Annotated in this window: 33 protein-coding genes; 14 read left to right on the forward strand and 19 right to left on the reverse strand. The window is 50.2% G+C overall.

Translation table 11 applies throughout. The annotated features are described in order from the left end of the window. Positions 1 to 76 precede the first annotated feature (76 nt). The 8 genes from ACVB80_RS23250 to ACVB80_RS23285 all read left to right on the forward strand — a co-directional run bounded on the left by ACVB80_RS23250 (position 77) and on the right by ACVB80_RS23285 (position 10,007). Positions 77 to 1,188 (forward strand): IS3 family transposase gene (locus tag ACVB80_RS23250; protein WP_481081072.1). Its coding sequence is split into 2 segments (ribosomal slippage): positions 77 to 329 and positions 329 to 1,188, totalling 1,113 coding nucleotides; the frame shifts between segments, so codons are not numbered across the junction. Positions 1,189 to 1,693: 505 nt separating this feature from the next. Further along, a complete protein-coding gene (locus ACVB80_RS23255) occupies positions 1,694 to 1,933 on the forward strand; it encodes a helix-turn-helix transcriptional regulator (RefSeq protein WP_481083672.1) in 240 nt (79 codons plus the stop codon). After that, positions 1,926 to 2,147: a helix-turn-helix transcriptional regulator gene (locus ACVB80_RS23260; RefSeq protein WP_481083673.1), complete on the forward strand. Its 222-nt coding sequence runs from the start codon at positions 1,926 to 1,928 to the stop codon at positions 2,145 to 2,147. The genes ACVB80_RS23255 and ACVB80_RS23260 overlap by 8 nt, the downstream gene beginning before the upstream one ends. Before the next feature lie 295 nt (positions 2,148 to 2,442). Continuing rightward, complete coding sequence (locus ACVB80_RS23265) at positions 2,443 to 2,895, forward strand: YagK/YfjJ domain-containing protein (protein WP_481083699.1); 453 nt, start codon at positions 2,443 to 2,445, stop codon at positions 2,893 to 2,895. 726 nt (positions 2,896 to 3,621) lie between these two features. Continuing rightward, positions 3,622 to 4,254 carry a tellurite resistance TerB family protein gene (locus ACVB80_RS23270; RefSeq protein WP_481083674.1) on the forward strand — a complete coding sequence of 211 codons (633 nt, stop codon included), beginning with the start codon at positions 3,622 to 3,624 and terminating at the stop codon, positions 4,252 to 4,254. Between the two features lie 405 nt (positions 4,255 to 4,659). Then, a complete protein-coding gene (locus ACVB80_RS23275) occupies positions 4,660 to 5,775 on the forward strand; it encodes a hypothetical protein (protein ID WP_481083675.1) in 1,116 nt (371 codons plus the stop codon). Positions 5,776 to 6,912: 1,137 nt separating this feature from the next. Then, positions 6,913 to 9,519: a PAAR-like domain-containing protein gene (locus ACVB80_RS23280; RefSeq protein WP_481083676.1), complete on the forward strand. Its 2,607-nt coding sequence runs from the start codon at positions 6,913 to 6,915 to the stop codon at positions 9,517 to 9,519. Then, complete coding sequence (locus tag ACVB80_RS23285; RefSeq protein ID WP_481083677.1) at positions 9,516 to 10,007, forward strand: hypothetical protein; 492 nt, start codon at positions 9,516 to 9,518, stop codon at positions 10,005 to 10,007. The genes ACVB80_RS23280 and ACVB80_RS23285 overlap by 4 nt, the downstream gene beginning before the upstream one ends. Positions 10,008 to 10,232: 225 nt before the next feature. On the opposite strand, the gene ACVB80_RS23290 is transcribed toward ACVB80_RS23285, so the two are convergent. The 5 genes from ACVB80_RS23290 to zntR all read right to left on the reverse strand — a co-directional run bounded on the left by ACVB80_RS23290 (position 10,233) and on the right by zntR (position 18,777). Then, positions 10,233 to 11,459: a tyrosine-type recombinase/integrase gene (locus ACVB80_RS23290; protein WP_481083678.1), complete on the reverse strand. Its 1,227-nt coding sequence runs from the start codon at positions 11,457 to 11,459 to the stop codon at positions 10,233 to 10,235. A gap of 912 nt (positions 11,460 to 12,371) precedes the next feature. Next, on the reverse strand, positions 12,372 to 14,507 hold the full coding sequence (locus tag ACVB80_RS23295; protein WP_481083679.1) for a lysine decarboxylase CadA: 2,136 nt from the start codon (positions 14,505 to 14,507) through the stop codon (positions 12,372 to 12,374). 106 nt (positions 14,508 to 14,613) lie between these two features. Further along, complete coding sequence (gene cadB / locus ACVB80_RS23300) at positions 14,614 to 15,960, reverse strand: cadaverine/lysine antiporter (RefSeq protein ID WP_481083680.1); 1,347 nt, start codon at positions 15,958 to 15,960, stop codon at positions 14,614 to 14,616. Between the two features lie 671 nt (positions 15,961 to 16,631). After that, entirely contained in the window at positions 16,632 to 18,200 is a 1,569-nt protein-coding gene (gene cadC, locus ACVB80_RS23305) for a lysine decarboxylation/transport transcriptional activator CadC (RefSeq protein ID WP_481083681.1), read from the reverse strand. A 160-nt stretch (positions 18,201 to 18,360) separates the two neighbouring features. Next, positions 18,361 to 18,777: a Zn(2+)-responsive transcriptional regulator gene (gene zntR / locus ACVB80_RS23310; protein ID WP_481083682.1), complete on the reverse strand. Its 417-nt coding sequence runs from the start codon at positions 18,775 to 18,777 to the stop codon at positions 18,361 to 18,363. A gap of 256 nt (positions 18,778 to 19,033) precedes the next feature. Here zntR and purH point away from each other — a divergent pair, with 256 nt between their 5' ends. Together purH and purD are read left to right on the forward strand one after the other, a co-directional pair. Beyond that, a complete protein-coding gene (gene purH / locus ACVB80_RS23315; protein ID WP_481083683.1) occupies positions 19,034 to 20,626 on the forward strand; it encodes a bifunctional phosphoribosylaminoimidazolecarboxamide formyltransferase/IMP cyclohydrolase in 1,593 nt (530 codons plus the stop codon). A gap of 95 nt (positions 20,627 to 20,721) precedes the next feature. Continuing rightward, positions 20,722 to 22,011, forward strand: a complete 1,290-nt coding sequence (purD, locus tag ACVB80_RS23320) for a phosphoribosylamine--glycine ligase (protein WP_481083684.1) — start codon at positions 20,722 to 20,724, stop codon at positions 22,009 to 22,011. A gap of 80 nt (positions 22,012 to 22,091) precedes the next feature. Here the strand turns inward: purD and ACVB80_RS23325 are convergent, their stop codons facing one another. After that, positions 22,092 to 22,808, reverse strand: a complete 717-nt coding sequence (locus ACVB80_RS23325; protein ID WP_481083685.1) for a DUF1481 domain-containing protein — start codon at positions 22,806 to 22,808, stop codon at positions 22,092 to 22,094. Positions 22,809 to 22,847: 39 nt separating this feature from the next. Beyond that, positions 22,848 to 23,138: a nucleoid-associated protein HU-alpha gene (hupA, locus tag ACVB80_RS23330; protein WP_481083700.1), complete on the reverse strand. Its 291-nt coding sequence runs from the start codon at positions 23,136 to 23,138 to the stop codon at positions 22,848 to 22,850. Between the two features lie 247 nt (positions 23,139 to 23,385). Between hupA and ACVB80_RS23335 the strand changes: the two genes are divergently transcribed. Next, positions 23,386 to 24,447 carry a CNNM domain-containing protein gene (locus tag ACVB80_RS23335; RefSeq protein WP_481083686.1) on the forward strand — a complete coding sequence of 354 codons (1,062 nt, stop codon included), beginning with the start codon at positions 23,386 to 23,388 and terminating at the stop codon, positions 24,445 to 24,447. A 40-nt stretch (positions 24,448 to 24,487) separates the two neighbouring features. Here the strand turns inward: ACVB80_RS23335 and ACVB80_RS23340 are convergent, their stop codons facing one another. Then, complete coding sequence (locus ACVB80_RS23340; protein ID WP_481083687.1) at positions 24,488 to 25,075, reverse strand: YjaG family protein; 588 nt, start codon at positions 25,073 to 25,075, stop codon at positions 24,488 to 24,490. 69 nt (positions 25,076 to 25,144) lie between these two features. On the opposite strand from ACVB80_RS23340, the gene ACVB80_RS23345 reads away from it, so the two are divergent. Next, complete coding sequence (locus ACVB80_RS23345; protein ID WP_481083688.1) at positions 25,145 to 26,071, forward strand: D-2-hydroxyacid dehydrogenase; 927 nt, start codon at positions 25,145 to 25,147, stop codon at positions 26,069 to 26,071. Further along, entirely contained in the window at positions 26,071 to 26,655 is a 585-nt protein-coding gene (locus tag ACVB80_RS23350) for a uracil-DNA glycosylase family protein (RefSeq protein ID WP_481083689.1), read from the forward strand. The genes ACVB80_RS23345 and ACVB80_RS23350 overlap by 1 nt, the downstream gene beginning before the upstream one ends. 191 nt (positions 26,656 to 26,846) lie before the next feature. Here the strand turns inward: ACVB80_RS23350 and hemE are convergent, their stop codons facing one another. Together hemE and nudC are read right to left on the reverse strand one after the other, a co-directional pair. After that, positions 26,847 to 27,914, reverse strand: a complete 1,068-nt coding sequence (hemE, locus tag ACVB80_RS23355; RefSeq protein WP_481083690.1) for a uroporphyrinogen decarboxylase — start codon at positions 27,912 to 27,914, stop codon at positions 26,847 to 26,849. A gap of 259 nt (positions 27,915 to 28,173) precedes the next feature. Then, positions 28,174 to 28,938, reverse strand: coding sequence for an NAD(+) diphosphatase (nudC, locus tag ACVB80_RS23360; RefSeq protein ID WP_481083691.1), 765 nt, complete (start codon positions 28,936 to 28,938; stop codon positions 28,174 to 28,176). A 176-nt stretch (positions 28,939 to 29,114) separates the two neighbouring features. Here nudC and rsd point away from each other — a divergent pair, with 176 nt between their 5' ends. After that, positions 29,115 to 29,585, forward strand: coding sequence for a sigma D regulator (gene rsd, locus ACVB80_RS23365; protein WP_481083692.1), 471 nt, complete (start codon positions 29,115 to 29,117; stop codon positions 29,583 to 29,585). 170 nt (positions 29,586 to 29,755) lie between these two features. On the opposite strand, the gene rpoC is transcribed toward rsd, so the two are convergent. From rpoC to tuf, 9 genes are all read right to left on the reverse strand, one after another. Beyond that, positions 29,756 to 33,958, reverse strand: coding sequence for a DNA-directed RNA polymerase subunit beta' (gene rpoC / locus ACVB80_RS23370; RefSeq protein ID WP_481083693.1), 4,203 nt, complete (start codon positions 33,956 to 33,958; stop codon positions 29,756 to 29,758). A gap of 87 nt (positions 33,959 to 34,045) precedes the next feature. Next, a complete protein-coding gene (rpoB, locus tag ACVB80_RS23375; protein WP_481083694.1) occupies positions 34,046 to 38,074 on the reverse strand; it encodes a DNA-directed RNA polymerase subunit beta in 4,029 nt (1,342 codons plus the stop codon). A 249-nt stretch (positions 38,075 to 38,323) separates the two neighbouring features. Further along, positions 38,324 to 38,692 carry a 50S ribosomal protein L7/L12 gene (gene rplL, locus ACVB80_RS23380; protein ID WP_252021091.1) on the reverse strand — a complete coding sequence of 123 codons (369 nt, stop codon included), beginning with the start codon at positions 38,690 to 38,692 and terminating at the stop codon, positions 38,324 to 38,326. A gap of 57 nt (positions 38,693 to 38,749) precedes the next feature. Further along, a complete protein-coding gene (gene rplJ / locus ACVB80_RS23385) occupies positions 38,750 to 39,244 on the reverse strand; it encodes a 50S ribosomal protein L10 (RefSeq protein WP_481083695.1) in 495 nt (164 codons plus the stop codon). A gap of 263 nt (positions 39,245 to 39,507) precedes the next feature. Further along, positions 39,508 to 40,209 (reverse strand): 50S ribosomal protein L1, encoded by a 702-nt coding sequence (rplA, locus tag ACVB80_RS23390; protein ID WP_481083696.1) that lies wholly within the window; start codon positions 40,207 to 40,209, stop codon positions 39,508 to 39,510. A gap of 4 nt (positions 40,210 to 40,213) precedes the next feature. Next, on the reverse strand, positions 40,214 to 40,642 hold the full coding sequence (rplK, locus tag ACVB80_RS23395) for a 50S ribosomal protein L11 (protein ID WP_481083697.1): 429 nt from the start codon (positions 40,640 to 40,642) through the stop codon (positions 40,214 to 40,216). A 144-nt stretch (positions 40,643 to 40,786) separates the two neighbouring features. Further along, entirely contained in the window at positions 40,787 to 41,335 is a 549-nt protein-coding gene (gene nusG, locus ACVB80_RS23400) for a transcription termination/antitermination protein NusG (protein ID WP_005384681.1), read from the reverse strand. Positions 41,336 to 41,347: 12 nt separating this feature from the next. Then, positions 41,348 to 41,725, reverse strand: a complete 378-nt coding sequence (secE, locus tag ACVB80_RS23405) for a preprotein translocase subunit SecE (protein WP_481083698.1) — start codon at positions 41,723 to 41,725, stop codon at positions 41,348 to 41,350. Between the two features lie 222 nt (positions 41,726 to 41,947). Further along, the coding region (gene tuf, locus ACVB80_RS23410) for an elongation factor Tu (RefSeq protein ID WP_481083577.1) at positions 41,948 to 43,024 on the reverse strand (1,077 nt) is incomplete at its 5' end.

A 43,024-nucleotide genomic window follows, 5' to 3' on the forward strand; every position in this document is an offset into this window, starting at 1 on the left:
TGTAACCCTCCCCAAAAAACTGGTCACTAGTAATTAGAGCTTTTCCGTTTACACTGAAACAAACGGAGAACGCATGATGAAGAAATCACGCTACACAGAGACACAAATCGTCAGGATCCTCAAGGAAGTGGAAGCAGGCCGAAAGGTCAATGAAGTTTGCCGTGAATATGGCATCTCTGATGCGACTTACTACAACTGGAAATCCAAGTATGGTGGTATGGAAGCATCGGATGTGAAACGCCTGAAAGAGCTTGAAGATGAGAATCGAAGGCTCAAACAGATGTTTGCTGATCTCAGCCTTGAGCATCGCATTGTCAAAGACATTCTGGAAAAAAAGCTCTAAAGCCAGCGGTTAAACGGGAACTGGTCGATTATGTTCGCAAACAGTTCCAAACCAGCCTGAGAATGGCCTGCCGCGCAGTTGGCATCAGTGATTCGGTATATCGCTACCGGCCAGATCCTCACCGGGATGATGAGGTGATAGCCAAACTTCAGGAAGTAACTGAGCGGTATCCTGCATACGGATTTGGCAAGGTATTTGCCGTGCTCAGGCGTTGGGGGCATGCATGGAACCATAAACGGGTTCATCGTGTTTACTGTTCTCTGAAACTGAACATGCGCCGCAAGGGCAAAAAACGCTTACCCAAGCGCGAGCCCGCGCCCCTGATATGCCCGGACTGGGTCAACAGCTGTTGGTCTATCGACTTTATGAGTGACTCACTGAACTGTGGCAGACGCTTTCGCACATTCAATGTCGTGGATGACTTCAACCGTGAAGTACTCGCGATTGAAGTGGACCTGAATCTGCCCGCTCCACGGGTGATACGGGTTCTCGAACGTATCATTGCCTGGAGAGGCTATCCCGGAAAACTGCGAATGGACAATGGGCCAGAGTTTATCTCAACCGCTTTGGCTGAATGGGCAGAAAAAAACAAGGTGGAACTTGAGTTCATTCGGCCAGGAAAGCCCACAGAAAACTCGTATATCGAGCGTTTTAACCGGACGTACCGGACAGAAGTTCTGGACATGTATGTGTTCAAAACACTGAGTGAAGTCCGGGAACTGACGGAAAACTGGATGAGGGAGTACAACGATGAACGCCCTCATGAATCACTGAATGATCTGACTCCCTGGGAGTATTTAGCAAGGCATGAAAACAGGAAAACCTCTAATTTAGAATGCCACTAAAACAGGGAGGGTTACAATCGGTGCTCGACGCTATCTAAACGAGTTTGAATGTTCTCATGTTCTTAACCGAGCAAGTAGAATAGTCGGTGGATTAAAAAGCTCACAGCAAAAACGATTCAACATAGCACCGATAACCAAGGCGATTCATGAGTTCTATTCAGTTACTGACCACCACCTATACCGGCTAGGGATGGTAATTGAGCAGATTCAAAATTTAGACCTGTATAGAGCATGTAAATCGATCGCACGGGCTTTTACGGTGTTTTGCAAATACTCCACAAAAGCACTCAAACGATTGCTTAGCTCTACGACCCCAGATTCAGCAAAACGAAAAGGCCGCCACACTCAATCAGATAGAAGTTACGTCAGTAAATGGTTCTATGAGTATCTAATGAAGCCAGCCTCTCTATCATCACTCTGATTAATGGACATCACTAGCAAAGACGCAGAAACACCGTTCCCTAGCTGATAACTTACAAACAAGTTGAAACAACTAGAGACTTATATGAACAAAAAACTAACTGCTGAGCAGAGTGATCTTCATCAACTCCCCGGGAATGACCGGCTCGTTAGAGAGCCAGAACGTAAGCAACTCACCTCTATTTCCCGTTCACAAGCTTGGGTACTGGAACAAAAAGGTGAGTTCCCGAGTCGGATTCGGCTAGGTTCTCGCTCCGTATGCTGGCGGCTATCCGATCTAATGGCCTGGATTAAGAACAAAGCAGAAGGAGGTAAGCGTGGCTAAAAAAGATGACTTTGCCCGTATTATTACCTCTTCGACTCCCTTGCGCATAGTAACTGTAGCTATGCTGGCAAAAGCTCTAGGGGTAAGCCGAAGCACTATTCAAAGAATGGTGAAAGCAGGCACTCTTCCACAGCCCCTGAGAACCCCAAATGGCAACAATGGAGGCTGGCTAACAAAAACCATAGACCAATGGGTAAAACAGCACGAGAAATAGCATAGAAGGGCTTAAAGCCCTTCTTCTCTAGTTACTCGTGACTCAGTTTGCACCAAATTGCTGCGCTGGTGGCCTTTTTATCCTCATGCAAACACACAAACTCGCCCGCTGTGTAAAGGCTGATCCTTAGTATTCGACTAGGTTTTTAATATTGTATATGGCTCCCATACTGCTCCACCCATCCAAGAGCTTTCTCGCTTACTACTCACATGACTCAAGTCCAACCTTAATCTTCTACTCCGAAGGGGGGGTTGATAAAAAAATCTTAAAGGCCTGCTACACCCAACTGGATAACATGCTTTCCTACTACAGCAAAGTCACTGTCATCTTTCTCCTACTACACCCTAAACTATTTTCTGAAGACAACACCCTTATGAGCCAGTTCATGAAGAGGCTCAAAACAAAACTAACAAAGCACTATAATTCCCGTATTGGGTATATCTGGGTAAGAGAACAGAACACTGCGGAAGCTCAGCACTACCATATAGCTATAATGCTAAATGGCCATGTTTGTAGAAGCTCTTATAATACAGATGAATTTGCAAAACAAATCTGGCGAGAGCTAGGGTATGGACACTTTTCGTTCAAGATTCGTAACCGGCTATACCGTATAGAAAAATATAAAAATAACAATGAGCTGCAAGCGGCCAGACTCCGACTCAGCTATCTAGCCAAACAAAAATCTAAGAATCGGCAATCGACCACCAAATCTTTCAGCGCGAGCAGGTTGAGGTCTAAGCAGACTTAAACAATATCTCCTAAATGGTTATGAACCTACGGGCCATAAAATGGAACACCCTTCAAGAGTAAGTCATTGTTTATAATGGCAAAAAAATATTATTTGATCATCCTAACAAGCGGACAGGATACTTCTTCATTACTACTTTTTGGACAGTTAGCCTTTGTACAGCCTTCTTTGTACTGCAATCTTACACATTAACTTATGAGTCACGACTAAATCAAACAGACCAGTTTCTGGTACTGAAACTCACAGTTGGACAGAAGTGAGTTGCGAACAATTGAGTATTAGCGATTCATTAATAACTTCAAGTATGGAACAACCACTAACAACGTGAACCATGGCAAGTAAAAGGAAACGTATTATCCGTTCCTCTGAGCTTAAAGCTGAAGGCCTAAAACCTAAAGCTAGCTCGGATAGCCGAGGTAGGAGCTGTAACCAAACACCAGGTAGACTTTTCCTATGTGCTGTGAGTGGTGATTGCTATCGACATTGGGGTTGAGTTTTGAGTCGTCCCGGGAAAATTCATGCTCTGATCCTTATCACCCAACCCTTTCTAGCTGAGAGCTAAGTCAGAGACAACGGCTCTCAGCGTGCACGCCGTATAATCCGAACTGCACACGATGCAACTAGTTGATATTTGTGCGATTTATGTGTGACGAGTTTCTCATTATTGATTCTTCTTATTCGCTAGGGTAGTACCTTGATTATTTCTATATATTTAAGAGGGTTGGAATGGGTTTTTGGAAAACAGCTGGCTGGATTGCGGCGGGTGTAGGTGCAGTTGTGGCCGCTCCAGTGACTGGTGGAGGTTCAATTGCTGCGGTTATTGGCGCGGCAGGAACAACAACGGCGGCAGGTGTAGCAATTGGAGCTGCTGCGGGTCTGGCTGGAAGTGCTCTTACCGATGACTCCGAAGACAAAGCTCGCAAAGAAGGCCGGAACGAAGGAAGAGCAGAAAAAGCTCAAGAGGTCTCGAAGCTAAAGACAGCGCTTGAGCAGCAGGAAAGGCACTTTGCCAGCCATAAAGATTATGAAGACTATCTGATTGCACTGACAACAGTAGGTATGGCCTGCGCAGCGTGTGATGGCGTCATTGACCCTGCGGAGCAGCAGGATATCAACGAGTTTATCACTGGAATTGCCGGCACTAAGCTGCCAGAGTCAGTAAAAGCCCGTATCCTTGAGATCACTGAGTCCACGCCGTCATTCAATACCGCGTTTAAAGCGGCTAAACCGTATATGGTTTCTGATGAGGACAAACAGATCTTTCTCGACGTTATTGAATCAACCATGTACGCCGATGGCCATGTTTCCGAGCGTGAAGAGCGCTTTCTGGAAGCCTGGAAGCATAAGCTAGCAGCTTAATGGGGTAGCCTAATGTCCAGACGAGAAAGACATCAGACACGTAAGTCACTGCTCAATGAACTGCATTCAAAGCCAGATGTAAGGCTAGCTAAACCTTATTCTGAGCTTGCTGAGTTTCTGGACTCAGAGGTCGATGAGGGCCTACTCAGCTCCCAACGCGAACAGTCAGATTTATTCTTTAACAATGAATATGACTTGAGTGTCTCTGGGGGAGAAGTACGCGCCTATCTGAAGGTGATCGAAAGCCAATTTACGGCACAGAAGTACGATGCTCTGTTTGATTCAACCAAAGAGGTTCTGATCGACCAGCTATTGAGGCCTTTCCACCTAAGTCGGTCGGATATCGCTGAAAATGACCGGGATTTCATATACGACCGAAAAGACTATACGCGGTCAGGGACTAGTGTGGGAGGCGAAAACAAGTCGTTCAATGCCACCCGTGACAATGCCAAGAAACTGGCCACCGATGACAACGGTCAGATCAAAGATGGAAATACAGGTCTGCACCATGATGCGACAGAGATGGATTGGGATCATATCAAGCCATTGAAAAATGCCCACGATGAAGGGGGCTTTATGTTGTCTGACGCGGAGAAATCAGCTCTGGGCACGGATCCGGATAATTTAATGTTCACTCACCAGAGCATCAACCGTGCTAAAGGTGCAAAGACTCAGAACGAGTTTGCCGAAGGTTCGGACAATCCGGACCTAGATGGTCGAAGAACCCGGCCAGCTCATGAGCGCGGAGAGAAAGCGGTCGGTAAGTATATCCCGCAGGATGGCGTTGAAAAGACCGTGTGGGTCGGCAAACGTGGCTTAGACGATGGTATGAAAACCGGTAAGGCACAAGGGGTTCAGCAGGCTTTGGGGGTCTGCCTCTCTGAGCTGATATCCGCACTGTTTGCCGAAGTGAAAGATTGTTTATCCAACGGCTTCAACCCGAAAGAGAGTGATTCGTGGCTGGTGTCAGTCAAAATCCGTTTCAAACGGGTGGGCAAGAAAGTGGCGTCCAAGTGGGGCGCAGTGCTTGAAGCGTTTGGACAAGGTCTTCTGTCCGGCCTGATCTCCGGGGTGGTCACCGCTTTGCTCAACCTTCTGGTCAGAACAAGTAAGAACATTGTCCGTTTGATCCGCGAAGGTTTTATGTCGCTGGTTAAGGCGCTGAAGACCCTTCTGTTCCCACCAGAAGGTATGACGCTGAAACAAGCTGCCCACGAGGCAAGCAAAGTGCTGGCGACGGGGGTTGTAACCAGCGGTGTTATCCTCGGTGGTGAAGTATTCGCTTCTCAGCCATTTATGAAGGCCATTCCGTTTTCTGATACGGTTTCCATGGTCCTGACCGGCATGCTCGCCGGAGTTAGTTCACTGCTGGTTGTCTATATGCTCGATAAACTGGATATCTTCAGTGTAAACCATGAAGAGAAAGTAGCGTTTATTCAGGGTCAGATAGAGCAGGATTTTGATGGAGATTACCAGAGCGCTGAAGAGGTCATTCGCCGCATGGGCATTGTTTCTATCTGATGGTATCTTCAGTTGCTGAAAGGTTACCTTTCAGAGGGATAGGGGATGTAACCCTATCCTTTCTGATATTAGTACAGTGCTTTCTGTTTGTAGTGGCTTAATAGGTTTGGCCAAATGACTAGAGCTTTTTCGATAACTGCAGGTAAGGCAAACACCAGACTCAATGCTGCATAAAAAAGTTAACGTAAAACACTTTGGAGCAGAAATGAGTTAAAGCAACCAGTCACATGGCAGACTCAACTAAACCTCAAGTTTGATAGTGATGAACTGCATCCTGACTATGCCAGTTTTTAAGTGTCAGTTATTGCTATCATGCGACTCTTTACAAATGGTCACACACACCTCTCCCCCCATACCAAGCCATAACGACCACCAGCTCTTACTGACGACGAGCTACCACATTTCATTCATGCTAACGTATTAAGAATACACGCACATACGGAGCATCAACCTTGCGTCATCGTTTAGATCATCGGCCAACCCGACTCAGATATCGTTCTCACCATTCAGATTCCATCAACTACTACTGGGGTGCCGTACTAAATATCTGGCACATGCTCCGCTGGACACAGCCAGATCTAACATTACGCCAGTTCTCCTTATATATGGGCCTTCCCATTGCCACTGTATCTAGGCGTTTCTCCAGCATCCTAACCAAAGTGAATGCCAGAGAGCCAGGGGGGCTCTTTGAACCGAGTTCGCAGATTGAAGAGACAATCAACAAGCTGGCATCCCGTAATGAGTGGCACACGATCAGGCTAATCTGGTTGTACGAGTCCGCTAGAATTAACATTACTAAAAAAGAGTTTTGTAAAAAATACAACCTCAACTACCACACCGTGAGAACTCATTTATCTACTGCGATTATAAAAGACATGAGGCATGTTGCCCGTTTCTTGCGGTACACCTACCTTGAAGGTGGCCAAAGATACACTCCTATCCCTGAACCATGTCGCAAGCAGGGAGACATGCGAAGGATCTTGAATCAGTTTAAGTTAGAGTGGCGCCCATTCTCTTAACCTGACTTCTGTTCAAATAGCTATAAAAACGGTCAAAATAACTACAAGTTCAGTGAGATAGAAACCAAACTTTCCTGCTACGATCCCGCTACAGCTCTGGATTCTCGGGGGAGAGTTAATGGGAAAAGTAACAGTAAACGCTAATGGCTTAAGTGTCGTACATAAAGGCTCTGGGGGCGAAGCCAACGCCTCGGTTCCAGATGTATGTCTAACCCAGATGGGCAACTCTGTTGTACCCATACCATATGGCAACAATGCGAAGTCAGAAGATCTGGCCGAAGGCTCTGCTACAGTCACCATGGACGGCGGCAACAGTATTGCAATCAAAGGCAGTAAATTCGCAAAAAGCACTGGTGACGCTGGTGGAGATAAGAAAGGTGTAAGCTCTGGCACTATCGAAGCAGAAGCTGTTTTTGTCACCGCTTCTCCTACAGTGATGATTGAAGGAAAAGGTGTTTGCAGAAAGTCAGATCAAATGACGATGAACAAGGCCAACACCATGTGCTCCGGCGTAAACAACCCGGATGTCGAAGTACCGAAAGACTCTCCACAAACAATGACAATAGAGCTCAAAGTTCCGGGGTTATCCAATGCACCCTTTGAGTTAAAAGATCGGGATGGCAGCATATTAGCGAGCGATCAATTAGATAGCTCTGGCGAAGCCACTGTATCTGGACTACCTGCTGACAAGCAAGTGCACGCTGAATATCAGGAGAGCCAGGACGATTTTGTATTCAACACCTGCAAAGTCACCGCCAACTCTGAGCATGGTTTTTTACCGCACGATGAGTTCTTTAATTATGCCGCCAGCCCGCTACAACCGTTTTGGGAACAACGGAGTACTTCCCGGCCAGAGCGATATCAATGGGGTATATTGCTCCCTACAGCTTTCTCTCAGATAAAAGACATTATTGAAGAAGAAGCGAAGCGCATAGCTCCGGAGTTCTCTTTTTTCTGGGATGTAAAAAAGTTCTCATCTTCATTGCTCGCACTGCTGACCGACAAGCCAATGGACAAAGAAGATGTCCGTATTTATGTCACCCAAATCTTGGCAGTTCAGAACCCTGACATATCAAAGCAGGATGCATCCTATATGCTCAGGTCCTTGCTATGGCTGGCTAAAAGCACCAAACCAGACGAGTTCTGGGCGCTGTTAAGATACCTTGGAAAAGGAAATCCCAAACAGGCCTGGGACGACTTCCCCTGGCAGGAGATGCAACAGCATATTCTCAAGATTTCCGACACTGTAATTGATCGTATTCAACTGCGTCTGAGCGAGATTAAACGCCGGGCAGATATGAGCGGCTACACAGTTCTGAAGCAAAGCACTCAGGAGCATCAGGATGAGTTTAGCCGGGTACAGAGGCAGCTGATAGATGAGACCAAAAAGCTGCTCAACGAAAACAAGGAGAATGTTGAAGCAATTCTTGCTAAACAAAGTGCCACTGCATCAGTGGTAAGAAAGCCAACCGAGACCTCTACTGATGCAGGTGTTCTGAACGACATCCTGTACACCCAAGAGCCGATAATTGTTGACCCAAGGACTCTGAAAGTCTTTGCCAAATCGTGCTCTGTAGGGGATGGTTGCATTGACGTTGCCACAGAAAAAGAGCCCATCAGTAACTTTGGCTTCTTGTCCATCTTCGTTTCCCAAGCCAATGCGACCCCGTTAGCAGTCGCTCCGGCCCAATACATTCAGGCAATTCAGGCAACCCAAGCTGCTGCATTTGGCACAGCGGCTGGAGCTACTGGTGAGAACGCAAAAAAGACGCCAACTATATCTGCTAAACCTTTCAAGCAAATCTTCAGCTCAATGAAAGCAAGGCAGCTCGAAAACTACAGACTCTATGCCCATGGTCTAAATGCCCTATTTATGCTCCAACGAGAGCTGTTCGGAGATGATACTCAATATACCGACAAAGACTTAAAACTAATTGAGTCTGCTCAGAGTCGTATTCGCGTTCAAATAACCGCCCCAAGCAAAGGAAAACACTACCCAACAATCAGAGCATATCACGTTGATAACACTAGAATTTCAATAAGATACGTTGGTTTAAACGAAAAAGAACAGTACTCTGTTGCCTTAGAAAACTTTGGCCCCACACTTATCTGGACTCCCGAGCATAAAGATGACAATGACTGGAAAATAACACCAGATCATGATGACGGTTTTGAGCCCGATAGTATTCTTGTGACACCAATCTCAGAGCCTGAACAGCAAACCGTTGAAACCTTCCCAGAAGAGGAAACAACATGGCAGGACGCCATTTTGGTCTTTCCTATTGATAGTGGAATTCCACCGCTGTACGTTGTATACAGTAAAGCATTGAAAAGCAGACTGCCAAGATCAAACGGGACCTGGATTAGTGGTGAGCCTGGAAATGGATTATGGCAATCAGACAACCCCAAAGTTAACGCGATAACCAACGGCGAAGCAATTCCTTTCAAAAACGGAAAGCCTATTTTTGACAAGTGGTCCAAAGGTACGCTCGAATTTCCAGAAGGAACATTAAATGGAACACAATCCGACTTTGACGTTGTATATGAAAGGATAGCCGAAGCTAAAGGGCTACCAAACAAGACTGCTGCAAAAAAACTGTTAAGTACGAAAAAGCTTACACCTCACCACAACACGTTAACAAAAATACAGCTAGTGCCAACCGATCTACACGGGAACATTCCACACGTTGGCTCGGCATCAGAATTAAGAGGACTGTACAAATGATGATTGTTGATAAGCTACGCGAGCTGGGTATTGAGGCACACTGTAAAAATGAACTTGTTACTCCCAGAACCTTACCACATGCGGTGTCACAACTAATTATGCACTACAAACACTCGGTTTACTTTCCAGAGCCTGTGGGCTTCAAACCGAAATATGAAACAGGCCTTGAAAACACTCAAGGATATTTGCCGTTAGAGGTTCTATGGGGGGTTGACGAAGGTGACTATAACATTCTAGAAGCAAACGATAGCCTTAAGTACCTAGAAGCTGATGAAGATTTGTACTCCATTGCTCTTTCATATAGCAGTAATCACATATGTATTTCGCTAGATGACTCAGCCATCTATCTATGGACAAACGGATTAGAAGAAACAAGATTTAAACTTTTTGACACAACTGAAGAGTTTGTTAATGCTCTTGAACAAAAGCCAGAAGAAGAAATCAGTAAAGAGCTACTAAGTTCAATAAAATGTGACTTGGACTTCTAGTTTAAAGTTAAAGTCAAACTCAATGGCAGGACAAACTACTTACGTCCTGCCTAATCAGGTACCTTTAACAGTTCATTGAACAACACATCTGGGATGACAAAACCTCAGAGCTTCCCCCTTATTGTGCCCCAAAAGGATGCAGACTTTTGAGTCACAAGCAACCCTTTTACTTGAGCAGTTTTGCAACAAAACTTACTTGGTTAAAGTCGCTCAACACTGAGAGCATCAACCAACCTTTGTGAAAACAGCAACATTATCACCCGGTGATTGAAGCAACTCGAGTCGGTCTAGCCAAACACTCAGGGCATCTCTTTTCTCTTGTATATACTGGCTTCGGTTATAAATAGCCATAACTCCACCAAGCGTATGTCCGAGAAGCTGTTCAACCACATGCGGCGCAACACCCAAGTCATTAAGTCGTGTTGCAAACGTCCGGCGCAGATCGTGAAGAGTCCAGCTCTCTTCATGGCCAAGCTGCTTCCATAGCATTCGACCTTTTTGGCTTACCGTTTCTGCACGCTTTAACTCACCAAGCACAAAAGCGTCATTCTCATTGTCTGATTTCAATTCTTGCAGCCAAGGTACAACTGATTCCGGTATCGGGCGAACAATCTTATCCCCCGTTTTGCTGTTGGCTTTAGGTACTGTCCAGAGACCTGAATCAAAGTCCCACTCAGACCAAGTAGATAAACGAAGCTCTTGAGAACGGGCACCAAACATCAGTAACATGCGAATCAAGTTGCGATAGTAGGGAAGTTGCTTGCTGTCGTTTACCATTTTCAAAACATCCACCAGCTCTTTGTCAGTTAGACAACGATCTTTCTTCTGTTGCTTCTGCCCAACATCCACAACCATAAGATCATCGAGCACCCTGCTGGTGGCAAAATGGCGTACACGGCAAAACCGTAGCGCTTGTTTTGCATTTTGAAGGATATAACCAGCAGCGACTGGTGCTGGCTTTTGCTTCACTTCGAGAACACCGTTGCGAATACGGTCAAAACACTCTACCCAATGGCGAGTGTCCGTTCTCTCCAAAGGTAACTCACCAATATACGGATAAATATGGCGCTCGAACTGAGACCGGTGCTTACTTGCATTGGCACGATTCTGCTCAGCAAAATTGACTAACCAGTACTCCAGCGCATCCTTCACTGTTACTGGCTTAAGGCTGCTATCCCGTTGCAGTTCTCTCATCACTTTGGGATCGTGCCCCTCTGCAAGCCAAGAGCGATATTGCCTGGTTAGTTCGCGAGCTTTAACTATGGATAGGTCAGGATAGTATCCCAAATCAATCCGTTTATTTTTACTATCGATTTTGTAGCGAAACTGCCAGCGAACCTTACCCAGGGGCGAAACCCTCACCCCTAAGCCGTCACCATCAGAAAAGGTCATTGTCTTCTCTTGTGATTTGTTAAGTAGCGCTTTGAGTTGCTTATCGTATAGTTTTGCCATGATTTCCTCTTTAGGGTACATCCGCACAAATATGTACACCAATATGTACCCAGAGTTAACCATAAAAACGAAAACAAACCAAGACAAAGCAACCCAAAACAAACCTAAAACCCAAGCAACGCAAGGGATTGGAGATACAACCCAAAACAAACCTAACAACACAGAAACCATTAATTTGATAATACGGCATGAACTAATAGCGGTTAGCTAACTGGTTTATTTTTGAAAGGCTGAACTCCGAAAGGTGTTCAGCCTTTTTTGCTTCTGTCTTTCCCTGAGGAGAAGGCACTCTTTTGTTGCCTGATGCTACCCGGGCAGAGACCCGCTCAGAGCGCTGTTTAACAGCTGTCTGGCCACCTCCACTACCTCAGCCATGCCTGTGTCCGCCACAACGATACCAAGCGCGATAAGAGCCGTTATGAGCAGCAGTTGGACACCCAGGTCGGGTATGAAGCGATTTCTGACGTTACTCCGCTTCAACTGCTCCGTGTTTCTGTACAGCAGATAGTCGTATCTCATTTTAGTTAACCCAGCCTTTTTTATTATTCACCCATATTGATAGTACACTAATTACATATCGTCCAATTTGGCTATTGATAAAGTGCAGAGGGATCTCAAAACCGCCTGAAAGCGGTGCCAAGGGAAGGTTTTTCCTGCTGAAAGCGGGGGGTAAAATGAGAGTAAATAAAGGGGGACTGAAAAGGGTGTAACAAGAAAGCGTCCGTGCTTTCTTATTACGACGACAGAACAAGAGGGGTATATCAGCTGTCGTTTAAAAGCGTTTCAGGACAGAAGGCGCGTACACCTTCTGTTCTGACCCGCCTGGGGTCCGGCACTCAGGCAAAGCAGTGGAGCCACTTTTCCTGGTGCCGCTGGGGGTTGTATATCAGTTTGCGCCGGAAGCGCTCAGTATCAGTCTTTCAGGACTTTTACTGTGTAGCTGCCGTCCTGCTGACGGTACAGACCGTGGATGTCGGTCTCAAAGCCTGGGTACTGGGCGCCGATTTCACACAGCATTTCCAGGAAGTCCAGCACAGGACGTGAAGCGTCAGTCACCATCTCACCTGGCAGTACCAGAGGAACACCCGGAGGGTAAGGCAGGATCATGTTAGCGCTTACACGGTTCACCATTTCGTTCAGCTTCACTTCTTCAGTGTTGCCGCTCAGCTCCTGCTGCCATGCTGCGTGAGGAGTTACTTTCATCTCAGGCAGTACGTCGAACGCTTTGAACATCAGCTCAGGCAGACGGTATTTCTTGGTCATGTCGTGGATGCCCTGAGCCAGCTCCTGAATACGCATACCTTCGTAGAACGATGGGTCTTCCGCGTACAGTGACGGCAGGATGTTCTTCACCTGCAGGTTCAGATCGAAGCCGCGTTTGAAGTCAGTCAGGCCGCGCAGAAGCTGCATGGCTTTCGACTTGTCGATACCGATAGAGAACAGGAACAGCAGGTTGTAAGGACCAGTCTTCTCAACCACGATGCCACGCTCGTCCAGGAACTTGGCTACCAGAGAAGCAGGGATACCGCTCTCGTTCAGTTCACCGTCTTTGTTCATGCCCGGAGTCAGCAGGGTGACCTTGATTGGGTCAAGGTACATGTGCTCGTCATCCATATCGCGGAAGCCGTGCCAGTCGTCTTTTGGATCCAGTTTCCAGCACTCGGTAGAGTCGATGTTATCCGGCTGCCATACGTCGAAGAACCAGCCTTCACTCTCGCTGTTCAGACGCTTGATCTCTTTACGGAAGCGGATCGCGCGGTCGATAGAGTCCTGAACCAGTTTCTTACCTGTGTTACCACGCATCATAGCAGCAGCGGTTTCGGTAGAAGCCACGATACCGTACTGAGGCGAAGTCGAAGTGTGCATCATGAACGCTTCGTTGAAAGTCTCTTCGTCGAACTCACCCTTAATGTGGATCATCGATGCCTGAGAGAACGCCGCCAGCAGTTTGTGGGTAGACTGAGTCTCGTAGAACACCTTGCCTGGCATAGCTTCGCCGCTCATACCACACTTGCCTTCGTAGATTGGGCTGAAGTTGGTGTAAGGAACCCATGCACTGTCGAAGTGGATGAACTTGGTATCCAGTTCTTTCTTAATGAAGTCAGTGTTGTACAGCAGGCCGTCGTAAGTAGAGTTGGTCACTACCGCGTAGTTAGGCTGCTGAGCGCCCGGAGTGGTCGCAACTTTATCTGCGATCACTGAACGGCTGAATTCGCTCTGCGGAATACCACCCAGGATACCGTAAGCGTTACGGGTCGGACGGAAGTAAATCGGCGTTACGTCAGACATCATCATCAGGTGAGTCAGCGACTTGTGACAGTTACGGTCGATTAGAACGGTGCTGCCGGCAGGCGCCGAGAACATACCTACGATCTTGTTCGAGGTAGAGGTACCGTTAGTCACGATGTAAGAAGCATCGGCATTAAAGGTGTGCGCGATGTACTCTTCCGCTTCTTTGTGCGGACCAGAGTGGTCAAGCAGTGAACCCAGTTCAGGCATAGAGATAGATACGTCTGCCTTGAAGGTGTTCGGGCCGTAGAAATCATAGAAGATCGCACCTGCAGGGCTCTTCTGGAACGCGCTGCCGCCCATGTGGCCAGGAGTACAGAAGGTGTATTTACCCTCTTCCACGTAGTTGAACAGTGCCTTGGTGAACGGAGGCATGATCGCGTCTTTGTACTCTTCAGTCGCCTGGTTGATCTTGATGGCGATGTCGTCTGCGGTACCCAGTGCGTACTCGAAGAAGTTCAGGTTCAGACGCAGGTCAGTCAGTGAGATGTCCAGGGTAGACTGCTCGTTGGCAAACGCGTACAGCGGCAGTTTTTCGTTCAGCTCGTTGATGCGGCCACACAGGTCCAGTGAGTAGGTATCCCAGTCAAACAGAACGCCACATACGCGCGGGTTCATTTCCAGCAGTTTGATCAGGTCCTGCTCGTCTACCGGGTAAACCACTTCGTAGCCATTGCTTTCCAGTGCGTTGTGCAGCTGGCGGACCGGCTCTTCTTTAAAGAACACACCCATGTGGTTCATGATTGCAAAAATGTTCATTTGGATATCTCCAGGGCGAAAGAGGGCGCCCCCCATCCCGAAGGATGGTGAATTAGGGGAGCGCAAAATTTAGTAGTTGGGGCCGGGACAGACCGGCCCGTCAGGATCAGTTGCTGGTTGCAGCAGCTGTTTGCTGGTCTTGCTGGTTGCTCAGGAACTGAGCCAGACCCATTTTCTTGGTGTAGAACATCAGGATAACCAGTGACATCAGGAAGGTCGCAGTCAGAGCAGAACCCTCTGCACCTGCCAGTGCGATCATACAGAACACACATGCGATACCTGAGAACAGCATTACAAAGCCGTTGCGGGTCGTCATACCTTCAAAGCGGATCAGGTTAATGCTTGAGTAGAAGTACGGCAGCATAGTCAGCAGTACTGCATCGCTGGTCAGCTGGTTGAACAGGTCAGCCGTGTGCGCGGTCTCTGAACCAAAGAACATCAGTACCAGCATCAGCGCGGTCATCTTGATAGATGCCAGCACCAGGCCTTTACGCGGGATGCCATTGCTGTCGGTTGAACCGTAGATTTTAGGGAAGTTACCGTCGTGAGAAGCACGTTTACCCGCTTCACCCACCAGCATCATCCACGAACCCAGCGAGGTGAAACACGCCAGCGCAGTGAAGCCAGAAACGAACGGTGCAGACCACTCACCAAACAGCTTGTTGGTTGCCAGTGCAAACGGTGCACCCGATGCTGCCACTTCAGACGCAGGGAACATACCTGAAATCATCTGAGTAGACAGGATGTAGATAACGCCCGCCAGTGCAGTACCCAGCATGGTTGCCAGAGGTACAGTGCGTTTCGGGTTGTCAACCATACCTGAAGATACCGCTGCAGATTCAACACCTACGAATGACCACAGACAGATAAGAACTGCAGTGATGATCGCCTGGCTGTCGCTGCTGGCAGATACGTTCCAGTTTTGCTGGTAGATAACAGGATCAAATTCAGTCCAGCCCAGCAGCGCGGTGCCGACAACAGGAACCAGGATCAGAACCAGACCAAGGGTACACAGACGGCTTACCCAGCTGCCACCCAGCAGGTTAACAAAAGTAAATACCCATACAGATGCGATGGTCGCCAGACCCGCAGCCATTGGCTCGTTCAGTACCGGGAAGAAAACAGAAAGGTAAGAGACACCGGTAATCGCGATTGCCAGGTTACCAATCCAGTTAGCGTGGTAGTAAAGCACACCGGCCTGGAAACCAAATACAGGTGAAACTTCACCCGCGTAAGCGATAGGACCACCTTCCTGAGGGTTCTTGGTTGCCAGACGGGCAAATACGAACGCCAGGCTCAGGGCACCGATAAGACAGATAACCCAGCTGAACAGTGAGATAGAACCCACAGTAGCCAGGCTCGATGGCAGCAGTGCAATACCACTGCCCATCATGTTACCGGCTACAACACCGGTACAGGCAACTACGCCGATTTTCTTGGTATTAGATGACATAACGTCTCCAGAATGTTTCATGATTGCGTGCCGCTGCTGTAGCGCCACGCTGAATTTCGGACTGAAGACTACGCCGATTACTGATAAAAATAATAAACTTACGGTTATTAATAAAATTATTAGAGAACCACCCCACCCCTGATATAAACCTGATAAAAAAACATCTAAAAACAACTGTTATTCAGCAAGTTATGGGACAACAGCGTTCTGACAGGACGGGAGTTATAAAAATATCAACTTCACCGGAAGGAAGATAAGGACAGGCATAACGGTTGTTCCTGATATAAACGTGGCTTCGCCGGGTTCGGGGGCGGGGGTACTCGGTCCTGGGTTCTCGGTTCTCGGTTCTCGGTTCTCGGTTCTCGGTTCTCGGTTCTCGGTTCTCGGTTCTCGGTTCTCGGTTCTCGGTTCTCGGTTCTCGGTTCTCGGTTCTCGGTTCTCGGTTCTCGGTTCTCGGTTCTCGGTTCTGCAGGCAGACTTCCCAAACCAGCTCAGCGTGTCAAATCAAAACATCCAGCATTCAGCAAACTTTCAGCGCTCTGCCCCAGGGCCCAGAACCCAGGGCCAGATAAAAACCCGCGTCCCACGTACCACGTACCAACAATTCTTCAGACACAAAAAAGCCCCACCATCACCGGCAGGGCTCAGAAATATCAGATATCCGTTTGTACTTACATCAACCGGACCACCGACGGGTGCACCGCCCGGTACATGGCGTAGTCGATGGACTTAAGGTTGGAGTAAAACGCCAGGTTCTCGCACAGCAGGTAAGTTTCCAGTGAGGTATCGAGGAAAAAGGCACTGCTGTAGGCCTCACTGGCGGCATCCATATCTCCGCTCAGCTCTGCCTGCTTGCCTTTCAACACGTAAGCAAGCACTGACTGACGACGGGCCAGCGCCCTGTCGAGATAATGATTGGCCATCTGCTGGTCATCGCGCAGGGTTTCGCTCAGCGCCAGTGCTTCATACACCCTTGGCTGGAGCCAGTCGTGTTGCTGCACAGCATCGCGCAGCTGCTCTGCCAGGATATTAACCCGCTCACCGGCCACACCCCTTCCCTCATCCAGCGCACTGCGAACGTAATAGGCAATATAGAGCTCGGCTTTCAGGTAAGCGTTACCCGGCTCAGAGCGCAGCGCCGTTTCCAGAAGCTCAATGCCGTGGCCGAATTTGCCAGGGTCAGAGTTGTTCAGGTAATGAGTCGCCCGCACCAGCGCGGTCATCGCCTGGGGTTTCTGCGGCAGGCCGCGCATTCCGGCTTCTGCCAGTTGCGCCGCACCTGGAATATGGAAAGCGGTCATCATATCGAGCGAAACTTCGCGCAGCACGTCATTCATATTGCGGTCGCTGAGCGGATACTGACGGGCGAACAGCACTTTGTTAGCGGCGTTGTTCTTATATTCGAGATCAAGATAGGCTTTGCCACCCGGCTCTTTAACCTGAATGTTCACTTCCTTGCCTGGCAGTATGCCGGAGGTAAATTCGGTATTGCCCACCCGGATCCGGTACTGGCTGACCGAAGCCAAATCGGTCACCACCTTCTGCATGATTCCACTGGCAAGGGGGTCGCTGCTGGTCGCCCTGACACCAGGGCGGAACTTAAACTCCACCAGCTGGGTATCGAGCGCCTGGGTGATCCGGGTTTCGGACTGTTTGTGAGCAAACACCGCCACAGCGATGATCAGCAGGCTGATCCACACCACATCCATAACGATGCTTTTCCAGCGCTGAACTTCCGGGTCGGTTTCAGAGCTGCGGGGATGGCGGTAACTGAAAGCGCGCGTCAGGGGCGCGGCGGGAAAGGCAATATCATTGCTGGCAAGTTCACTGGCTGCGGCTTGTGGAGCCGCGCCATCTGAAGGTAAGGACTTACTTACCTCTTCTTTGCTGCCGGTAAGGGCTTTGGCTTCTGTCGCTGACAGGGAGCTCACCCGGGCAACCAGCTTATAACCGCGCTTGGGCACGGTCGCCAGATAAGCCGGATTTTCTTCCCGGCCATCACGCAGCAACTTACGCAGTTCAAATACAGACTGAGTAACCACCTGATCGGTGACCACCGCCCCATCCCACACCTGCTCAATCAGCTCTTCACGGCCAAACACTTCACCACTGTGAACTGCAAGAAACCGGAGCAGATTAACCAACCGGGGCTCAACCGACACTTCCCTGTCCTGACGGTATAACTTATTTTCCTCAACGCTCAACATCCAGTCGTTGATTTGAAAATATTCACCAATCATTCGTTACTCAACAAATAGTTACATCGTAAATTACCGCGGATAAATAAATCCCCTGACAGCATAAAACCGCACGAGATACAGCAAAACCGGTGAATTATAGGCAAAGCTAATCTTCCGGCCTAATAAATAAACCGGATAAAAATGCAAACTAAGGTTTATATCAGGAGTCGTCCTGATCTTCGCCCAGCGCCGCCAGGATGGAGCAGTGACTGGCATCGTCATCACTGTGGCCACAGCAGGCATCGTTAATTATCTTGAGCGCGACCCGGATGCGGGTCAGCTCGGCAATCTTGCCATCAATCACCGCCAGCTTGGCACTGGTGATGGATTTGACCTCCGCGCAGCTGTGCTCTGTCGCCTCAAGACGAATTTCGAGCAATTCCTGAATTTCATCCAGGCTGAGGCCCAACGACTTGGATTTGAGAATAAACTGCACCTGACGCTGGTTATGGTCGTCATACAAACGGTAACCGGCTTCGCTGCGCCCGGCCGGCACCAGCAGGCCATTCTTCTCATAAAAGCGCAGTGTGTCTGCACTGACACCGCAACGGCGTGCCAGTTCTCCTATCTGAAACATATTTTTTCACCTAATTGGTAACAAATGTGCCTGAAAACCAACCTTTTTATAAGTATTTTTGTGATACCAAACGATTGCGCGAGCTTTTTTGTAATAAATTAGTTAGAATACGCGCCATCAAATTCCGGTAGCCTGTAATCTGGCTGAAAGGTCTTTACCAAAACTGGCCAATATCTTACCCCATACGGTAAGAACAAGTTCATTTTTGGCAAACATCTTTAACTAACCACTCTGTGAATTTGAGGAATACCGAAGCATGAATAACGCTCGTCCAATTCGCCGCGCTCTGATCAGCGTATCAGACAAAACTGGTATCGTAGAGTTTGCACAAGCTCTGTCCCAACGTGGTGTCGACATTCTGTCCACCGGCGGTACTGCACGCCTGCTGGCTGAACAGGGCATTTCTGTAACTGAAGTCTCTGATTATACAGGTTTCCCTGAAATGATGGACGGCCGTGTGAAGACACTGCATCCAAAAGTTCACGGTGGTGTTCTTGGCCGTCGCGGTCAGGACGACGAAGTGATGGAACAGCACGGTATTAACCCTATCGATATGGTGGTGGTTAACCTGTACCCGTTCGCAGCGACCGTAGCCAAAGAAGGCTGCACCCTGGCTGACGCGGTAGAAAACATCGACATCGGCGGCCCGACCATGGTTCGCTCTGCAGCGAAAAACCACAAAGACGTCACCATCGTTGTTAACGCGCACGACTACGACCGCGTTATTGCAGAGATGGATGCCAACGACAAATCCCTGACTCTGGAAACCCGTTTCGACCTGGCGATTGCTGCGTTCGAACACACCGCGTCTTACGACGGCATGATCGCCAACTACTTCGGCACCATGGTTCCGTCTTACGGCGAGAACAAAGAGGGTGATGAAGAGTCGAAGTTCCCGCGCACTTTCAACCAGCAGTTCGAGAAGAAGCAGGACATGCGCTACGGCGAGAACAGCCACCAGGCGGCAGCTTTCTACGTTGAAGCAAACCCGGAAGAAGCCTCGGTTGCGACCGCGCGTCAAATCCAGGGTAAAGCCCTGTCTTACAACAACATCGCAGATACCGACGCCGCGCTGGAGTGTGTAAAAGAGTTCGACGAGCCGGCGTGTGTGATCGTTAAGCACGCTAACCCATGTGGTGTTGCGCTGGGTAAAGATATCCTGGAAGCCTACAACCGCGCTTACCAGACTGACCCAACGTCAGCATTCGGCGGCATCATCGCCTTCAACAAAGAGCTGGATGCAGAAACGGCAGCGGCTATCGTTGAGCGTCAGTTCGTAGAAGTGATCATCGCTCCTTCTGTTTCTGCACAGGCAGCAGAAGTTGTGGCGGCGAAAAAGAACGTTCGCCTGCTTGAGTGCGGTGAGTGGACTGCCAAAACCACCGGTTTCGACGTTAAGCGCGTTAACGGCGGCCTGCTGGTTCAGGACCGCGACCAGGGCATGGTAAGCATGGACGACCTGAGAGTGGTATCCAAGCGCCAGCCAACCGAAGAAGAGCTGAAAGACGCACTGTTCTGCTGGAAAGTTGCCAAGTTCGTTAAGTCTAACGCTATCGTGTACGCCAAAAACGACATGACCATCGGTGTGGGCGCTGGCCAGATGAGCCGCGTTTACTCTGCGAAAATCGCCGGCATCAAAGCCGCTGACGAAGGTCTGGAAGTTGCGGGCAGCGTAATGGCGTCTGATGCATTCTTCCCGTTCCGTGATGGCATCGATGCAGCAGCTGAAGCGGGCATCAAATGTGTTATCCAGCCAGGCGGCTCAATGCGCGATGAAGAAGTTATCGCAGCGGCAGACGAGCATGGCATGGCGATGATATTCACCGGCATGCGCCACTTCCGTCACTAATTTTTTATTGGCCGCGTGGTACGTGGTTGCGTGATGCGAGGTAGTTCCTCATATCACGTTTCACGCCCCACGCAGCCGAATACAAAGGATTTATTATGAACGTTCTTATTATTGGTTCTGGCGGTCGTGAGCATGCTCTTGGCTGGAAAGCGGCGCAAAACCCACAGGTTGAGACGGTATTTGTTGCTCCGGGTAACGCGGGTACTGCGCTTGAGCCTAAGCTTGAAAACGTGGCAATCGGTGTGGAAGACATTGACGCTCTGGTGGCGTTTGCCAAAGAGAAAGCGATTGAGCTGACTATCGTTGGTCCGGAAGCGCCGCTGGTTATCGGTGTGGTTGATGCGTTCCAGGCAGCAGGCCTGCCAATCTTCGGCCCGACCGAAGCCGCGGCTCAGCTGGAAGGCTCAAAAGCCTTCACCAAAGATTTCCTGGCCCGTCATGACATCCCGACCGGTGCTTACGCTAACTTCACTGAAATCGAGCCGGCACTGGCTTACGTTCGTGAGCAGGGCGCACCTATCGTGGTAAAAGCAGACGGTCTGGCTGCGGGTAAAGGCGTTATCGTGGCGATGACCCTTGAAGAAGCAGAAGATGCAATCAAAGACATGCTGGCCGGCAACGCCTTTGGCGAAGCAGGCAGCCGCGTGGTGATCGAAGAGTTCCTTGACGGCGAAGAAGCAAGCTTCATCGTGATGGTTGACGGCGAAAACGTTCTGCCGATGGCCACCAGCCAGGACCACAAACGCGTTGGTGATAAAGACACAGGTCCAAACACCGGCGGTATGGGCGCTTACTCTCCGGCTCCGGTTGTGACTGCTGAGATCCACAACCGCATTATGGAAGAGGTGATCTACCCGACCGTACGCGGCATGGCTGCAGAAGGTCACCCTTACACAGGTTTCCTCTACGCTGGCCTGATGATCGACAAAGACGGCACGCCGAAAGTGATCGAATACAACTGCCGCTTCGGTGACCCGGAAACCCAGCCAATCATGATGCGTATGCAGTCTGACCTGGTTGAACTGTGTCTGGCCGCTGTCGACAAGAAGCTGGATCAGGCTGAGTCGAAGTGGGACCCGCGCGCGTCAATCGGCATCGTACTGGCAGCAGGCGGCTACCCGGCAGCTTACAACAAGGGTGATGCTATCTCTGGCCTGCCTCAGCAGGAAGTGGAAGGCGAGAAAGTATTCCACGCCGGTACCGCGAACAAAGACGGCGAGATCGTCACTAACGGCGGCCGTGTACTGTGTGCGACTGCGCTGGGCAACAGCGTATCAGAAGCGCAGCAGCGTGCTTACGGACTGGCTAAGCAGATCAGCTGGGAAGGCATGTTCCACCGCAACGACATCGGCTACCGTGCGATTGCACGTGAGCAGGAAAAGTAATGCCTGACCGGTAACAGGCGGAAAAAGCAAAAAGGCGCTCAGTGAGCGCCTTTTTTAATATTCATTATTTGAAGCAGGGATTACTGCTCTTCAATAAATGCCGGGCGTTTTACGCAATCGTAGCTGTCTTCAGCCAGCATCAGCAGCTCAGAGACCGACAGGGTCGCCTGAGGCTCTTTCTTGCCGAGGAAGGCAATATAGCTGTCTACTGTTGCCAGACGGTTCACCACAAAGCTTGGCAGGGTCTGGTTGAACTCCAGCGTCTGATAGTCCTGTTCTGAGCAGGTCTCGAAAGTATCGCCGTCCCAGTAGCCCTGAATCAGCTCCTGACCGCTCTCTTTCTGACGCTCGACGGTTTCGATAACGAAACTGGCTTCCTTTTGCAGACGCTCAATCTGATCCCCTTTCAGCGGCAGCACTTTTCCGTCCAGACGGTATTGCTGATACACGGCTTCACCTGTGTTGCTGTAGCGGATATGAATGCGGTACGGGACCAGTTCGTTGCCCTCACTGCCGACCGGCATTTTCAGCCGCTCACCTTCACGGATAAGCTCACGCAAAATACCGTTTTGCCAGCGGTAGTCGGTGTAGTAAAAACCGTAATCACCGGAGGTCACATAGTCAGCTGCAGTGTAAGGATTGCCCAGTTTGCGGGTGTACCAGTAGAAACTGGTTGCGTCACCCATCGACTGTCCGCCGGACAGGTGGGTAAATTGATTAGACCGGACAACAGGGTCGCCGGATGCACAGCCAGCCAGCAGGGCCACCAGTGCAGAAGTAAGCAGGATTTTTTTCATAGGAAGCTGCGCCGGACGGGGGTCCGGCGCAGATACAGATTACTTCACTGAGTCTTTCAGTGCTTTACCAGCAACGAATGCAGGTACGTTTGCTGCTGCGATTTGGATCTCATCGCCAGTTTTTGGGTTACGACCAGTGCGTGCTGCACGGTGGTTAACTTTGAATGTACCAAAACCGATTAGTTGAACCTGATCACCCTCTTTCAGAGCGTCAGTTACACCGCCCAGAGTTGCCTCCAGAGCTGCTTTTGCTTGTGCTTTTGACAGATCAGCTTTTTCTGCGATGAAATCGATCAGTTGGGTCTTGTTCATTAGGTTTCCCTTCTTTATAGATGTTTTGAAAACCCGACCACTCTAAAGCATAAATGCCTGCTGTGGCAAAGGTTTGTCGGCCACTATTCGCTCTTACGCCGACATTTTGAACGATTAATGAGTCACGCCTCACAAATTGTTACTACTTTTATCAGGGTGCTGCTTGTTTTTTTGCCTGTAAGAACCAAGATCAGGCATACCGCCGGGGAGATCCCAAGCATAACAACACCAGGCGGCCTGACCTTATTTCTTGATGTAGGAAGCTATGTTACTGCTCACTTTTTACGTGTCGATTGCTATCGGCGTGTCGTTTGTCTGCTCGGTTCTGGAAGCCGTGCTGTTAAGTATTACCCCAAGCTATATTGCCCAGCTGCGCCAGAAGGAACATCCGGCGGCAGACAGACTGGCTAAGCTGAAAGCGGATATTGACCGCCCACTGGCCTCTATCCTGACCCTGAACACCATCGCCCACACCATTGGTGCGGCGACCGCCGGTGCTCAGGCCGCTGTCGTATTCGGCAGCCAGTGGCTGGGTGTGTTCTCTGCGGTACTGACCCTGGGCATCCTGGTACTGTCTGAAATCGTGCCAAAAACCATTGGTGCGACTTACTGGCGTCAGCTTGCGCCATCTACCGCGACAGTACTGCGCTGGATGGTATGGGCACTGACCCCTTTCGTCTGGTTCTCAGAGCAGATCACCAAACGCCTGGCCCGCGGCCACGAAGCGCCGAAGATGCGTGACGAGCTGTCTGCCATGGCAATGCTGGCCAAAGAGTCTGGTGAGTTCGCCGAAGGTGAGTCCAAAATCCTCAGCAACCTGCTGAGCATTGAAGACATTCCGGTTACTCAGGTGATGACCCCGCGCCCGGTGGTATTTCGCGTCAGCGCAGAAATGACCATCAACGAGTTTCTCGACCAGCACAAGGAAACGCCGTTCTCCCGTCCTCTGGTCTACAGCGATCAGACCGACAATATCATCGGCTTTGTCCACCGCCTGGAGCTGTTTAAACTCAGCCAGGCTGGCTGTGGCGACAAACAGCTGGGTGCGGTCATGCGCCCTATCCATGTGTTCCTCAACAACATGGCGCTGCCAAAAGCGTTTGATCAGATGCTGGCGCACAGACTGCAGCTGTCACTGGTGGTGGATGAGTACGGTACGATTCAGGGTCTGGTGACACTGGAAGACGTATTTGAACACCTGCTGGGTGAGGAGATTGTCGATGAGGCAGATAAAACCCGCGACATGCAGGAGCTGGCTTATCAACGCTGGGAAAACTGGAAACGCCAGCACGGCGTGATAGAAAACAGAGACGAAGAAGACGAATAAACAAAAGGCGCCGCAGGGCGCCTTTATTGTATCAGTGAGCTTAAAGGCTCAGGCCAATATTACTGACGCCTTCGTCACGAAGTTCATCGCGCAGGTCTTTGATCAGGTCAATATCACGCTCAGTGGCCTCTTTCAGCGGACGGAAAATCGCCCACTGTACGTCCCACTCTGCACACACCGCTTCGTTCTCTTTCTGGTTGTCGTTGGTGATCGCTTCACCGCTCTGGGCTTCTTCAAGCTGAGCAACCGTTTCTACCGACTGATGGCTCACTTTGATCATCGCCTCAAACAGCTCATCACGGTCCAGCAGGCCGTGCAGCATACCAGACAGGCCGATACAGGCATCAATCGCCGGGTAAACACCGTAAAAATCAAACTCATCAGCCGCCGGGATCAGCTCTTCCAGCTTCTCCAGCTGGCGCTCAAAATTCACTTTGGCATTTTTAACCGTGAGTAATTCCCATACGCTGTCTAGAATATCTCTGTAGATCCGCGCTTCGGCAAATTCCGTATTCTCACAAAATACCGCGTAGTTTGGGTACATACGCTCACACAGTGAAGCCATAAAGGTGATCTGCTGCCAGGGTTCAAGTTTCTCCAGACGCAGGTGAAGTGGATTTTGTAGCATAGCGGCCTAACAATTGTTGGAAAAGACAGCAGAAGTGTACTTGATTCACCGCGAGGAAAAAACAAACCTATGAATAAAAACACCAATAAACTGTATATCCTCAGCGGGGATGCACCCGCCTACCACAAACTCGTCACCACTGCGGCGCCGGAAGGGCTCGAAATCACGGAGAATCCTGCCGAAGCGGACATTCTTCTGGCTGACCCGCCGCTGGCTGCCCGGAGACTGGATGAGTTCAGTGAACTGCAGTGGCTGCAGTCCACATTTGCCGGTGTCGATGCCCTGACCGGCCCGGATGCCCGGCACGACTATAAGCTGACCAAAGTCCACGGCATTTTTGGCCAGCAGATCTCCGAATACGTGCTCGGCCATACGCTCAACTTCTTCCGTCACCTGCCCCGCTACCGCCACCAGCAGCGCAAACAGCGGTGGCAGCCTCACCCTTATCATTCACTCAGTGAGAAATCGGTGCTTATCCTGGGCTGTGGCAGTATTGGCTCGCACCTGGCCAAAGTGTGTAATGTACTCGGCATGAAAACCGGCGGGGTCAACAGCAGCGGGATACCACCGAAGAACTCGCCGTTTAAGCATATCTTTCACTCCAGCGAGCTCGCTTCGGTGATCAAAGACGCCAGTATCATCGTCAATACCCTGCCCGGCACACCAGATACCCGCGGCATGCTGACCGAAGAGCTGCTTTGCCAGGCAGACCACGCGCTGCTGTTTAACGTTGGCCGGGGTGATGTGATGAGTGAGCAGGCGCTGCTCTCCGCCATCGAAGGTGGCCATATCGCCCACGCCTATCTGGACGTGTTTGCCACTGAGCCGCTGCCTCAGGAGTCGCCGCTGTGGCTTAACCCCAAAGTCACCGTCACGCCGCATATTGCCGCGGTCAGCTTTCCCCACCAGGTCGCCGAGCAGTTTCTCGACAACTACCAGCGCTGGTATGACGGCTTTCAGCTCAACCACCTGGTGAGCTTTAACAAGGGCTACTGATGTCGCTGGATAACCTGCTTAAACAGATCCGTGCCTGCGAGGTGTGTAAGTCTGAGCTGCCCGCAGGCCCAAGGCCGGTCGTACAGGCAGGTGAAAAAGCGCGGCTGATGATCATTGGTCAGGCGCCGGGTACCCGGGTACACAACAGCGGCATTCCATGGAATGACCCGAGCGGTGACCGTCTGAGAGAATGGCTGCAGATGGACAGGAAGACGTTCTACGACCCGGACAAGGTCGCGATCATGCCGATGGGATTTTGCTACCCGGGCAAAGGCCGTTCCGGTGACCTGCCACCCAGACCGGAGTGCGCACCGCTATGGCATCCGTCCCTGCTCGACGCCCTGCCCAATATCGAACTGACGCTGGTGATCGGCCAGTACGCCCAGCGGCGTTATCTGACTGACAGGCCCAAAACCCTGACCGAAACGGTGCGTTGCTGGCATCGCTGGCAGCCGGCGTTATTGCCCCTGCCACACCCGTCGCCACGCAACACCCTGTGGCTGAAAAGAAACCCCTGGTTTGAGGATGAGGTCCTGCCGGCCCTGCGACTCCGGATAGCTCAGGCAGGTTTGGGGCACCCATAACCCTCCCTTAAGGCAAACTAAAAGCAGAGCAAAGCAGTCACACTTAACTACATGTATTTACTAAATTAAAATTGAACCCACCAGGTTCAGATAGTTTTAGGGTTACCATAACCCTTCCCGGCAGCCAGCTTCGCGCTGCACAAAAAAACCGGCCGTAAAGGCCGGTTTTCTCAGTGCTTTTCTGCTGCGGTTTATTTGTGGTACGGGCGGGAAAGCTCGTGCACCGCCTCAACAAACACACCGGCATTTTCCGGCGGCACATCAAGGTGAATACCGTGGCCAAGGTTAAATACATGACCGGTACCGGTATCGCCAAATCCTTCCAGAATGGTCGCGACTTCTTCACGAATGCGCTCAGGTGATGCGTAAAGCATCGATGGGTCCATATTGCCCTGCAGTGCGACTTTGTCGCCGATACGGGCTTTGGCGTCGGCGATATTAATCGTCCAGTCCAGGCCGACTGCGTCACACCCGGTCGCAGCGATCTGCTCCAGCCACATGCCACCATTTTTGGTAAACAGGGTGACCGGCACGCGGCGGCCGTCGTTTTCACGGATCAGGCCATCGACGATCTTATGCATGTACTGCAGTGAGAACAGGTTGTAGTCACGCGGTGTCAGCACCCCGCCCCAGGTATCAAACACCATCACAGACTGGGCTCCGGCTTTGATCTGAGCGTTCAGATACTCAATCACACTGTCTGCCAGCTTATCCAGCAGCAGGTGCAGGGTTTGCGGCTCGGCGTACATCATCTTTTTAATTTTGGTAAAGGCTTTTGAGCTGCCGCCTTCTACCATGTAAGTCGCCAGAGTCCACGGGCTGCCTGAGAAACCGATCAGGGGAACATCACCATTCAGATCTTTGCGGATCTGACGTACCGCGTTCATCACGTACTGCAGTTCGCCTTCCGGATCCGGCAGACCAATCTTATCCACATCAGCTTTACAGGTGATTGGTTTGTCAAACACCGGACCTTCACCGGCAGCAAAACGCAGGCCAAGACCCATGGCATCCGGAATGGTCAGAATATCGGAGAACAGGATCGCCGCGTCGAGCGGAAAACGGCGCAGTGGCTGAAGGGTCACTTCAGAGGCCAGTTCAGCGTTGCGGCACAGCGACATAAAGTCACCGGCTTCAGCGCGGGTGGCTTTGTATTCAGGCAGGTAGCGGCCGGCCTGGCGCATCATCCAAACTGGAGTGTAATCAACGGGTTGCTTGAGCAGAGCGCGTAGATAGCGGTCATTTTTTAATTCTGTCATTCTGGCTGTCTTTCTTCTGGTGGAAACAATTCATTCTATCATTAAATCGGGGCCCCGAAATCAGGGCTTTGCAACCTGGATCATGTTATTCAGCTTAAAAACACCGCCTTATTTGCTTATCCATCAGCTGCATGTTAAATATTTGTTCGCTAGCGAAAACTATAAAAAAGCGGGGTTCGCTCCCGCTCAACATCTCATAACGACATCTTACTTACCCCTCCGGCAACCCCGGAGGTTTTTTTTGTCCGAAGCAAAGTCATTACGACCTGATCTCATCCAGGGTATGCTCGATCAGTTCCCTGGCGATTGTGCCGTGCGGAGCCAGCTCAGGCAGCGCTTCAGGAGAGAACCAGTCAGCATCGGTCAGCTCACGGTAATCCGGCTTAACCTTACCACCAGCATAGTCTGCCACAAAGCCCATCATCAGGCTGGACGGGAAGGCCCACGGCTGGCTGCCGAAGTAACGAATGTTGGTGACCTCAATACCGGTCTCTTCTTTTACTTCCCTTGCCACACACTGCTCCAGAGTCTCACCAGCTTCGACAAACCCGGCGATCACCGTGTACATATTACCCCTGTGTCTCGGGTGCTGAGCCAGCAGGATCCTGTTCTGGTTTCTTACCGCCACGATCACACACGGGAAGATCCGCGGGTAATGCAGGGTACGGCAATCCTGGCACTGCATAGCCAGCTGATTGTTATTCAGGTGGGTACGCCCGCCACACTGGGGGCAAAAGCGGATACTCTGGCTCATATGGCCAAACTGTACTGCCCGGCCCACCAGCATAAACAGTGGCTGTGGCAGGTGCAGCAGCTCCCGCAGCGAGGTCAGTTCGCGCTCCCCGCTCAGCTCTGAGGCATTCAGCCACATTACCGGATGTTCCTGCCAGCGGCCAATTTCAGTCGCCGCAGCGCCTTCCAGGCCGTATTCTGAGGCTCTGCCAAAGGGTAACTCTCCCCCGTCCAGCCACAGCTCACTGCCACTGACCAGACACCAGTATGCCGGTCCGTCATTTTTGATCATAGGATCCTCCCTAAGCTTGCAGTTCCCCCATTTTACTGGCACTCTAAATTTGTACCAGATTTGTAGCTGATTAATTTTAAAGCTATAAATGTTATGTAACGCATAATAATACGCTGAAATGGATCCCTCGCTTTACGGGGCAATAAGATCGTCTTTGACGTTCGGATCATGAGGACATGGTCATGCTGAATAAATTCAAACAAGTACAAGAACAATGGGGTGGCTCCAGCGAAGTCATCGACCACTGGTTAGAGACACGGCAGTCACTGATCGTGGAGTATTGCAATCTGATCACTTCTTCTGACAGTCTGCCCACACCCGAAGCACTTCAGAGCTACTGCCAGCACCTGGTGGACTATATCTCAGAGGGGCATTTCAAGATCTACGACATGGTAATGGATCGCTGGAAAGCAACCGGCTTTTCCCCGACTGAAGAGATCAACCTCACCTACGGACACATTGTCCTGACCACGGATCCGCTGCTGAATTTTACCGACAGATACGCCAGTGTTGGCGAGGATGAGACGCTCGACAGCCTCGACAGCGACCTGTCACTGATCGGCGAGATCATGGAAACCCGCTTTGCGGTAGAAGACAAACTGATCCAACTGATCGCAGACAGCCTGGCAGTACCGCCAGGAGCATAGGACCGGGTACCGAGTACCGAGTACCGAGTACCGAGTACCGAGAAAAAAGCAGGGATTGACGTGCAACGTCAATCCCTTTTGTTTACCCGCGAACCACGCACCACAAACCGCGTACCGCAGAAAAAACAAAAAAGGCACCCGAAGGTGCCTTTTTTCATTAACGCTTGCGATTACTCGTCAGACGAGAAACCTGCGTTCAGCAGTGCTGCCAGGTTGTCGGTAGCCTGCTCTGCAGATGGACCTGCCTGCTCTTCTTCACGCTTGGCCTGACGGTCCTGGTGATAAGCAAAACCGGTACCAGCCGGGATCAGACGACCTACGATTACGTTCTCTTTCAGGCCGCGAAGATCATCGCGCTTACCAGATACTGCCGCTTCGGTCAGTACGCGGGTAGTTTCCTGGAACGATGCCGCCGAGATGAACGACTCAGTCGCCAGAGACGCTTTGGTAATACCCAGAAGCTCGCGCTCAAAGCGTGCAGGCTCTTTGCCTTCTGCTTCCAGCTGACGGTTAGCAATCTTAACGCTTGAGTATTCTACCTGCTCACCTGGCAGGAACTCAGAGTCACCAGCATGAGTGATAGTACACTTACGCAGCATCTGACGTACGATAGTCTCGATGTGCTTGTCGTTAATCTTAACGCCCTGCAGACGGTAAACTTCCTGAACCTCGTTCGCGATGTACTCGGTTACCGCACGGATACCACGCAGACGCAGGATATCATGTGGAGTTTCCGGACCATCAGCGATCACGTCACCGCGCTCAACCTTCTCACCTTCGAACACGTTCAGCTGGCGATGCTTAGGAATCATTTCCTCGTAGTTCTCGCCACCCTCACGGGTGATGATCAGGCGGCGTTTACCTTTGGTTTCTTTACCAAAGCTAACGGTACCAGTGTGCTCAGCAAGGATTGCCGGCTCTTTCGGCTTACGCGCTTCAAACAGGTCTGCCACTCGTGGAAGACCACCGGTGATATCTTTGTTACCACCAGATTTCTGAGGAATACGCGCCAGGGTGTCACCCACGCCTACTTCTGCGCCGTCTTCAAGCTGAACAATCGCTTTACCAGGCAGGAAGTAGTGAGCTGGCATATCAGTGCCGGCGATCATTACGTCGTTACCTGCTGCGTCAACCAGTTTGATTGCCGGACGCATGTCTTTACCAGCAGAAGGACGAGCCGCAGCTTCAGTCACTTCGCTTGAAGACAGACCTGTCAGGTCATCAGTCTGACGTGAAACAGTTACACCATCGATCATGTCAACGAACTGGATGCGACCTGCCACTTCAGTGATGATTGGCATGGTGTGCGCTTCCCAGTTAGCCACGGTTTCGCCCGCTTCAACTGCGTCGTTGTCTGCTTTGCTCAGTACCGAACCATAAGGCAGTTTGTGCTTCTCTTTCGTACGGCCGAACTCATCGATGATGGTCAGTTCAGATGCACGGGAAGTGATAACCAGCTTACCGTCTTTGTTGATTACGAACTTAGCGTTGTGAAGCTTAACAGAACCTGTGTTCTTCGCCTGGATGCTGTTCTCTGCTGCTGCAGTCGATGCCGCACCACCGATGTGGAAGGTACGCATGGTCAGCTGGGTACCCGGCTCACCGATTGACTGTGCTGCGATAACGCCCACTGCTTCACCCTGGTTAACCAGGTGACCACGAGCCAGGTCACGACCGTAACACTGCGCACAACAACCGAAGTCAGAGTCACAGGTAACCACAGAACGAACTTTCAGTTTATCAACTGAGTTCTCTTCCATGATCTGACACCACTTCTCATCAATCAGAGTGTTACGTGGGATCAGAACATCTTCGGTACCAGGCTTCAGAATGTCTTCAGCTACAACACGACCCAGAGCAAGCTCAGTCAGTGCCACTTTAACGTCACCACCCTCGATGTGAGGCATCATTTCGATACCTTCGTGGGTGCCACAGTCGTGTTCGTGAACAACAACGTCCTGCGCTACGTCTACCAGACGACGGGTCAGGTAACCGGAGTTCGCCGTTTTCAGTGCGGTATCCGCAAGACCCTTACGGGCACCGTGGGTAGAGATAAAGTACTGAAGTACGTTCAGACCTTCTTTAAAGTTCGCGGTGATCGGCGTTTCGATGATTGAACCATCCGGACGCGCCATCAGACCACGCATACCGGCAAGCTGACGAATCTGCGCTGCAGAACCACGAGCACCGGAGTCGGCCATCATGTAGATGCTGTTGAAAGATTCCTGCTGCTCTTCTTCGCCGTCGCGGTTAACAACGGTTTCAGAAGACAGGTTGTCCATCATCGCTTTCGCTACACGATCGTTGGTCGATGCCCAGATATCGATCACTTTGTTGTAACGCTCACCAGCAGTTACCAGACCAGACTGGAACTGATCCTGGATTTCGCGTACTTCTTCTTCCGCTTCTGAAATCTCGGTGTATTTCGCAGGTGGTACAACCATGTCGTCGATACCAACCGATACGCCAGACAGTGCTGCGTATGCGAAACCGGTGTACATGATCTGGTCAGCGAAGATTACTGTGTCTTTCAGACCCAGTTTACGGTACGCCTCGTTCAGCAGGGTAGAGATCTGCTTCTTACCCAGTTTCTGGTTTACCAGGCTGAATGGCAGGCCAGATGGAACGATTTGCCACAGCATGGCACGACCGACAGTGGTATCAACCATACCGGTAGAGGTAGTGGTGTTACCGTCTTCGTCTTTCACAGTCTCAGTGATACGAACTTTAACGCGGGTGTGCAGCTCAGCATTCTTGGTACGGTAAGCTTTCTCTGCTTCTGCAGGGCCAGCCAGGTACATGCCTTCGCCTTTCGCGTTGATCTTCTCACGGGTCATGTAGTACAGACCCAGTACAACGTCCTGAGAAGGTACGATGATCGGGTCACCCGATGCTGGCGACAGAATGTTGTTTGTCGACATCATCAGAGTACGTGCTTCAAGCTGAGCTTCCAGAGTCAGTGGTACGTGTACCGCCATCTGGTCACCATCGAAGTCGGCGTTGTACGCAGCACACACAAGTGGGTGCAGCTGAATCGCTTTACCTTCGATCAGTACTGGTTCGAATGCCTGGATACCCAGACGGTGCAGGGTAGGTGCACGGTTCAGCAGTACAGGGTGTTCGCGGATAACTTCGTCCAGGATATCCCAAACGATCGCTTCTTCGCGCTCAACCATCTTCTTGGCAGCTTTAATCGTCGTAGCCATGCCACGGGTTTCCAGCTTGCTGTAGATAAATGGTTTAAACAGCTCAAGTGCCATCTTCTTAGGAAGACCACACTGATGCAGACGCAGGTATGGACCTACGGTGATTACCGAACGGCCAGAGTAGTCTACACGTTTACCCAGAAGGTTCTGACGGAAACGGCCCTGTTTACCCTTGATCATATCAGCAAGAGATTTCAGAGGACGCTTGTTAGAACCAGTGATCGCACGACCACGACGACCGTTGTCCAGCAGCGCATCTACAGATTCCTGCAGCATACGCTTTTCGTTGCGCACGATGATGTCCGGAGCAGCCAGCTCAAGCAGACGCTTAAGACGGTTGTTACGGTTGATTACGCGGCGGTACAGGTCGTTCAGGTCAGAAGTCGCGAAACGGCCACCGTCCAGCGGTACCAGAGGACGCAGATCTGGCGGCAGAACCGGCAGAACGTCCAGGATCATCCACTCAGGCTTGTTGCCAGACTGAATGAAAGCTTCAACGATCTTAAGACGCTTGGTCACTTTCTTGCGCTTGGTTTCAGAGTTGGTGGTTTCCAGCTCTTCACGCATTGTTTCTGCTTCGTGTTGAAGATCCATGGTCGACAGCAGATCTTTGATCGCTTCTGCGCCCATTTTCGCGGTGAACTCGTCACCCCACTCTTCAAGACGGTCCAGGTATTCTTCTTCTGTCAGCATCTGACCTTTTTCAAGATCAGTCATACCTGGCTCAGTCACTACGTACATTTCGAAGTACAGTACGCGCTCGATATCACGCAGAGGGATATCCATCAGCAGGCCGATACGGGACGGCAGTGACTTCAGGAACCAGATGTGTGCAACCGGAGAAGCAAGCTCGATGTGGCCCATACGGTCACGACGAACTTTAGTCTGGGTAACTTCTACACCACACTTCTCACAGATAACACCACGGTGCTTCAGACGCTTATATTTGCCACAAAGACATTCGTAGTCTTTTACCGGGCCAAAGATACGCGCACAGAAAAGGCCGTCACGTTCAGGTTTGAACGTACGGTAGTTAATAGTTTCAGGCTTTTTCACTTCACCGAAAGACCAAGAACGGATCTGGTCTGGTGAAGACAGACCGATTTTGATCGCGTCAAATTCTTCGGTCTTGTGCTGTGCTTTCAGAAAGTTTAATAAGTCTTTCACAATCAGCTCCTGTAAGGAGTTAAAAGTAGCTCACCGCTAAGTGAGCTACTTTCTACCGGATAATCAATTTCTCTTCGGAGAAAGGGATTACTCTTCGTCTTCCAGCTCGATGTTGATACCCAGCGAGCGAATCTCTTTCAACAGTACGTTGAACGACTCTGGCATGCCAGGTTCCATGCTGTGGTTACCGTCTACGATGTTCTTGTACATCTTAGTACGGCCGTTCACGTCATCCGACTTAACAGTCAGCATTTCCTGAAGGGTGTATGCAGCACCGTATGCTTCCAGTGCCCACACCTCCATCTCACCGAAACGCTGGCCACCGAACTGAGCTTTACCACCAAGTGGCTGCTGAGTTACCAGGCTGTAAGAACCGGTTGAACGGGCATGCATCTTATCGTCTACCAGGTGGTTCAGTTTCAGCATGTACATGTAACCAACGGTTACAGGACGCTCAAACGCATCACCAGTGCGGCCATCAAACAGGGTCAGCTGGCCAGATTCTGGCAGGTCACCCAGTTTCAGCAGTTCTTTAATAGACGCTTCTGGCGCACCATCAAAGATTGGGGTCGCGATTGGCAGACCACCACGCAGGTTCTTGATAAGAGTGCGAACATCGTCATCAGACAGCTCAGCAATGTCTACGTTCTGGCGGGTATCGCCCAGGTCGTACACTTTCTGCAGGAACTCACGGAATTTCGCCAGCTCTTGCTGCTCTTTCACCATCTGGTTGATCTTGTCACCGATGCCTTTCGCAGCCAGACCCATATGAACTTCCAGGATCTGACCGATGTTCATACGAGACGGTACACCCAGTGGGTTCAGTACGATATCTACCGGCTGACCTTTCTCATCGTATGGCATGTCTTCAACAGGGTTGATCTTAGAGATTACACCCTTGTTACCGTGACGACCCGCCATCTTATCACCAGGCTGGATACGACGTTTAACCGCAAGGTAAACCTTAACGATCTTCAGTACGCCCGGTGCCAGATCATCACCCTGGGTGATCTTGCGACGCTTGTTCTCGAACTTCTTGTCGAACTCAGCTTTCAGCTCGTCGTACTGCTCAGCCAGTTTCTCCAGCTGCTCCTGCAGTGCTTCGTCATCCAGCGTCTGTTCCAGCCACTTCTGGCGATCAACAGAGTCCAGTTTCGCTTCAGAGTAACCGCCCTGAGTCAGAACCGCGCGAACACGTGCCAGCAGGCCGCCTTCAAGGATCTGGAACTCTTCGGTCAGGTCTTTCTTCGCTTCTTTCAGCTGCATCTGCTCGATTTCAAGCGCACGCTTGTCTTTCTCAACGCCATCGCGGGTAAAGACCTGTACGTCGATAACAGTACCAGATACAGAGTTAGGAACACGCAGAGAAGTATCTTTAACGTCAGATGCTTTCTCACCGAAGATTGCACGCAGCAGTTTCTCTTCAGGAGTCAGTTGGGTTTCACCTTTAGGGGTTACTTTACCAACCAGGATGTCACCACCCTTCACTTCAGCACCGATGTAAACGATACCTGATTCGTCCAGCTTAGACAGCGCAGACTCACCTACGTTTGGAATATCTGCAGTGATTTCTTCAGAGCCCAGCTTGGTATCACGCGCCACACAGGACAGTTCCTGAATGTGGATAGTGGTAAAGCGGTCTTCCTGAACTACACGCTCAGATACAAGGATGGAATCCTCAAAGTTGTAACCGTTCCAAGGCATGAATGCGATACGCATGTTCTGGCCAAGAGCCAGTTCACCAAGGTCAGTTGAAGGACCATCCGCCAGTACGTCACCACGTGCTACCGGCTCGCCAGGCAGTACGGTTGGACGCTGGTTAATACAGGTGTTCTGGTTAGAACGGGTGTATTTGGTCAGGTTGTAGATGTCGATACCAGCTTCGCCTGGTACCAGCTCGTCTTCGTTTACTTTTACAACGATACGTGAAGCATCTACTGACTGAATCATACCACCACGTTTGGCAACCGCGGTTACACCTGAGTCAACAGCTACGTTACGTTCGATACCGGTACCTACCAGAGGCTTGTCAGCCTTCAGGGTTGGTACAGCCTGACGCTGCATGTTCGCACCCATCAGTGCTCGGTTCGCATCATCGTGCTCAAGGAATGGGATAAGCGATGCTGCCACAGATACAACCTGGTTGGTTGCAACGTCCATGTAGTTCACCTGATCGCGTGGGTGCAGACCAGATTCACCTTTTTGACGTGCGGTAACCAGTTCTTCAGCAAAGGTACCATCTTCGTTCAGAGTCGAGTTTGCCTGAGCGATGATGTACTGACCTTCCTGAATTGCAGACAGGTAATCTACTTCGTCAGTCACAACGCCATCTACTACGCGACGGTATGGGGTTTCAAGGAAACCGTACTCGTTACAACGCGCAAACGCAGACAGTGAGTTGATCAGACCGATGTTTGGACCTTCAGGCGTTTCGATAGGACACAGACGGCCGTAGTGCGTTACGTGTACGTCTCGAACTTCGAAGCCAGCACGCTCACGGGTCAGACCACCCGGACCAAGTGCAGAAATACGACGCTTATGCGTTACTTCTGACAGCGGGTTGTTCTGGTCCATAAACTGAGACAGCTGAGAAGAACCAAAGAATTCTTTTACTGCTGCAGAGATAGGCTTAGCGTTGATCAGATCCTGAGGCATGATCGCATCCAGGTCACCCAGACTCAGACGCTCTTTCACTGCACGTTCAACACGAACCAGACCTACACGGAACTGGTTTTCAGCCATTTCGCCGACGCTACGGATACGACGGTTGCCAAGGTGGTCGATATCGTCCACTTCGCCAATACCGTTACGAATACCGATAAGCTTCTTCATCACTTCGATGATGTCGGTCTCATCCAGCGTGCCCTGCTCCATCGCATCTTCACGCTCGATTGAGCTGTTGAACTTCATACGGCCAACAGTCGACAGATCGTAGCGCTCTTCTGAGAAGAACAGGCTTTCAAACAGAGCTTCAGCCGCTTCTTTTGTTGGCGGCTCACCAGGACGCATCATGCGGTAGATTTCTACCAGTGCAGAGATGCGGTCAGTGGTGCTGTCGATACGCAGGGTATCAGACATGAACGGACCATGGTCCAGATCATTGGTGAACAGTACTTCAAGCTGCTTATGACCAGCCTGAGACAGGTTCGCCAGCGCTTCCAGGCTGATTTCCTGGTTTGCACCAACGATGATTTCACCGGTGTCTTCATTTACGTAGTCTTTAGACGCAACTTTACCCACGATGTACTCAACAGGTACTTCAATGTGAGTGATGCCATCTTTTTCCAGCTGACGGATGTGACGTGCTGTCACACGGCGGCCGGTTTCCACGTAAGTTTTGCCGTTAGCTTCGATATCAAACGCAGTGGTTTCACCACGCAGACGCTCTGGTACCAGTTCCATCATCAGAGTCTGGTCTTTCACTTCGAAGTTTACTTTCTCGAAGAAGATATCCAGGATCTCGTTAGTGGTTTTACCCAGTGCGCGCAGAATGATAGATGCAGGCAGTTTACGACGACGGTCGATACGTACGTACAGGTTGTCCTTAGGATCGAACTCGAAGTCCAGCCAGGAACCACGGTAAGGAATTACACGTGCGTTATACAGAACTTTACCTGATGAGTGGGTCTTACCCTTATCGCTGTCGAAGAACACGCCTGGGCTTCGGTGCAGCTGGGATACGATAACCCTCTCGGTACCATTGATTACGAAGGTACCATTGTCTGTCATGAGTGGAATTTCACCCATGTAGACTTCTTGTTCTTTAATGTCTTTAACGGTACCTGCTGGTGCGTCTTTATCGAACACAACCAGGCGCAGTTTTACGCGCAGTGGCTTCGAGTAAGTGACGCCGCGAATTTGACATTCTTTAACATCAAATACTGGCTCACCAAGACGGTAGCTAACGTATTGCAGCTCAGAATTGCCGTTATAGCTCTGAATAGGGAATACAGAACGAAAAGCCGCTTCTAGACCATATTGCCCTTCAGGATCCTGCTCAATGAACTTGTCGAACGAATCGAGCTGGATCGACAGCAGGTATGGAATGTCCAACACTTGTGGACGAGTACCAAAGTCCTTACGGATGCGCTTTTTCTCGGTATAAGAGTAAACCATGGGGTTCCTCAGCTCGCTGATAAGTGACCCAAACTGTCCGCCCGCTCCTAGTTACTTAAGGGGGGTAAGGGACAGTGACTAACAACTGTTTACTGTAGACGCACAAATGCCGGGAGGTATTTGTGGTTTTTTGCATGGATATCAGGTGCTTAAACAGCAGGAAAATTCACCTGTACCCTACAGCGCAAAAAGGCCGGTGGTTAAAAAACCACCAGCCATTAGCCTTTCGGCTAAGCTCTTAAGTAAAAATTACTTAAGTGCAACAGTAGCACCAGCTTCTTCAAGTTGTGCTTTCAGAGCTTCTGCTTCAGCTTTGTCGATGCCTTCTTTCAGAGGTGCTGGAGCACCGTCTACAAGACCTTTAGCTTCTTTCAGGCCCAGACCTGTTGCGCCACGTACTGCTTTGATTACAGCAACTTTGTTACCGCCAGCAGATTCCAGGATTACGTCAAATTCAGTTTGCTCAGCAGCAGCTTCGCCGCCAGCAGCACCGCCAGCTACAACAGCAGCTGCAGCAGTAACGCCGAATTTTTCTTCCATAGCTTCGATTAGCTCAACAACTTGCATTACAGACATTTCTGCAACTGCGTCTAGGATTTGCTCGTTAGTAATAGACATAACAATTCTCTTTTAAGTCAACAATAAGTTTAAATAGCGTTCAGTGAAAAGCAAGGCTTATGCCGCAGCTTCTTCTTTCTGATCGCGAACAGCGGCGATAGTACGAACCAGCTTGCCAGCAGAAGCTTCTTTCATGCACATCATCAGGCGTGCGATTGCTTCGTCGTAAGTTGGTAGTGTTGCCAGTACTTCCGCATCAGTAACTGCGCCTTCAAATGCAGCAGCCTTAACCTCGAAGTTCGCGTTCTCTTTAGCGAAGTCTTTGAAAAGACGCGCTGCAGCACCTGGGTGCTCGTTAGAGAATGCGATCAGTGTAGGGCCTGAGAAAGTGTCAGTAAGACACTCGAAATCAGTACCTTCAACTGCACGGCGTGCAAGTGTGTTACGAACGACTTTCATGTAAACGCCAGCTTCACGAGCTTGTTTACGCAGAGAAGTCATCGCAGCAACGGTTACGCCACGAGAATCAGCTACAACTGCAGAAAGTGCATCACCGGCTGCTTCGTTGACTTCAGCAACAATTGCTTTTTTGTCTTGAAGATTTAAAGCCATCTTGGATTTACTCCTGGTTGTCATTACACCACTCACATCACAAAAATGTGAGAGCTACTACGGTGCAGTTCCAGAAGAAAGTAGAACTAAATCAGCTTTCTTTAGGTTCGGACACCGTCTACGCAGGTTTGATTAAGTCTGAGAATACAGACGCCTGCGGTCTTGGACGGAGACTTCGTCTCTTCTCAGAGAGGAAAAACAAAGTCCCAACCACAAATATCAGGCGCAAAATTATACACAAATTTCGCGCCGGATCAAATCAATTATGCTTGAGTGTTCAGGGTAGCCTGATCAACAGCAACGCCAGCACCCATGGTAGTTGAGATGCTAACTTTCTTCAGGAAAGTACCTTTCGCTGAAGACGGCTTAGCTTTCTTAAGAGCTACCAGCAGAGCTTCCAGGTTTTCCTGAAGCTGAGCTGCGTCAAAAGAAACTTTACCGATAGTAGTGTGAACGATACCGTTCTTGTCGTTACGGTAACGAACCTGACCAGCTTTAGCGTTCTTAACTGCTTCAGCAACGTTAGGAGTTACAGTACCAACTTTAGGGTTTGGCATCAGACCACGAGGACCCAGGATAGTACCCAGCTGACCTACAACGCGCATTGCATCCGGAGAAGCAACAACTACGTCGAAGTTCATTTCGCCCTTCTTCACTTGCTCAGCAAGATCTTCCATACCAACGATGTCTGCGCCAGCTTCTTTAGCTGCTTCAGCGTTTGCACCCTGGGTGAACACTGCAACGCGGATTTCGCGGCCAGTACCGTGCGGCAGTACAGTTGCACCACGTACGTTCTGGTCAGATTTACGAGCATCGATGCCAAGGTTAACAGCAACGTCTACAGACTCAACGAATTTAGCAGTAGCCAGTTCTTTAAGAAGAGCAACAGCTTCGTTGATTTCGTATTCTTTAGTTACGTCAACTTTGTCGCGGATTACGCGCATGCGCTTAGTTAGTTTTGCCATGATCTTAACCCTCTACCACTAGGCCCATTGAACGAGCAGTACCAGCGATAGAACGCTTCATCGCTTCAACATCAGCACCAGTCATATCAGCAGCTTTAGTTTCTGCGATTTCCTGCAGCTGAGCGTCAGTAACAGTACCAACTTTCTCAGTGTTTGGACGACCCGAACCAGACTTGATGCCAGCCGCTTTCTTCAGAAGAACTGCTGCAGGTGGAGTCTTGGTTTCAAAGGTGAAAGAGCGGTCGTTGTAAACAGCGATTACAACTGGGATTGGCATGCCTTTCTCAACAGAATCTGTTTTTGCGTTGAACGCTTTACAGAATTCCATGATGTTCACACCGTGCTGACCCAGAGCTGGACCAACTGGTGGACTCGGGTTAGCCATACCCGCTGCTACTTGCAGCTTGATATAAGCTTCAACTTTCTTAGCCATGATATTTCCTAAATCTTGGGTTCAAACGCTAATCAACTGATCAGCTCCCCGGTTTTGATAAAAACTTTCTGCTTCACCAGAAGCAAAAAGGCGCGAAATTATAGCCATAATCCGCGCCTTAAACAAGCCTAAAAAGGTGTTTTTTTAATCAAGTTTTTCAACCTGACCAAACTCCAGTTCAACCGGAGTTGCACGACCAAAGATCGATACAGACACCTTCAGACGGCTCTTCTCGTAATCCACTTCTTCAACGGTACCGTTGAAGTCAGCAAATGGACCTTCATTAACACGTACCACTTCACCCGCTTCGTACATAGTACGTGGACGAGGCGCTTCGCTCGCTTTCTCCAGACGGTTCAGGATAGCGTCAGCTTCTTTATCAGTGATAGGTGCAGGACGGTCAGAGGTACCACCAATGAAGCCCATTACACGCGGCACACTGCGTACCAGGTGCCATGATTCGTCGTTCATGATCATCTGAACAAGAACGTAACCCGGGAAGAATTTGCGCTCGCTCTTACGGCGTTGACCGGCACGCATTTCTACTACTTCTTCAGTAGGAACCAGTACCTCACCGAACAGCTCTTCCATGCCATGCATTTTAATGTGCTCACGAAGAGACTGCGCGACACGGCCTTCAAATCCTGAAAAGGCCTGAACCACATACCAGCGTTTCTTAGGTGCTTCACTCATGAATTAATACCCTCACACTCCGGTCGCCAGAGAGACAAGACGAACCATAATGCCGTCAATACCCCATAGCGCCAAAGCCATTACAATACTTACAGCCAAAACGATCAACGTAGTCTGCATGGTTTCCTGGCGTGTAGGCCAGACCACTTTACGTACTTCTACCCGAGCTTCACGGGCAAAAGCGATCGCAGCTTTACCTTTTGTAGTAGTAGCAGCAACACCCAGTGCTGCGGCGATCAGAACTACAACACCTGCTGCGCGAGCAACAAGATGCGCTTCACCATACAGGTAATTACCCACAACAGCGGCGGCCAGCAGAGCAAAAGCGACAATCCACTTGAACATATCTGCTGCACTTGAGCTATCAGGAGTTTCAGCGTTTGCTTTCATAAAACCAACCTGTGACAAGTCTTAATATAGACGACAACAACCCCGCTGCTGCAGGGCACATTCCTTCGCATTGAATCCAACGCAATACTGCGGCCCAGATGAGATCTGAGTCACACAATCTTTTCTGCGTATTCCCTTTTGGTGCAAAAAACACCATTAGTAAACAATAGCGCATAAAAAGGGCATCAAATGATGCCCTTTTTGCCAGTGGTTCGTCAAATCTTATTCAAAGATTTTAGCAACAACACCAGCACCTACAGTACGGCCACCTTCACGGATAGCGAAACGCAGACCTTCGTCCATCGCGATTGGAGCGATCAGAGTAACAGTCATTTGTACGTTATCACCAGGCATTACCATTTCAACGCCTTCTGGCAGCTGAATGTCGCCAGTTACGTCAGTTGTACGGAAGTAGAACTGTGGACGGTAACCTTTGAAGAATGGAGTGTGACGGCCACCTTCGTCTTTAGACAGAACGTATACTTCTGACTCAAACTTGGTGTGAGGAGTGATAGAACCTGGAGCAGCCAGAACCTGACCACGCTCAACTTCGTCACGCTTAGTACCACGCAGAAGTGCACCAACGTTCTCACCTGCACGACCTTCGTCAAGCAGCTTACGGAACATTTCAACACCAGTACAGGTAGTAGTAGTAGTCTCTTTGATACCAACGATTTCTACTTCGTCACCTACAGACAGGATACCACGCTCGATACGGCCAGTTACTACTGTACCACGACCCTGGATAGAGAATACGTCTTCGATTGGCATCAGGAACGGCTGGTCTACAGCACGCTCTGGCTCAGGGATGTAAGAATCCAGAGCTTCAGCCAGTTCAACGATCTTCGCTTCCCACTGCTCTTCACCGTTCAGTGCACCCAGAGCAGAACCCTGGATTACTGGCAGGTCGTCACCTGGGAAATCGTACTCAGACAGAAGTTCACGAACTTCCATTTCTACCAGCTCAAGCAGCTCTTCATCATCAACCATGTCACACTTGTTCATGAATACGATGATGTAAGGGATACCAACCTGACGACCCAGCAGGATGTGCTCACGAGTCTGAGGCATAGGACCATCAGTAGCAGCAACAACCAGGATACCACCGTCCATCTGAGCAGCACCGGTGATCATGTTTTTAACATAGTCAGCGTGTCCTGGGCAGTCTACGTGTGCGTAGTGACGTGATGGAGTGTCGTACTCAACGTGAGAAGTTGCGATGGTGATACCGCGCTCACGCTCTTCTGGAGCGTTATCGATAGACGCGAAGTCTTTAGCTTCACCGCCGTATACTTTAGC

The organism is Vibrio sp. 9-16B-A1, from assembly GCF_056726165.1.

Excerpts from the sequence above, each read along its gene's own strand:
- secE (WP_481083698.1), bottom strand. The coding sequence starts at position 41,725 with ATGAAAGCAAACGCTGAAACTCCTGATAGCTCAAGTGCAGCAGATATG.
- ACVB80_RS23340 (WP_481083687.1), bottom strand. The coding sequence starts at position 25,075 with ATGCTACAAAATCCACTTCACCTGCGTCTGGAGAAACTTGAACCCTGG.
- nudC (WP_481083691.1), bottom strand. The coding sequence starts at position 28,938 with ATGATCAAAAATGACGGACCGGCATACTGGTGTCTGGTCAGTGGCAGT.
- ACVB80_RS23270 (WP_481083674.1), top strand. The coding sequence starts at position 3,622 with ATGGGTTTTTGGAAAACAGCTGGCTGGATTGCGGCGGGTGTAGGTGCA.
- purD (WP_481083684.1), top strand. The coding sequence starts at position 20,722 with ATGAACGTTCTTATTATTGGTTCTGGCGGTCGTGAGCATGCTCTTGGC.
- nusG (WP_005384681.1), bottom strand. The coding sequence starts at position 41,335 with ATGAGTGAAGCACCTAAGAAACGCTGGTATGTGGTTCAGGCCTTTTCA.
- ACVB80_RS23295 (WP_481083679.1), bottom strand. The coding sequence starts at position 14,507 with ATGAACATTTTTGCAATCATGAACCACATGGGTGTGTTCTTTAAAGAA.
- rplL (WP_252021091.1), bottom strand. The coding sequence starts at position 38,692 with ATGTCTATTACTAACGAGCAAATCCTAGACGCAGTTGCAGAAATGTCT.
- ACVB80_RS23345 (WP_481083688.1), top strand. The coding sequence starts at position 25,145 with ATGAATAAAAACACCAATAAACTGTATATCCTCAGCGGGGATGCACCC.
- ACVB80_RS23265 (WP_481083699.1), top strand. The coding sequence starts at position 2,443 with ATGCTTTCCTACTACAGCAAAGTCACTGTCATCTTTCTCCTACTACAC.
- ACVB80_RS23325 (WP_481083685.1), bottom strand. The coding sequence starts at position 22,808 with ATGAAAAAAATCCTGCTTACTTCTGCACTGGTGGCCCTGCTGGCTGGC.
- rpoB (WP_481083694.1), bottom strand. The coding sequence starts at position 38,074 with ATGGTTTACTCTTATACCGAGAAAAAGCGCATCCGTAAGGACTTTGGT.
- purH (WP_481083683.1), top strand. The coding sequence starts at position 19,034 with ATGAATAACGCTCGTCCAATTCGCCGCGCTCTGATCAGCGTATCAGAC.
- zntR (WP_481083682.1), bottom strand. The coding sequence starts at position 18,777 with ATGTTTCAGATAGGAGAACTGGCACGCCGTTGCGGTGTCAGTGCAGAC.
- cadB (WP_481083680.1), bottom strand. The coding sequence starts at position 15,960 with ATGTCATCTAATACCAAGAAAATCGGCGTAGTTGCCTGTACCGGTGTT.
- rplK (WP_481083697.1), bottom strand. The coding sequence starts at position 40,642 with ATGGCTAAGAAAGTTGAAGCTTATATCAAGCTGCAAGTAGCAGCGGGT.
- ACVB80_RS23280 (WP_481083676.1), top strand. The coding sequence starts at position 6,913 with ATGGGAAAAGTAACAGTAAACGCTAATGGCTTAAGTGTCGTACATAAA.
- ACVB80_RS23290 (WP_481083678.1), bottom strand. The coding sequence starts at position 11,459 with ATGGCAAAACTATACGATAAGCAACTCAAAGCGCTACTTAACAAATCA.
- ACVB80_RS23350 (WP_481083689.1), top strand. The coding sequence starts at position 26,071 with ATGTCGCTGGATAACCTGCTTAAACAGATCCGTGCCTGCGAGGTGTGT.
- hemE (WP_481083690.1), bottom strand. The coding sequence starts at position 27,914 with ATGACAGAATTAAAAAATGACCGCTATCTACGCGCTCTGCTCAAGCAA.
- ACVB80_RS23255 (WP_481083672.1), top strand. The coding sequence starts at position 1,694 with ATGAACAAAAAACTAACTGCTGAGCAGAGTGATCTTCATCAACTCCCC.
- rsd (WP_481083692.1), top strand. The coding sequence starts at position 29,115 with ATGGTCATGCTGAATAAATTCAAACAAGTACAAGAACAATGGGGTGGC.
- ACVB80_RS23285 (WP_481083677.1), top strand. The coding sequence starts at position 9,516 with ATGATGATTGTTGATAAGCTACGCGAGCTGGGTATTGAGGCACACTGT.
- rplA (WP_481083696.1), bottom strand. The coding sequence starts at position 40,209 with ATGGCAAAACTAACTAAGCGCATGCGCGTAATCCGCGACAAAGTTGAC.
- rplJ (WP_481083695.1), bottom strand. The coding sequence starts at position 39,244 with ATGGCTTTAAATCTTCAAGACAAAAAAGCAATTGTTGCTGAAGTCAAC.
- ACVB80_RS23335 (WP_481083686.1), top strand. The coding sequence starts at position 23,386 with ATGTTACTGCTCACTTTTTACGTGTCGATTGCTATCGGCGTGTCGTTT.
- cadC (WP_481083681.1), bottom strand. The coding sequence starts at position 18,200 with ATGATTGGTGAATATTTTCAAATCAACGACTGGATGTTGAGCGTTGAG.